The organism is Alkalicoccus urumqiensis (assembly GCF_002993335.1).
Taxonomy (GTDB): Bacteria; Bacillota; Bacilli; order Bacillales; family Salisediminibacteriaceae; genus Alkalicoccus; species Alkalicoccus urumqiensis.
Window position 1 is genome coordinate 288,357 of sequence record NZ_PVNS01000001.1, and the last position, 56,985, is coordinate 345,341.

General features: G+C 52.8%; 53 protein-coding genes, 1 pseudogene and 2 riboswitches (2 of these 56 running past the window's edge). Of the genes and pseudogenes, 20 read left to right on the top strand and 34 right to left on the bottom strand.

What is annotated here, in order from left to right; genetic code table 11:
• From C6I21_RS01240 to C6I21_RS16130, 3 genes are all read right to left on the bottom strand, one after another.
• On the bottom strand, positions 1-791 hold the 5' portion of the coding sequence (locus C6I21_RS01240) for a copper amine oxidase N-terminal domain-containing protein (RefSeq protein ID WP_105957600.1). 211 nt of this gene lie to the left of the window's left edge; the window shows 791 of its 1,002 coding nt (coding positions 1-791); its start codon is at positions 789-791; the stop codon falls past the left edge of the window.
• 24 nt (positions 792-815) lie between these two features.
• A riboswitch (cyclic di-GMP riboswitch) is annotated at positions 816-898 on the bottom strand.
• A 22-nt stretch (positions 899-920) separates the two neighbouring features.
• Positions 921-1,211 (bottom strand): hypothetical protein, encoded by a 291-nt coding sequence (locus tag C6I21_RS01245; RefSeq protein ID WP_181186024.1) that lies wholly within the window; start codon positions 1,209-1,211, stop codon positions 921-923.
• Between the two features lie 80 nt (positions 1,212-1,291).
• A complete protein-coding gene (locus tag C6I21_RS16130) occupies positions 1,292-1,492 on the bottom strand; it encodes a zinc ribbon domain-containing protein (RefSeq protein ID WP_142393194.1) in 201 nt (66 codons plus the stop codon).
• A gap of 135 nt (positions 1,493-1,627) precedes the next feature.
• Between C6I21_RS16130 and C6I21_RS01255 the strand changes: the two genes are divergently transcribed.
• Positions 1,628-1,957, top strand: a complete 330-nt coding sequence (locus tag C6I21_RS01255; protein ID WP_105957602.1) for a YolD-like family protein — start codon at positions 1,628-1,630, stop codon at positions 1,955-1,957.
• A 59-nt stretch (positions 1,958-2,016) separates the two neighbouring features.
• On the opposite strand, the gene C6I21_RS01260 is transcribed toward C6I21_RS01255, so the two are convergent.
• Complete coding sequence (locus tag C6I21_RS01260; RefSeq protein WP_105957603.1) at positions 2,017-2,850, bottom strand: NlpC/P60 family protein; 834 nt, start codon at positions 2,848-2,850, stop codon at positions 2,017-2,019.
• Positions 2,851-3,025: 175 nt separating this feature from the next.
• Positions 3,026-3,475, bottom strand: coding sequence for a MarR family winged helix-turn-helix transcriptional regulator (locus C6I21_RS01265; protein ID WP_105957604.1), 450 nt, complete (start codon positions 3,473-3,475; stop codon positions 3,026-3,028).
• Between the two features lie 92 nt (positions 3,476-3,567).
• Between C6I21_RS01265 and C6I21_RS01270 the strand changes: the two genes are divergently transcribed.
• From C6I21_RS01270 to C6I21_RS01280, 3 genes are all read left to right on the top strand, one after another.
• A complete protein-coding gene (locus C6I21_RS01270) occupies positions 3,568-4,503 on the top strand; it encodes an ATP-binding cassette domain-containing protein (protein ID WP_105957605.1) in 936 nt (311 codons plus the stop codon).
• A gap of 16 nt (positions 4,504-4,519) precedes the next feature.
• A complete protein-coding gene (locus C6I21_RS01275) occupies positions 4,520-5,344 on the top strand; it encodes an ABC transporter permease (RefSeq protein WP_105957606.1) in 825 nt (274 codons plus the stop codon).
• A 180-nt stretch (positions 5,345-5,524) separates the two neighbouring features.
• On the top strand, positions 5,525-5,740 hold the full coding sequence (locus tag C6I21_RS01280) for a hypothetical protein (protein WP_142393195.1): 216 nt from the start codon (positions 5,525-5,527) through the stop codon (positions 5,738-5,740).
• A gap of 119 nt (positions 5,741-5,859) precedes the next feature.
• Here the strand turns inward: C6I21_RS01280 and C6I21_RS16135 are convergent, their stop codons facing one another.
• Both C6I21_RS16135 and C6I21_RS01285 read right to left on the bottom strand, forming a co-directional pair.
• Positions 5,860-6,738: an amidase gene (locus tag C6I21_RS16135; protein WP_142393196.1), complete on the bottom strand. Its 879-nt coding sequence runs from the start codon at positions 6,736-6,738 to the stop codon at positions 5,860-5,862.
• Between the two features lie 48 nt (positions 6,739-6,786).
• A riboswitch (cyclic di-GMP riboswitch) is annotated at positions 6,787-6,879 on the bottom strand.
• A gap of 70 nt (positions 6,880-6,949) precedes the next feature.
• Complete coding sequence (locus tag C6I21_RS01285; protein ID WP_181186025.1) at positions 6,950-7,393, bottom strand: hypothetical protein; 444 nt, start codon at positions 7,391-7,393, stop codon at positions 6,950-6,952.
• A gap of 276 nt (positions 7,394-7,669) precedes the next feature.
• On the opposite strand from C6I21_RS01285, the gene C6I21_RS01290 reads away from it, so the two are divergent.
• On the top strand, positions 7,670-9,037 hold the full coding sequence (locus C6I21_RS01290) for a DUF2254 domain-containing protein (protein ID WP_245411500.1): 1,368 nt from the start codon (positions 7,670-7,672) through the stop codon (positions 9,035-9,037).
• Positions 9,038-9,084: 47 nt separating this feature from the next.
• Here C6I21_RS01290 and C6I21_RS01295 read toward each other — a convergent pair whose 3' ends face one another.
• The 7 genes from C6I21_RS01295 to C6I21_RS01330 form a co-directional block, all read right to left on the bottom strand.
• Positions 9,085-11,037 (bottom strand): TRAP transporter permease, encoded by a 1,953-nt coding sequence (locus C6I21_RS01295; protein WP_105957610.1) that lies wholly within the window; start codon positions 11,035-11,037, stop codon positions 9,085-9,087.
• A gap of 74 nt (positions 11,038-11,111) precedes the next feature.
• Positions 11,112-12,164, bottom strand: coding sequence for a TAXI family TRAP transporter solute-binding subunit (locus C6I21_RS01300; protein WP_105957611.1), 1,053 nt, complete (start codon positions 12,162-12,164; stop codon positions 11,112-11,114).
• A gap of 672 nt (positions 12,165-12,836) precedes the next feature.
• Entirely contained in the window at positions 12,837-13,916 is a 1,080-nt protein-coding gene (locus C6I21_RS01310; protein WP_105957613.1) for a DctP family TRAP transporter solute-binding subunit, read from the bottom strand.
• Between the two features lies 1 nt (position 13,917).
• Complete coding sequence (locus tag C6I21_RS01315) at positions 13,918-14,619, bottom strand: response regulator (RefSeq protein WP_105957614.1); 702 nt, start codon at positions 14,617-14,619, stop codon at positions 13,918-13,920.
• Complete coding sequence (locus C6I21_RS01320; protein WP_105957615.1) at positions 14,597-16,207, bottom strand: ATP-binding protein; 1,611 nt, start codon at positions 16,205-16,207, stop codon at positions 14,597-14,599. Before C6I21_RS01320 ends, C6I21_RS01315 begins: the two co-directional genes overlap by 23 nt.
• A gap of 166 nt (positions 16,208-16,373) precedes the next feature.
• The gene (locus tag C6I21_RS16840) at positions 16,374-16,898 is read right to left on the bottom strand and encodes a CueP family metal-binding protein (protein ID WP_181186026.1); all 525 of its coding nucleotides are present in this window, start codon (positions 16,896-16,898) and stop codon (positions 16,374-16,376) included.
• Positions 16,899-16,985: 87 nt separating this feature from the next.
• The gene (locus C6I21_RS01330) at positions 16,986-17,432 is read right to left on the bottom strand and encodes a YhjD family protein (protein WP_105957616.1); all 447 of its coding nucleotides are present in this window, start codon (positions 17,430-17,432) and stop codon (positions 16,986-16,988) included.
• Between the two features lie 165 nt (positions 17,433-17,597).
• Here C6I21_RS01330 and C6I21_RS16140 point away from each other — a divergent pair, with 165 nt between their 5' ends.
• Complete coding sequence (locus tag C6I21_RS16140) at positions 17,598-17,837, top strand: hypothetical protein (RefSeq protein ID WP_142393197.1); 240 nt, start codon at positions 17,598-17,600, stop codon at positions 17,835-17,837.
• Positions 17,838-18,018: 181 nt separating this feature from the next.
• Here C6I21_RS16140 and C6I21_RS01340 read toward each other — a convergent pair whose 3' ends face one another.
• The gene (locus tag C6I21_RS01340) at positions 18,019-19,635 is read right to left on the bottom strand and encodes a pyridoxal-dependent decarboxylase (RefSeq protein ID WP_105957618.1); all 1,617 of its coding nucleotides are present in this window, start codon (positions 19,633-19,635) and stop codon (positions 18,019-18,021) included.
• Positions 19,632-20,972, bottom strand: coding sequence for a methyl-accepting chemotaxis protein (locus C6I21_RS01345; RefSeq protein WP_105957619.1), 1,341 nt, complete (start codon positions 20,970-20,972; stop codon positions 19,632-19,634). Before C6I21_RS01345 ends, C6I21_RS01340 begins: the two co-directional genes overlap by 4 nt.
• A 180-nt stretch (positions 20,973-21,152) precedes the next feature.
• Between C6I21_RS01345 and C6I21_RS16265 the strand changes: the two genes are divergently transcribed.
• Positions 21,153-21,302 (top strand): hypothetical protein, encoded by a 150-nt coding sequence (locus C6I21_RS16265; protein WP_181186027.1) that lies wholly within the window; start codon positions 21,153-21,155, stop codon positions 21,300-21,302.
• A 90-nt stretch (positions 21,303-21,392) separates the two neighbouring features.
• Here the strand turns inward: C6I21_RS16265 and C6I21_RS01350 are convergent, their stop codons facing one another.
• The 11 genes and pseudogenes from C6I21_RS01350 to fdhD all read right to left on the bottom strand — a co-directional run.
• Positions 21,393-22,754, bottom strand: a complete 1,362-nt coding sequence (locus C6I21_RS01350) for an amidohydrolase family protein (protein ID WP_105957620.1) — start codon at positions 22,752-22,754, stop codon at positions 21,393-21,395.
• A gap of 31 nt (positions 22,755-22,785) precedes the next feature.
• A complete protein-coding gene (locus C6I21_RS01355) occupies positions 22,786-23,577 on the bottom strand; it encodes a hypothetical protein (protein ID WP_105957621.1) in 792 nt (263 codons plus the stop codon).
• A complete protein-coding gene (locus C6I21_RS01360; RefSeq protein ID WP_245411507.1) occupies positions 23,574-24,350 on the bottom strand; it encodes an enoyl-CoA hydratase/isomerase family protein in 777 nt (258 codons plus the stop codon). Before C6I21_RS01360 ends, C6I21_RS01355 begins: the two co-directional genes overlap by 4 nt.
• Before the next feature lie 38 nt (positions 24,351-24,388).
• Positions 24,389-25,042 carry a 3-oxoacid CoA-transferase subunit B gene (locus tag C6I21_RS01365; RefSeq protein WP_105957623.1) on the bottom strand — a complete coding sequence of 218 codons (654 nt, stop codon included), beginning with the start codon at positions 25,040-25,042 and terminating at the stop codon, positions 24,389-24,391.
• A 13-nt stretch (positions 25,043-25,055) separates the two neighbouring features.
• Positions 25,056-25,751 carry a CoA transferase subunit A gene (locus C6I21_RS01370; protein WP_105957624.1) on the bottom strand — a complete coding sequence of 232 codons (696 nt, stop codon included), beginning with the start codon at positions 25,749-25,751 and terminating at the stop codon, positions 25,056-25,058.
• 27 nt (positions 25,752-25,778) lie between these two features.
• A complete protein-coding gene (locus tag C6I21_RS01375; protein ID WP_105957625.1) occupies positions 25,779-26,735 on the bottom strand; it encodes a fumarylacetoacetate hydrolase family protein in 957 nt (318 codons plus the stop codon).
• A gap of 13 nt (positions 26,736-26,748) precedes the next feature.
• Positions 26,749-27,324, bottom strand: coding sequence for an NADPH-dependent FMN reductase (locus tag C6I21_RS01380; RefSeq protein WP_105957626.1), 576 nt, complete (start codon positions 27,322-27,324; stop codon positions 26,749-26,751).
• The gene (locus C6I21_RS01385; RefSeq protein WP_105957627.1) at positions 27,321-28,010 is read right to left on the bottom strand and encodes an alpha/beta fold hydrolase; all 690 of its coding nucleotides are present in this window, start codon (positions 28,008-28,010) and stop codon (positions 27,321-27,323) included. The genes C6I21_RS01380 and C6I21_RS01385 overlap by 4 nt, the downstream gene beginning before the upstream one ends.
• A 4-nt stretch (positions 28,011-28,014) precedes the next feature.
• A complete protein-coding gene (locus C6I21_RS01390; RefSeq protein ID WP_181186028.1) occupies positions 28,015-28,737 on the bottom strand; it encodes a FadR/GntR family transcriptional regulator in 723 nt (240 codons plus the stop codon).
• Positions 28,738-28,814: 77 nt separating this feature from the next.
• Positions 28,815-29,696 carry a VOC family protein gene (locus tag C6I21_RS01395; protein ID WP_105957629.1) on the bottom strand — a complete coding sequence of 294 codons (882 nt, stop codon included), beginning with the start codon at positions 29,694-29,696 and terminating at the stop codon, positions 28,815-28,817.
• A 1,753-nt stretch (positions 29,697-31,449) separates the two neighbouring features.
• Positions 31,450-32,220, bottom strand: a pseudogene (gene fdhD / locus C6I21_RS01400) (formate dehydrogenase accessory sulfurtransferase FdhD); the annotation flags it as partial.
• A 392-nt stretch (positions 32,221-32,612) separates the two neighbouring features.
• Here fdhD and C6I21_RS01410 point away from each other — a divergent pair.
• From C6I21_RS01410 to C6I21_RS01420, 3 genes are all read left to right on the top strand, one after another.
• On the top strand, positions 32,613-33,863 hold the full coding sequence (locus C6I21_RS01410; RefSeq protein WP_105957632.1) for an L-lactate MFS transporter: 1,251 nt from the start codon (positions 32,613-32,615) through the stop codon (positions 33,861-33,863).
• Positions 33,864-33,934: 71 nt separating this feature from the next.
• Positions 33,935-34,294, top strand: coding sequence for a Na-translocating system protein MpsC family protein (locus C6I21_RS01415; RefSeq protein ID WP_105957633.1), 360 nt, complete (start codon positions 33,935-33,937; stop codon positions 34,292-34,294).
• A gap of 125 nt (positions 34,295-34,419) precedes the next feature.
• Positions 34,420-36,780, top strand: a complete 2,361-nt coding sequence (locus C6I21_RS01420; RefSeq protein WP_105957634.1) for an FdhF/YdeP family oxidoreductase — start codon at positions 34,420-34,422, stop codon at positions 36,778-36,780.
• 1,110 nt (positions 36,781-37,890) lie between these two features.
• On the opposite strand, the gene C6I21_RS01425 is transcribed toward C6I21_RS01420, so the two are convergent.
• Entirely contained in the window at positions 37,891-39,252 is a 1,362-nt protein-coding gene (locus C6I21_RS01425) for an FAD-dependent oxidoreductase (RefSeq protein WP_105957635.1), read from the bottom strand.
• Positions 39,253-39,583: 331 nt separating this feature from the next.
• On the opposite strand from C6I21_RS01425, the gene C6I21_RS01435 reads away from it, so the two are divergent.
• Together C6I21_RS01435 and C6I21_RS01440 are read left to right on the top strand one after the other, a co-directional pair.
• Positions 39,584-40,099: a DUF1648 domain-containing protein gene (locus tag C6I21_RS01435; RefSeq protein WP_105957637.1), complete on the top strand. Its 516-nt coding sequence runs from the start codon at positions 39,584-39,586 to the stop codon at positions 40,097-40,099.
• Positions 40,100-40,121: 22 nt separating this feature from the next.
• Positions 40,122-40,538, top strand: coding sequence for a VOC family protein (locus C6I21_RS01440; RefSeq protein ID WP_105957638.1), 417 nt, complete (start codon positions 40,122-40,124; stop codon positions 40,536-40,538).
• Positions 40,539-41,169: 631 nt separating this feature from the next.
• On the opposite strand, the gene C6I21_RS01445 is transcribed toward C6I21_RS01440, so the two are convergent.
• The gene (locus C6I21_RS01445; RefSeq protein ID WP_105957639.1) at positions 41,170-42,018 is read right to left on the bottom strand and encodes an NAD-dependent epimerase/dehydratase family protein; all 849 of its coding nucleotides are present in this window, start codon (positions 42,016-42,018) and stop codon (positions 41,170-41,172) included.
• A 474-nt stretch (positions 42,019-42,492) separates the two neighbouring features.
• Here C6I21_RS01445 and C6I21_RS16270 point away from each other — a divergent pair, with 474 nt between their 5' ends.
• The gene (locus tag C6I21_RS16270) at positions 42,493-42,672 is read left to right on the top strand and encodes a hypothetical protein (RefSeq protein ID WP_181186029.1); all 180 of its coding nucleotides are present in this window, start codon (positions 42,493-42,495) and stop codon (positions 42,670-42,672) included.
• A gap of 166 nt (positions 42,673-42,838) precedes the next feature.
• Entirely contained in the window at positions 42,839-43,117 is a 279-nt protein-coding gene (locus C6I21_RS16275) for a hypothetical protein (protein WP_181186030.1), read from the top strand.
• 167 nt (positions 43,118-43,284) lie between these two features.
• Here the strand turns inward: C6I21_RS16275 and C6I21_RS01450 are convergent, their stop codons facing one another.
• From C6I21_RS01450 to C6I21_RS01470, 5 genes are read right to left on the bottom strand one after another with little or no spacing between them, the layout of a single operon-like run.
• Entirely contained in the window at positions 43,285-44,865 is a 1,581-nt protein-coding gene (locus C6I21_RS01450; RefSeq protein WP_105957699.1) for a glycoside hydrolase family 43 protein, read from the bottom strand.
• Between the two features lie 46 nt (positions 44,866-44,911).
• Positions 44,912-46,423, bottom strand: coding sequence for an arabinosylfuranosidase ArfA (arfA, locus tag C6I21_RS01455; protein WP_105957640.1), 1,512 nt, complete (start codon positions 46,421-46,423; stop codon positions 44,912-44,914).
• A 16-nt stretch (positions 46,424-46,439) separates the two neighbouring features.
• A complete protein-coding gene (locus tag C6I21_RS01460; protein ID WP_105957641.1) occupies positions 46,440-47,060 on the bottom strand; it encodes a YesL family protein in 621 nt (206 codons plus the stop codon).
• A gap of 30 nt (positions 47,061-47,090) precedes the next feature.
• A complete protein-coding gene (locus tag C6I21_RS01465) occupies positions 47,091-47,945 on the bottom strand; it encodes a carbohydrate ABC transporter permease (RefSeq protein ID WP_105957642.1) in 855 nt (284 codons plus the stop codon).
• Complete coding sequence (locus tag C6I21_RS01470) at positions 47,945-48,817, bottom strand: carbohydrate ABC transporter permease (protein ID WP_105957700.1); 873 nt, start codon at positions 48,815-48,817, stop codon at positions 47,945-47,947. The genes C6I21_RS01465 and C6I21_RS01470 overlap by 1 nt, the downstream gene beginning before the upstream one ends.
• Before the next feature lie 621 nt (positions 48,818-49,438).
• Here C6I21_RS01470 and C6I21_RS01475 point away from each other — a divergent pair.
• The 6 genes from C6I21_RS01475 to C6I21_RS01500 all read left to right on the top strand — a co-directional run.
• Positions 49,439-50,824 (top strand): ABC transporter substrate-binding protein, encoded by a 1,386-nt coding sequence (locus tag C6I21_RS01475; RefSeq protein WP_105957643.1) that lies wholly within the window; start codon positions 49,439-49,441, stop codon positions 50,822-50,824.
• A 470-nt stretch (positions 50,825-51,294) separates the two neighbouring features.
• Positions 51,295-52,404 carry a multiple monosaccharide ABC transporter substrate-binding protein gene (chvE, locus tag C6I21_RS01480; RefSeq protein ID WP_105957644.1) on the top strand — a complete coding sequence of 370 codons (1,110 nt, stop codon included), beginning with the start codon at positions 51,295-51,297 and terminating at the stop codon, positions 52,402-52,404.
• Between the two features lie 69 nt (positions 52,405-52,473).
• Entirely contained in the window at positions 52,474-54,012 is a 1,539-nt protein-coding gene (mmsA, locus tag C6I21_RS01485) for a multiple monosaccharide ABC transporter ATP-binding protein (RefSeq protein WP_105957645.1), read from the top strand.
• Positions 54,012-55,178 carry a multiple monosaccharide ABC transporter permease gene (gene mmsB, locus C6I21_RS01490; protein ID WP_105957646.1) on the top strand — a complete coding sequence of 389 codons (1,167 nt, stop codon included), beginning with the start codon at positions 54,012-54,014 and terminating at the stop codon, positions 55,176-55,178. The genes mmsA and mmsB overlap by 1 nt, the downstream gene beginning before the upstream one ends.
• Before the next feature lie 15 nt (positions 55,179-55,193).
• Complete coding sequence (locus C6I21_RS01495; protein WP_105957647.1) at positions 55,194-55,907, top strand: L-ribulose-5-phosphate 4-epimerase; 714 nt, start codon at positions 55,194-55,196, stop codon at positions 55,905-55,907.
• Positions 55,904-56,985, top strand: partial view of a ribulokinase gene (locus C6I21_RS01500; protein ID WP_105957648.1) — the 5' portion only. Its footprint extends 619 nt past the window's final position; only the first 1,082 of its 1,701 coding nucleotides appear in the window; its start codon is at positions 55,904-55,906; its stop codon lies off the right edge, out of view. Before C6I21_RS01495 ends, C6I21_RS01500 begins: the two co-directional genes overlap by 4 nt.

The following is a 56,985-nucleotide window of genomic DNA, read 5'->3' on the forward strand; positions in this document are numbered from 1 at the left end:
TCCACCGTCACGGCTTTTGTCTGTTGATCCCAGTCCACGTCTGCGCGCAGCGCCTCTGAAACAGCCCGGAGCGGCAGCAGTGTGCGGCCCTCTCTCACAACAGGAGGCACGTCGAACACTGGATGGCTTCCGTTGACGAATACTTTGGTCTGAGCGCTCCCCTGCTTCTTATCATACAGTTCCGCCAGCTTTTTGTAGCTTTCTTTATCACGGAGATCTGTCTGTACGAGCTCTTCCTGAACCTCATACGCACCGTCCACATCTCCCATCGTTTCCCGCTCTTCTCTTTCGCTGTTCAGGCGGTCTTTCCATTCCAGGCGCACGCGGTGGAATTCTGCCATGGAAACTTCTTTTGCTGCCTGCATTTCTTCACGGCGCTCCTGCTGAAGCTTAGCCCGCTCGCTTCGGTTTTCGCCTCTTTCACCGTCGTCATTATCGTTGTTGTCATCGTCGTTGTTGTTATCATCGTCATTGTTGTCATCATCATCATCATTGTTGTTATCGTTGTTGTTGTCATCATCATCATTATCATCGTTGTTGTTATCATCATCATTATCATTGTTGTTATCATCGTCGTTGTTGTCATCATCATTGTCATTGTTGTCATTGTTGTTATCGTCATCGTTGTCGTCATTATCATTGTCATCGTTGTTATCGTCATCCTGAGCCTGTGCCTGTTCCGGAAGGCCCGGACGCAGATCATCTGCAAGTGCCGCCCCACCAATTCCGACGACGAGAGCCGTTGCCATGGCGGATGCTAAAACACGCTGACTGAGTGAGAATTTTTTCATTACCTGATTCCTCCTTTGAGTGGTAATGGCAGCTGGCTGGCATAGGTGTCCCCACAGCCCCTGTAGCTTTGTGCCGCAGCGTTTCCACTGCTTTACCATTACCCTCACTTTATCACACCAAAGAAGGAATCAGGAGAGACGATCTTCGCTGAATCGTAAGTCTTTGTGCTCATTATAGACGAACAACAGAAAAAATAACGACCAATACAATATTCCGCCTGAAATATACGCTGCAAGATCCCAGGGGTCACGGACGCTGTGGGTGAGGTACAGCGGGGTAATCCCCTCCCAGAACACTCCTGCAGAAAACGTCAAAAGAACAATGCTTCTAAGCCGCGTGAACCACTTCCTGCCGAGAAACACCCAGCCCATCAGGCCCGTTCCTCCCGAAAGCAGAAATCCTGCCAGAACATCATTCATCCAGCTGCTGAAAAACACGTGGATGTCCGCCGGCTGAAGGATCAGCAGATTGACTGCCCAGAGAAAGAGACCGCCGGGGATTAGAGAAAGGACATAATAAGGATACCGAGAATCACCGCTCCAACGACGCCCCAGAAAGTAACCGTATGATCCGGCTCTTCTTTTCTTGGACGTTCCTCGATAATCGGGCGGTCCGGCTGTAAAGGGTAGCCGCAGTGCGGACACGTTTTTGCCCGCGTAGACACGCTCTCACGGCATTCCGGACATGGTGTAAGTGCCATATTCCCCCTCCTCTTTCTTTTCTATATGCTGTTTTGTTTACGCGCATCAAAAGGAAAAGTTTCACAACCTTCCCTCTTGCAAATACGAACAAATGTTTGTATAGTAAAAGAAAAGCACTTCAGGAGGTGTTCCCAATGGAAAAATATCTTCAGCGCGGCAACCTTTTATGGGAAGGGTCGCGGATGATGCTGCACGAGCATGTGGATGCGCTGGAGGCGCACTGGGCTTCGGAGGAGAAGGTGCCACCGCCGCGTCCGGATCAGGATGCGCTCGGCATGATGGGACAGGAGGCACTCCATGCGCTGCATTATGAAAAAGACGTGTATGTCACTTTCTGGGAAGATGGGTTTCATTACAAAGAGAAGGGCACAGTGGAAGGGATTAACGAACTGACAAAAGAACTCCGCTTTGCCGGCAGACGTATTCCGTTTGATCACCTGATCTGGGTGGAACCGGCAGAATAAACAAAAAAACACCCTGCAGACGAGGGCAGTCTGCAGGGTAATCCGAGTCATATCTTATTTTACTGGGAAATCTGTACGGTCTGTGTGCTGTTATCCCAATGAACGACCGCACCGAGAGATTCACCGACAAAGCGGAGCGGTACCATTGTACGTCCGTCCACAATATCCGCCGGCTGATCAAGCGTCACTGCAGATCCGTCTGCGTACGCGGTCTCTTCGCCGATAGAAAGTGCTACTTCGCTCCCGTCAAGGTTTCCGGTTGCTGTCTTCGTGCTGTTGTCCCACTGTACTGTCGCACCGAGCTCTTCAAAGATCGCGCGCATTGGTACAAGTGTGCGTCCGTCCGTTTTTACCGCTTCTTCATCCAGGTCCGAACCATTAATGTACACATCTACTGCTTCATAGGCCGGGGTGGATGCTGCTGCCACTTCCGGATTCTGCTCCTGTACAACGCGCTTGGCGCCGACATAGCGTGGAGACCAGTAAGAGTTGCTCAGACTCGCAATCGATACACCCTGGGAAGAGGATGAATGAATCATCTGATTGTTCCCGATGTAAATACCGTTATGCGTAATGCTGGATGTTGAACGGGATTCGCTGAAGAATACAAGGTCTCCCGGCTGCAGGTTGGAGCGGGAAACGTAATCGCCTACACCGTACTGCTGCTGTGCAGTACGCGGAAGGTCAACACCCGCTTTTGAGAATGCGTATCCTGTAAATCCGGAGCAGTCAAATCCGCTCGTGGAGGTCCCTCCCCACTGATACGGTGTCCCAAGCTGACTTTCTCCAGAAGAAATAATTTCATCCACGGTTCCTGCTGCTTCCACGTCTTCGGCTGCGATCGGTGCAAATGCAAATACACAAGCTGCTGTTAATACTCCCCACCACTTCATAAACTGTACATACCCCCATCTAAAAATTACGGCGACCTTTGTCTATCCGTGTCGTTTTTTCCACAATTGCTACTGTACCAGACACAATAACGCTTTGTGTTACAGGAACATAACAATCGGATTATTTCACCGTAATATTTGTTTAAATGAGGAGAAATCGGGAAACCCCCATCGTTCAGGCTTCATCGAGACGGCTCAGTACGTGATGCAGATCGTGAACGGCCCGGTGCAGCTTTTCTTTCTCTTCTTCCGGAAGACGGTCCAGCCGCTCTTCCACTACGCCCTCCATTCTTTTTTTCTGTGCTTCCAGCAGCTTTTCCCCTTCCGGAAGCAGTGCTGCCAGCATTATCCGCTGATCTTTCTCATCCCGGCGGCGGACGATCATTCCCTCCTGCTCCAGCTTCTGAATAAGCGGGGTGAAATTTGATTTTCGAAGTCCCAGCTTCGCCGCTGCCTCTGTCGTCGGAAGTTCTCCAGCATCTGCAATGACGTGAAGTATGTGAAGATGCATCGCATGAAGAGAATCGTGTTCGATGACACGCATACTTCCGAAGATCTTTTTGGAAAACAGCGGCAGGACGGACAAGAGCTCTTCTACAAGACGCTCGTTCTTGGTACCGCTCATTCTCTTCCTCCTTTCAGTTGACTTTCTTTCCTATTTCCACACATAATACATATAGTTATTATATCAGAACTATCTACGAAGGGGAGAGCGACATGGAGCCGATTATTTCCGTCCGGGGACTGACAAAAACGTACAAGCAGACGACCGCCGTGAACAACATTGATTTCGATGTGGACCAGGGGGAAATTTTCGGGTTTCTCGGGCCAAACGGTGCCGGAAAAAGTACGACGATCAATATGATCTGTACGATGCTCGCCCCGACCTCCGGCTCGATTACCATTAATGGATGGAATGCTGCAAAGCAGCGCGGAAAAGTCCGGGAAAGCATTGGGCTTATCTTTCAGGAAAATACGCTCGATGAAAAACTGACTGCACGAGAGAACCTTATGCTTCACTGCCGCTTTTACCGCGTACCAAAATCCCGGCGGGCAGCGCGGATTCGGGAAGTCCTGGAGATCGTTGATTTAACAGATAAAGAAAATCAGCGTGTCGATACCTTTTCCGGCGGCATGAAGCGCAGACTCGAAATCGCACGCGGCCTGCTCCACTATCCGAAGGTCCTTTTCCTCGATGAGCCGACTGTCGGACTTGACCCGCAGACGCGGGCCCACCTGTGGGAATACATTCTCCGTTTAAAAAAGAAAGAAAACATTACGATGTTTTTAACGACACACTACCTGGACGAAGCGGAGATAAGCGACCGTGTCGCGATCATGGATCAGGGGGAAATCATTGCCATCGATACGCCGGATGCGCTGAAAAGACAGCTCGGCGGAGACATCATTGAACTTTCCTCCACCGATAACGAGGCTGCCCGCCGGGAAGTCGAAGCAGCTGTGCCGGAAGCGGAAATCACCGTGGATGACGGCATACTCCGCATTAAAGTTGCCGACAGCGACAAGTTCGTCTCCACCATTCTAAAGTCATTGGACACTCCCGTCACCTCCCTGAATATCCGGCGTCCGACACTGAATGACGTGTTCCTTGCCTTTACCGGCAGAAAAATCAGCGAAGCTGCAGAGGACTAAGAAAGGAGAAGCCACAATGGAAGGTATTTATGCAATCTGGCAGCGCGATCTGCTCAAGTTTTTTCGGGATAAAGCCCGGCTTTTTGGTTCCTTTACGATGCCGATCTTGTTTCTCCTCATTTTCGGCGGCGGATTAAGCGGGACGATGGAAAGCATGATGGGCAGCATGGCCGGTGCCGGAGAAGGCTTTAACTACGTCGAATTTGTGTTTCCCGGAATTGTCGCGATGACGCTTCTCATGACATCGATCTTCTCCTCCCTGTCGATAATTGAGGATAAAGATTTCGGTTATATGAAAGAAATTCTCGTCTCCCCGATCTCCAGGGTGAGTATCGCCGTCGGCAAAATGCTCGGTGCGGCAACGGTTGCGACGATTCAGGGGATTATCCTCTTTCTGCTCATCCCGCTTCTCGGGCTTTCCTACAGCATCGTTTCGCTGCTGCAGGTGCTTCCGTTTATGTTTTTATTCGCCGCCGCTCTATCAGGTCTCGGCCTGCTCATCGCCAGTCTGATCCGCTCCACGCAGGGCTTTCAGATGATTGTCCAGGTACTTGTCATGCCGATGATTTTTCTTTCCGGCGCGCTGTTTCCGATCAACAATATGCCTGCCTGGATGGATATCATCGTCAAGCTAAATCCGGTGACGTACGGCGTGGATGTCATGAAAAAAATCATGATTGATGTCGACAGTCTTTCGCCGCAGGTACAGAATGCTATGGGACTGAACCTTGATGTGTTCGGCCGGCCGGTGACGATGATCGAAGAAATTTTGTTCATCGCCGGGTTTGCCGCCCTTCTCGTGCTTCTTGCCACATTCAGCTTCCGCCGGGCAAATGCATAGTATTTCCCGGGAAATAACCATCAGAAAGCCTTGGTAACGAAGTGAATGCTGCTGCAGCGATGTGTAAAGTACGCTTGATCTCTCCTCCCGGCAGCGAAAGCAGAGCTTTTCTGCTTTTGATGACCGAATGGAAACATGGTATAATTATCCAATAAAAGGAAGCGCCATTGTAGGGATATATTGAAACAGAGGTTGTGGATTCTCATTCCATTTTTAGTGGGCGTCATCATCGTTTTCGTATTTCACTTTCCGTTTTACTATCATTATTTGTTAATCGGCAGCGCCTTTCTAGCTTTATCCTTTATTGACGAAACCGAACGGAAGGCGGTAAAAATAGGGTATAAATTTTTCGGTTCTTTGTTTCTCGTGCTGGGTATCTTATATATCATTGCATGAGACCGCCGGAACAAAAATCTGCCCTCGTCATGTACAAACAAAACGCGTTCGACGATCCCAACCGGGTCATCGAACGCGTTTTTATGTGTTGAGGGCGGATCTGTCCAAGCCTTGTCTGCTTATGGTTTCATCGTGCGCCAGCTGCCGACATGGTGCACAGCATGGCCTGCAAACGCAGCGCTTGATCCGTTCTGTCCATGGAGCTTTTCAAGCTCCTGATTCATGTACGCCTCACCTTCTTCATAAAACGTGAGGTACGCTCCTTCTGCAGAGGCCATTGTTTCCACACCTGCAGTAATCGGCGTGCCGTGCTTTTCTCCGTATATAAGCTCCTGCCGGATCAGCTCGGTGATGACGTCTGCGCTGTCACGGTAGGACATGAGCGTTACGCCATCAGCCTTTGAAATGACCCACTCTGCCAGCACGCCGCGCCCCAGTTTGTTTTTATACGTAATTTCGTCAAACCAGAAAGGAAGGTCCATTTCCAGCGGGAGTGAAAGAGCCTCTGCGCCGGTCAGGGCGGCAAGCGTCATCTGCTGATAGGCAAGAACCGTTTTCGCCTGATTGGTTCTCCAGCCTTCGTATAAATAGGGCTCTACATCCAGGTGGATACCGGCAAAACGGGCTGCTCCCTCATGATTCTGCTGATACTGCGTCAGCCACGTGAGCATCACCTGAAGGTGCCTCTCTCCTTTTGGCGCTGCCCATTCGGGTGCTCCGTCCAGTGCGTACACGTCCATTCCGCGCTCTCCTGCTTCTTGAATAAACGAAGCGTAGGAAGAAGCCGGCACATCCCGGTTTACCTGAAGATGGATCTTCGTGACATCCCGGGATTCCAGAAAGTCAAGAACTGCCTCCTTTTCCGTATGGATCTGCCATGTATCCCAGAACCATGTTGCCCGGTCGTGTGTCATCGGTTCCTCCACCGCCCCTGCTGCACCGGTCCCGGCAAATAAAACAACGAGAGCCATCAGCATAATACCTGCTTTTTTATACATAAAAACACCCCTCTCTGCCAGTCGAAGCCGGTAGAAAGCGGCTGTCGTTCCGGCGGCTTGACGACCATACACTGCGTCATGCAGTGAACAGGCTCAGAGCTTTGCGTCCTTCCCTTTCGGTGAAGTTTGCCTTTTTCAGAAGTCCTACGTTTCTCTTACTACTTTTAGTATACCCTGGAAATATTGCTTTGGTATATGTCTTACTATCTATTTAATTTCTATTTTTTTGAATCGCCAGCTGTTGGTCCGGACGGTCTCCACCGAAAGCGACAAATTCAACGGCGACAAGGTTCAGTTTTCCGTTCTTCATTTCTTCATAGAAGAGCACTTCCGGCTTCGTATGATCGTGTCCCGGCGTCATGGCATACTCCATGTTGATATAGTGGTACCCCATGTTCTCTACACACGGGGAGCCCAGCTCATAGCCATCATCCAGCGCCCGTTCAATCTGATGGTATTTGGCAGTGGCTGCTTTTGTTTCCGCAAGCATTTTGTTCACGTCACTTCCAAACGATCCGGCAGCGGCAGTTCCCATCGAAGCAGCAAGCAGCAGAATGGCAAGCATTACGGTAATCCACGATTTGGACGATCCCATCGCTCTGCTCCTTCCGGCCTGAAAGCCGATTGTCCCCCGGCGGTGAAAAAAACGCGGCATTCTCTTTCTTCAGTATAATTGAATCGGCCACTCCCCGGCATAAAAAGCGAGATTTCCCCATACGAAAACCACTATTTTGCATAGTAGATATCCGTTTCAGCCAGCATTTGTCGAGATACTGCGTTTAAATGTGAACTCCACCGGGAAGAAACAAGTATTCCCTATACTGTATAAGTTTCCGGAAGGAGAGCGGCTGCTCTTCTTCCGCTTCTGCTTCCCAAATCTTTTTCACCTTGAGGAGGTGCGCTTATTTTATTGAACCTACTCCCGCCGTCCGTGAAGAAATATTTTCTCATGACGCGGCGGGAGCGTAAGTATGAAATGCAGTCAACGCTCTGGTATATGCCGCTGTTCTACATTCTATTGTCGTCGTTTATGGCAGGGACAACCCTTTTTCTCGATTTGTATTACGATCCGTCGCTGTATGTACCAGATGTCATCAGCATCAGCGCCAATGCGACACAGATGCTCGTCAGCACGCTCATCGGCGGTATTCTCACACTGAGCGCTTTCACGCTGAACTCGCTTCTCGTCGTTCTGACGACATTCAGTGCGCAGTTTTCGCCGCGGATGCTGTTGAATTTCGTCTCCGACCGGCGGACACAGCACGCACTCGGTGTCTTTAACGGCAACTTTGTATACGTCCTTTTCGTCTTTCTCTTTATCGGCAGTACACAGCACGAACAGTTCGTATTTGTCCCTCTGTTTACAATCGGACTCGCCTTTTCTTCGGCGATGACGTTTGTGTACTTTATCAACCACGCTACAACCTGGATGCAGGTGCACAACATTACGGATACGATGAAAGAGAATTCCCGGCATTTAGTTAAAAACACGCTGGGAAAAGAGCTGGAAATTTACCGAACAGAAGAGCCGGGCGATTTAATGAAAGAGCATCAGCGGGATCGCCGTTTTCTCACGACCAGTTCCAATGGATACCTGCAGCTGGTCGACTACCGCGCGATGATTGAGGAAGCGCGCCGGGATGATGTGATCGTCCGCTTCCACGCACAGATGGGAAACTTCGTTCTGAAGGGCAACCGCCTCCTGAGTGTATGGGGGCCTGGTTCTGCTGATGTGGACCTGGAAAAGTACCGGAAGATGATTAAAATCGGTCATAAAGAGATGGAGCTGCAGGATATTCAGCTCGGGATGCATAAACTGGCAGAACTTGCGGTGAAAGCGATCGGCAATAACGATCCGAAAACGGCGATCAACACCGTCCACCAGATGGGGGAGCTGATGATCAGCGTCACCGACTACATCACGTTTACTCCTTATTTAAATGATAAAAGCAAGCAGGTGCGGATCATCCTCTTCTCAGAAACGTTCGAGTCGTATCTCTACAAAGGCTTCGGTTTTATCCGCTATTATGCAAGGAAGGACCACCTTCTTATGACGGAGCTGATTAAGACGATCAGTAAAATCGCCGAATCCCTTCATGAGAGCAAGCATTCCATGCTCTGGGATTTCTGTGCAGATATCTTCGTCCACTTAGAGGCGGAAGATATTTATAAACTGGACCGCACGTTTCTGCTGAAAGCAATGCAGCATCTGGCCGAAGTGACCGGCGAAATCGACGACTACGACCGGATCGAAGCAGCTTTTCTGCAGAAAGCACGCGGTGCAGAGCTTCGTGCCTGACAAAAAGGACTGCCCCCGGCATGGGGCAGTCCTTTTCTTTATGATTTTTACAGACTCCCCGGTTCGGAAGCAGCAGCCCGGTCTTCCATCGTCTGGGCCGGCTGCTGACGCTGCAGCAGGACGGCTGCACCGATAAACACGAGCGCCCCCGCATCGATGAGTATGTTTGCGTTAATGAGCATGACCGCAGCACTAAGCAGTAGAATGCGGATCACCGGACCGGCAGGACGCTTAAAGAACCATCCCTGCACCGCAGCTGCAAGCAGGTAGATACCGACAGATGCGGTAGCAGCAGCGGCAGCAATGCCGAGGCCGTCCCCCATCATGAGAAGCTGGGGACTGTACATGAACATGAACGGAACAATATAGGCGGCGATCCCGAGCCGGAAGGCGGTAAATCCGGTTTTAAACGGATCGGTGCCCGCCACCCCGGCCGCTGCATACGCAGCCAGCGCGACCGGCGGCGTAATGGCTGACATGACCGCAAAGTAGAACACGAACATGTGGGCAAGCAGCGGCTCAATGCCGATGTTAATCAGCCCGGGCGCCACGACACTTGCCGCAACCGCGTAGGCTGCCGTGGTCGGCATACCCATTCCGAGAAGAATGGCGATAAACATTGCGAACAACAGCGCAAGAAACTGGTTCGCATCCGCAATGCCAAGAAGCATGGAGCTGAACCGCATGCCGACACCGGTCAGGGCAATTACCCCGACGATGATTCCGGCTGTCGCACAGACCGCGAGCAGCTGAATGGTATTCCGCATTCCGAGTACAATGGCATCAACGGTCCGCTTCAGCCCCATCTGGTGTCCCGGGTGCATCCAGCTGACGACGAGACATGCGAGAATCGCCACCGTTCCGGAGCGGATAACGGAGAAGCCCATCAGAAGAGACGTAATCAGCAGCACGATCGGAATGAACAAGTAAGCCTTCTTAAATACATTGTTCAGCGGCGGCAGCTCTTTACGCGGCAGGCCGCGCATACCTTTTTTGAGCGCCTGGAAATCGACCATGAAATAGACGGACAAGAAGTAGAGAAGCGCCGGAATCGTCGCTGCAATGATGATATCTGCATAAGCAATGCCGGTAATTTCCGCCATAATGAACGCGCCGGCACCCATTATTGGAATCATAATCTGTCCGCCGGCAGACGCCGTCGCTTCGGTAGCCGCAGCAAACCGGGCCGGATAACCGACGCGTCGCATCAGTGGAATCGTCAGAGACCCGGTTGCCACCGCATTTCCGGCAGATGTACCGTTCATCATCCCCATCAGACCGCTGGAAATGACCGACACTTTGGCCGGTCCGCCGCGCATTCCGCCGGCAAGCGAGAAGGAGAAGTCAATAAAATATTTGCCGACACCCGACATCTGTAGAAAGGCGCCGAACAGAATGAACAGCAGGATGTATTTGGAAGAGACGTCGAGCGTCACGCCAAACACGCCGTCCACACCAAAAATATACGTAATGAAACGCTCAAAACCGTAACCGTTATGATACAGAAGCCCGGGAAGGTACGGGCCCGCAAAGGCGTAAAGAACAAAGATACCGGCAAGAATCGGAAGCGTCCATCCGCTTGTCCGCCGGGTGATTTCCAGGACGACGATCATGCCGGCCGTCGCCATAATGACATCCCAGCGCTCCGGCATGACACCGGCGCGGAAGAGAAGCGATGACAGATTGACCGCAATGTAAATCGTCACGCCGATGATGGCTGCAATCAGCACCCAGTCCACAATACTGACGCGGTCTCCGCTCTTTTTGCTCCCTTTAAACAGCATCAGTCCCAGTGTGGCACCAATCGCCAGGTGAATACTGCGGAAAATCCATGGTTCCAGCGGATAAAAATTCAGGACGAATAAATGAAAAAGCGCACCAGCCACCGCAATAATGATGAAAGCATAGTAAGTAACGCCGCGCAGTTCACGGGCATTTCCCACCGCTTCTTCGGCTGCCTCCTGCTCTTTTTCATTCTGCTTTTCTGTATACTCCGCCATGCGGTTCCCTCCTTCGCTCAATGAATATGACGGGCGTGGACCGGCTGTGCCGGTCCATCCCCGCTGATGATGTTTTATCCCTGCAGATCCTCTGGAATGTCGATGCCTTCTTCTTCATAATAGCGGACCGCGCCCGGGTGAACCGGCACATCCGTATTATTCAAAATCGCATCCGGTACAGCTTCTTCTGCTGCGGAGTGGGTGTTCTGCAGCATCTCGTTGTTTTCGTGGTACGCTTTTACGAATTCATACACGAAGTCTTCATCCATGTCCTCGTGGACGATTCCAAAGTTGAACTGGGCAATCGTTTCGAGGTCCTCGTCCATCGTTGTGTACGTATCTGCCGGAATGGTGTACTCGTCAAAGAATGGATACTCCTCGAGCACCTGGTCACGCATGTCACCGTCAATACCGAAGAACGTGATATCTTCCTGTGTTTCTACTTCAGAAACCGCAGAAATCGGGATACCGGCCGCAAAGCCGATCGTATCCAGCTGGCCGTCCATCTGCTGGCTCGTCATGTCACTCGCGCCGGCCTGTACGTTTTCTGTATCCAGTTCAAGCAGATCGTGAATCATCGGCAGATACGTGCCGGACGTACCACCTGCTGGACCGACACCAACGCGTTCGCCGGCCATATCCTCGATGGATTCAACGCCGCTGCCTTCCAGCGACCACCAGTGAAACGGTGTATCATACATTGGGAAAACGACGCGCACATCATCGATTTCATTGCCTTCGGTCCACTCACCGCTTCCCGTATAGCCTTCGTATGCCGGGCCGGTTGTCACCATCCCGATATCCAGCTCGCCGCCGCTGACCAGCTGCATGTTATGCACCGGACCGCCGGTCACTTCCACGTTGGATGTAATATCCATTTCCTGCTCCAGAAGGGATGCCAGGCCGCCGCCGTAGATATAGTAGGTACCACCCTGGGACGCCGTTCCGATCGTGACACTGTCCGGCGCACCTGAGCCTCCGCCGTTGTTTCCGGCGTTGTCTCCCGCATTGTTCCCTTCTCCGCCGCCGTTTTCCCCGCCGGCAGCTTCATTTCCCCCGTCGCCGCAGGCGGCAAGCACCATCGGCACCGTAAGTGCAGCTGTGAAAAGACCCATTTTCTTCTTCATGTCATCTTCCTCCCTCGATAAAATCTGTAAGAACATGTGTCTTATCGTAGTGTAAAAGCGCTTTCAAAAGAAGCATTTGTTTTTATTGGTCTTTTTGTTCTTTTTGGTCACAGAGGGTTTCTTTCCGGCACGGCCTCGCGCGCGCTTTCAGCCGCCAGCCGCGGCGTGAAGCAGAGGTGGGCGCCGGAAATTCGGCGGCCGGTGGTCCGATGGGCTGGGAAGTTGGTCCGGTTCGGTACGGCACGTGTTCCGATTTGGTCAGAAGATGGTCCAATAGAATGCGCTTGGTCCGGGAGAAGACCACTCCTGGTCCGGTACAGAGCTGCGGTGGTCCGATAACGAGCCATGCTGGTCCGCGGGCGGCTGTTTCTGGTCCAGTGTTTTTCGAATGCCATCAAACCGACGCTTCCAGGCACCGTCATCTACGAAAACCTCCAGGAAAAGGAATACGAGAATCTGTATAGTGTACTCCCGGCCGAAAGAAACCCCCACGCCAGGCTTCTAACGGCAGCGAAGAAGCGCTATTAACAGAAAAGACGGTGAATGTAACAGCAGGTTGGAATCCTGCAGCCCTGGCCGTACGCAGTCTGGAAGAGTATTCGACTTTTATACGTTCTAATCCGGCCAAAAAAAAGACCGCAGCGCCTTTTTCCGGCTTCTGCGGTCTACCTGTCAGCTTCCTTCGTGCGGTCCTTGCTCTGCATAGGGACTTTCCGCAGCGGGAAGCGCTTCCATCACATCTTCATGGATAATGCCGCTGTATTTTTCGTAAAGCGGCTGCAGGGCGCGGCGCCACTGCGCTTTTTCCAGCTCGTTCTGGTCGTAAATATGCATGTGCTCCTGGTAGCGGAGCTGGTATAACGCCTGCTCGTTCAATGCGGCCGATTCCTCACGGAGCCAGGCTGTTGCCTCTTCGAGCGCTTCGTTTACCGCCTCCTGGTGTGCCGGCGGGAGGTCCTTCCAGAAGCTCGGATTCATAAGCACCGCATACCCGAGGTAGTTGTGGTCCGTCAGCGTAAGGAAATCCTGATGCCGGTAAAATCCTTTGGAATAAATGTTGGAGAGCGTATTCTCCGTTCCATCGATCTCTCCGCTCCCGAGCCGCTGATATACTTCGTTGAACGGATACGTTTCCGTTGTGCCGCCGATCCGCTCAAACGTTTCGTGAAGCACATCGCTCGGCATGACGCGGAAGCGGGAATCTACTGCGTCCTCCGGATAAATCACGAAGCTTCGATCCAGCGTAATCTGCTTAAACCCGTTATCCCAGAACACCATCCCTTTGAATCCGCGCTGCTCGATGCTGTGAAACAGCTCCCCGCCGAGTTCTCCCTCAAATGCCTCCTGAACTTCCGCCTCGTCTGAAAATAGATATGGCAGATCCCAGATGTACCAGTTCGGATCATGACGGGTGATTTCTGAAAACGCCGGTGCAATCATCTGCACCTCGTTTTCCTTCAGCGCATCAAATTCCTCCTGAGCATTGTAACGGACACCGTTCGGGTAAATCCGCACGTCGACCCAGCCATCCGTTTTTTCCTGCACGGCTTCGGCAAACCGCTCCGCTGCAAGGCCTTTCGGTGTATTTTCCGCAACGACGTGGGAAAAGTGAAGCACGTACGGCCGCTCCTCCTCCACCAGTTCCTCATCCTGGGCGGCGGGCTGCCCGGAAAACAAAAAACCGAAGCCGACATAAAACGCAGCCGCAAGACCGAGACAGACCATCCCGAAAAACGACACGAATAACTTCATGCTATGCGCCTCCCTGCCAGCGGTACTGCTGCACCGGCCGGCCGATCGTCCCGTAGTTCATCGTCATCGCAGCGGAGCCGGTTTCCTCAAGAAATTGGAGATAGCGGCGCACCGTCACCCGCGCCATGCCCACGTCCTCTGCAATCTCCTCTGTCGTCCGCGGTTCCTCATGCTGCTTGAGCACCGCCACGACATGATCCAGTGTCTTCCGGTGGAGCCCTTTCGGAAGCTGCTTTTCCACCGGCGGTGACTCTGCAAAGGCCGCCTGATCAATGTCCTCCTGCGAAAACGACGCCGCTCCCCGGAGCGTATCCGCCAGCTGCCGGTATTTTGTCAGCGCCTGCTGCAGCCGCTCAAACGTGAACGGCTTTAATATATAATCAACCGCACCGAGCCGGAGCAGCTTTTTAATCGTCTCCCCGTCATTCGCTGCCGTAATCGCAATAATATCCACATCCTCCTCTTCTTCACGAAGCCGCGTCAGCGTCTCCAGCCCGTTTTCCTGCGGCATGAAAATGTCGAGAAGAACGAGATCCGGATCCATGTCCCGGATCATCCGCCGGCCTTCGGTTCCATTGGCGGCAACGCCTGTTACCGTAAAGCCCGGCACTTTTTCAATAAACAGTTTGTTTACCTCCTGCACCATCGGATCATCTTCGATCAGAAGCACCCGTACCGTATCAGGATGAGACTGCGCTGTCATAGGATCCCTCCCTCGTCATTGGTATGGTCAGCACCATTTCGGTCCCTTCGTCCGGTGCAGAGTAGACGTCGATTTCCCCATTGATCCGGTGCAGAATCGTATGGATTAAATACATGCCGAGCCCGCGTCCTTCGGTTGATTTCGTCGACCATCCTTTGTCGAACAGATGCTGTTTGTCCGCCTCGCTCATGCCTGCGCCGTTATCGCTGATCTGAATCAGCAGGCTGTCGTTTTCCTCGTACATCGTGAAATGAATGCTGCAGTCGGTCTGCTCTGAGGGAAAGGCCTCCATGCTGTTCGTGAGCAGATTGCCGATGATGACGACGAGGTCATGCTCATCAACCCCTTCCGGATACGTGCGGAACGCCATGTCGTCATCCATATGCAGCTTCATATCCAGTTCACGGGCGCGCTGCATTTTCCCGATCAAAAGACCGGCGATGCTCTCATCCTGAATCCGTGACGTGATTCTGGAGAAGCGGTGGTCGTTTTCCCGCGTGACCTGAAAGATATAATCAAGCGCTGACTCCCCCCGCCCAAGCTGGATAAGCCCGGCGATTGTGTGGAGCTTATTGGAGGATTCGTGGTTCTGAACGCGGAGGGCGTCGACGTAATTCTGCACCCCCGTCAGCTGCCGGGCGAGCCGTGTCATATCCGTGCGGTCCTGGAAAATGGCCACCGCCCCGATCGTCCGCCCGTCCTGGGAGATCGGAATCCGGTTGCTGAAGATGGCGCGGCCCTGGACGTAAAATTCCTGTTCCATAATCGGAGCGTCCACGTCGAGCACTTCCGGAAGTCTTGTATCCGGGATCACGTCCTGAATCCGCTCTCCCACTGCCGCTCCCTGGATGTTCAGCATGCGGCGTGCGGCATCGTTCATAATCGTAATCGTCTGGTTCTGGTCGATCGCAATAACTCCTTCATGAATCGCATGGAAGGTGGCCGTGCGCTCCTTCAATGTTCGTGCCAGTTCATCCGGTTCCATCTGAAACGTCTGGCTTTTAATATGGTTGGCGAGCTGCCACGAGCCCCAGATGCCAAAGGCCAGCGCAAAACCGAGAAAAATGAGCAGCGGGTGGACCATCTCTCCGAGCATGCTGTACCACGGCGGATACTGGTTGCCGACGACCACGACCCCGATCTGACTGCGGTTTTCATCCACGACCGGCACGAACGCACGCACCGTCGTGCCGCTGTCTGCACGCGCTTCGGATAAGTAGACGTGCTCGTAGAAGGCCGGCTCCTCATCCCCGCCGGAAAACGCTGTTCCGATGCGCTCCGGCACCGGATGAGTGAGACGCGTGCCTTCCATATCGAGAAGAACGATATAGTCGTCTTCCTGCGTCGCCCGGATCCGCTCGGTCAGCTGCTGCAGCTCCTCCTGCGCCGACGGCTCATCCAGCTCCTGAACAAGTTCCATCTGGGCCGTCATCTGGGCGGTAAGCATCGTCCGCTGTCCGATATCATCCCGCTGATTGGAAAGAAGCAGACCGAGGAAGACCGTCATGCCGATCACAATGGACACGAGCACGACGCCGAGCGTCATCGATGTAATTTTCCACTTGATCGGCACGTTCCGCCGCTTCATCCTGCTTCCTCCCTCCGTGTTTACGCTTTCATCTGGTATACTATATCACACCTTTTCCGTCAAGGCGGGGTCTTCTGAAAACAGCATAAAAAAACCGGACGATCGCTGGAACCGCACTTAAGCGTTTCAACGAACGTCCGGTTTTTATTTGAGGCTTCGCCCAGCCTTACTGGAGCTGCATATCGGTAATACAGGTGCTGTCCCCTTCATTCGTCGGCAGGGCAGCTTCTGCTTGTTTTCCATCGTGTTCAATCGTGACGTCAAACGTTTCTCCGCGCGGGAGCCACAGATCGATAAACCCGTTGGCATAGGACGTCATCGTTTCTTCAATAACAACGTCTCCGTCAGCGTCTTTTACGAGTACATCAAATTCCTCTTCCACCAGCTCACCCTGACAACCTGTCAGGTTATGATCTTGTCATGGATGGGTTTCGTTGACAAATGGGGCAATGGATACGAAAAATTCATCCTCCGGCAGTTCGTGCTCCGTGGTGCCGCTGCTGTCCTGAACGGTCAGTGTTTCCGAAGAAATGCTCGCGGTCTCCGCTTCCGCTGTCTGCAGGCTGAACGCTTCCACGAGCTGCTTTATGTCGTCTGCTGAGCCGGCACTGTTTTCCTCCGTGGTGTTTCCGGAACATCCGGTAAGCACGAGCGCCGCAGCTGCAGAGATCAGTAAAAGAAACTGCTTCATGTATAATCCCTCCTGTCTGCTATTATACGATGTTTTTCACATTTGACTAGAAGGAAATAAATGAATTTTGTGACCAAATTTGAACGTTTACTGGATCCGGCCGTGCTCTTCTGAAGAAAATTCATTTTCTTCCGGCTCCGAGCGCAGCGGGCGGTGATCTTTTTTCTGTTCCAGCAGGAGGCGGCGCAGGTGGCGTTCGACTTTCCGTTTCAGCACTTCCGGTGCCAGCCGGTACTCCGTGCGGTAGCCGCGGGACTGGCAGCCGTAGCCGATGATGTGCGGCGTCGATTTCAGCTCGTAGGCATCCAGCGGCCACACTTCCATGCCCTGTTCCTTCATTTCAAACCGGACGCGCTGCAGCACTCCGCCGTTCTGCAGCTCCAGAAAGTCGAACCACTCCTCATAGACGTGACTGTATTTAAAACCCGCACGCGAAATCCGCTGCTTATCGCGCTCCAGTACTTTTTTCGTCCACAAAGCCGTGACGAACGTGGATACGAGCGTCAGCTCTTCCTCGGTTAAAATGGGATGCATCCGCACCGCCCCCTCCAGCTGATAAGAACATTTGTTCGATTTCAGCTTATCAGAAAAAAAGAGCGGCGGCAAGCACCGAATGCATGCGCCCGGATCGGGAGAAGCAGGAGAAACGGCAGAAAGTGCCGATAACCGATTGAATTTCGTCCAGAAGAAGACTGCTGGATGAAAGTATTAAAGGTCCGTCTGATCTTAAAAGAAAAGGAGCTGCTGTACATGGACCCGCTTCCTGCCTGTTCCTGCAGCCGCACGTGTTCCGGCGGAAGCCGAAGTGTGAAAGCACAGCCAGCGGCGGAGTCTTACTTCAGAGCCGGTTTGTCTCACAACGGACGCTGCCAGTCCAGCAACTGCCCCTTCCAGTCTAACAACGAGGCGTTCCATTCCCACTTCCCTGTTATTGTCTAACTTCCCCCGTCCATATTCCAACTTCGCCGCCCAATATTCCCGCAGTGCACCGGCAGAGTCCAACTTCTCCATGCCGCGGCAGGCGGTTGAAAGCACGAGCGGAGGAGAAGCACTGCCAACAGAAACAAAAAGACTGCGGCAGTATGTTCTTCCATACCACGCAGTCTTTTTTATCGTCTTTTTACTCTCCCGGCTTATTTCCGGTCTCTGCGGCTTCGGCATACGCGCCTTCTGCCAGCAGATCGGCAGCCAGTGCGTAAAGCGTTTCTTCCGTCACGTGCTCCATGGCAAAAAGGTGGACGTAGTCCCGGCGCTCCCCGTTTACGTAGAGCGATTCACAGGAGAGCGAGTATTTTTCTACTACTTCTGCACTCGGCCGGCGGAAGCGGATCGTTAAGGAAAGCGGCGTCCGCTCCACCCAGAGGTCCAGCTCCAGTTCGGCTGCTACTTCCCGGAGCGCGTTTTCGGCAAACGAGGCGACGGCTTCGGCGCGGACGGCTTTCTTCCGCTGCTCGTGGTGCGGTGTCTGGGCGAGGTGATCCCACAGATACATGGCGCTGAAGCTGTTGCGGGAGCCGGCGAACGTCGTATCCGGCGACCCGATATACATCGGGTCATCCGGCGGCAGAAGCTGGAATTTCGTCTTCGTCATAAATACGCCGCCTGGAAAAGGCGATCCGAGCCATTTATGGCCGCTCATGACGATCGAATGCACGTCCGGAATGCGGAAATCGAAGCGGGGAAACGGCTGTCCTTCCATCTCTCCCCGTTCCATCGCCTGTTCGACAAACGGCATGTACGCCGCGCCGAGCGCGCCGTCGACGTGAAACCAGAATCCGTTCCGGCGGGTGGAGTACAGCCGGCCGTCCCGTTCGTACTCTACATCCCGCTCATACATGCCGTTTTCCTTCAGTACCGGTACCAGCTCCTCGACAGCTTCCTCGACGCGGTCATACGCACCTTTAAACGTGGTGCCGTAATTGAAGCAGACAAAAATCGGATAACCCTTTTCCACGAAAAAGCGGACGAGCTTGACGAGCGACGGCAGGTGGACACTTCCATCCTCCTCGGACGGCACCTCTTTCGGCCAGCCGCTTTCATCGATGTACTGGCTGGAGTAGCCTGCCGGATAATCCTCCGGAAAGCGGAGCGGACACGGATAGTTCCTGCTTCCGACTTCGGAAAACGTGTCGAAGGCAAGCACCCGCATCGCTTTGACGATCGAATAGTGCGTATCCTGGGAGAAAAATGCGACCGGCTGATACGCATGCGGCGACTGCGGCGCTGCCTCCGCCTGCTCGTAGTTCATGCCGTCCTCCACGCGCGCCGGACGCCCTTCCCGGCTGGCTGCTTCCGCACGGCTTTCTGCGTGGGTATCGGAAAGGAGCGTTTTCCCTGCGAGGTAGTCGCGTGCGTTCCAGATACCGTACACATTTCCCTCTGTACTCCCCATAGAGAGCGTGTATCCCCAGTAGGACTCGCCGTCCGTTGGATCGTGCGGCGTTTTCGCATGCCACAGTTCTGCGAAGTAGTCGAGGACTGCTTCCTCCATTTTCTTCGTGTTCATCGTCATGCTGCCGCGCGTAAACGGGTCCCCCGCATTGTTTAAGTGCATCTGCAGAAACGAGAACAGCTCCGGCGAGGCTTCCAGCTTCTGATTCACCTGATAGCCGAGAAAGTGGCTGCTCCGTTCCTGCATCTCCGAAAGCATCTGTTCATATACCGCTTCCCGTTCACTCCGGCTGATGCCTTCTGCCGGCAGACCGAATGCCGGGGCGGCGCGTAAAGAATAGCTCATCGGGCAGGCTCCTCTCCAATTTTTTTCATCAATCCTTCAACGGCCTCTACATTCCCGCTCCGGCCCCGTGCCGGGAGTTCGGTCACGAGCAGGCGGATTCTGCGGCCGTCTTTATGATAAAACTCCGCTTCATAGGCAGGCTGCTGCACGCCGGAAAGCGACGCTTCGGTATAAGCTTCCGCCTCGGCATTTTTCTTCCAGTCGGTTAAAAACGCCTCGTAGCTCTTCATGAATTCGTCCGGCTCATAGCCGAGAACGTCGCGGATGGAATCAGTGACGTATTCAAAAACGCCCTGATCATCGTGACGGTACGAAAAATACTCCGTCACTTCCGGGTTTTCCCCGGTTTCCAGCACCATTTTCCGGCCGGACTGATTTACCTGCGCCGTCAGTTCACTCATCTGGGCAAGTACTTCCTGGTTGGACGCTTCGTTCTGCGCGGTCATCGTATGAATCGTTTCCGCCGCCGCAGCCATTTCCTCTGCTGCAGCCAGCTGATTCTGCGTCGTATCTGTGATCTCCGATGCGTAGCTGCTTGCTTTCTGGACATTGTCTGTCACCGCATCGATGCCGTCCTCCACGTCATGGACGAGATCAATCATCCCGGAAAACGTCGTTTCCGTTTTCCCGACAGAGGCTGCCACCTGCTGCATGTCGCTCCGGCTCATTTTCGTTTCGTCAACGGCCTGACCGACAACGCTGTCCACGTTTCCGATCAGTGTCGTAATCTGCCGGGTCGCACCGGTCACATTTTCAGAGAGCTTGCGGATCTCGTCGGCGACGACCGCAAATCCGCGTCCATGTTCACCGGCGCGCGCCGCTTCGATCGATGCATTCAGCGCCAGAAGGTTCGTCTGCTCAGCGATATCATTAATCGACTGGATCATCGTTTGAATCTCTGCTGTCGATTCTCCCGCACGGCCGACGGTGTCCGAAAGCCTGTCAACGGCCGTCATCACCTGCTGCACCTGGGCAGCGGTCGTTTCCATCGATGTTTTTCCTTCTCCGGCCATCTCCGTCAGCTGCTTCACCTCTGCCTGCACCCTGCCGCTCCGGTCGGCTGCCGACTTCATTTCCTCTGCAACGCCAGCTGTGCGGTCGGCGGCGGATTCTGCATCCTGTGTAAACGACTGCATGCTCTCGTTCAGTTCACCGACCGAGGCTGCCTGTTCCGCTGTTCTCAAGGAAGCTTCCTCCATAATTTTATGCACGTCCTGCGCGGAGCGGTTCGTTTCAATAACAAGACTCCCGGTGCTGTCGATCAGCGTATGTATGTAACCGGTTCCTGTCTCCTCGTTTCCTGGTGCTGGTTTCGTCTTGAGCCATCCCATCAACATGCGAACACTACCTTTCTGTATAAATCCTTTGGACTAAAGGAAAGTATAATAATTCCATTCTATTTTCCTTCAGTGTAGCGCATTTTGTTATGAAAATGTCGAATTAATGCGTTTTCGGAATAGTAAATTATTATCATGTCTGCTCATCGCAGTATGTAAGTCGAAAGGTTCAGGTATATTATGATGAAAACGGTTTTTAGAAGAAGAAGAGCGCTGCCGGTAGAGGGAGAGGGAAAAGTGGGCGGAGACGTACGGACAGAGCGGAAAAAACCGGTAGTAGATGGAACCATGGGTGAACTGCCGCATCCCCTGACACACCTGCTTGGATGAAGCCTCGAATTTTTAAATTTCTTCAACTATAAAAAAATCCAGCTGCTATCCTATACCGATAGCAGCCGGGCTTTCCTTCTTTATATACTGTTACACGAGCCAGAGCTCATCGGGGTTGCCGTACTTCTCAAAGATGGCATTACGTGCTTCGTCTGCCTGGCGGCGGATGCGTGCGGTATCGACATCGACGAGGCGTCCGTCTTTCTTCCGGGCCACGCCGTTGACGTAGACGCTGTCGACGTTGCCGGTATGCGCGCACTGAACGATCGTGCCGATCGGATCGTTCAGCGGGAACATGTTAAAGTCGCTCGTCCGCAGCAGCAGAAGATCCGCCTGCTTGCCCGGCGTCAGGCTGCCGACTTTATCTTCGAGCTTCAGCGCCCGCGCGCTCTCGATCGTTGCCATCTCCAGAATTTCCCTTGCGGAAATGTGCAGCGGTGGCCCCGGCATTTCGCCTTTCGCGAGGAGCTGTTCATTCACGCGGGAACGCTCTGCCTGCAGCGCGAACTTCATCTGCGCGAACATGTCGCCGCCGGTGGAGGTGACGACGTCTACGCCGAGTGCCGGAGTAACGCCGTTTTCCAGAGCCAGACCGGTCGCCGGGTAGCCGTGTCCCATCATCATTTCCACTTCCGGTGTCACAGAAATCGACCCGCCGAATTCTGCCAGGAGTTTCACTTCCTCCGGGCTGACAGCATTTGCGTGGACGAAGTTCAGGTCCCGGCCGAGCATGCCGGCGTTATGCAGCTTTTCAATAGAACGGTCGACGCTTCCCCACGTGCCGAAGCCGAGGTGCATGCTGCAGACCGCATCCAGTTCGCGTGCGAGACGAATTTCGTCCATCGACGTGTCCCAGGAGCAGAACTCCGGTCCTCGGATCGAGAGACCGAGCGTCAGAAGCTGATCTTTGGAGGAAAAATACTTCTGTGCAATGTAGCGTGCATCCTCTGTCGTATTCAGCTCGCTTTCCCGGTTCCAGAAATCGCCGTCGCCGGGACATCCGTGGCCGAAAACGGCGCGGATCCCGGATTCCTGCAGACCGCGGATCATTTCTTCGGAGTGTTCGCGGGACATCGTCATCGACCAGTCATACAGCGTCGTCACGCCGGCGTCGAGCGCTTCGAGTGCGCCGAGCAGGTTGCCGATATAGTCGTCCTGCGGCCGGCGCATGGAGCCGATGTTGCCGTAGTAAATGCTGCCGAGATACTTCTGCAGCGACCAGTCGGCGCCGGTGTTACGGATGACCGATTCCCACGTATGCCGGTGGCTGTCGACAAATCCAGGCATCAGAATGCGCTCGGAGGCGTCGATCACTTCCGCGTCGCCCGCCTCAATCGACGGGGCCACTTCCACAATTTTATCTCCTTCAATCAGCACATCCCCGCGCTTCATGTCTCCAATTTCTGCATCCATCGTAATGACGACGGCTCCTTTGAACAGCATCTTTGTCATGACAATCACTCCTTCTGTAATGTAGTGGAACTCAGTTCTCTTCCGCTCCCGGGAGCGCCTCCCGGGAAATACTTTTCCAGTACAGGTCGATCGTGTAGGACAGGCCGAGCTGCTCTTGGATCTCGCCGAGCACCCGCTGACGCCAATCCGCGAGTTCCTCTATCCCGACTCCGGCACCGGTGGTGACAGAGAGCTGAACTCTCTCGTAATCCAGCTTCATTTTGTCGAGACGAATGTGCGGGACAGCGAGAATCTGAATCATGTCGCGCACGCAGCTGCTGGAGACGGTGATGCGGTCGCCGGCGGTGTAGACGGGTTTGACCATGAGAACTTCGGCGCGTCCGACACCGAGACGGATGACGAGCCTCCGGAACCAGCTTCCGGCGAAGGCGCCTCCGGCAGTGTCGGGGAAAACGGGAATGACGTGCAGGTTTCGGGCGCGCTGTATTTTTGCTTTATCGATTTCTTTTGGTGTCTGAAATGATTCGATGGCGAGCCACTCGATGTCCTCCGGGAGGCCGAGGCGCTCCTGGATGAGCCGGATCATTCTGCGGGATGTTCCGAGAATGAGCAGCGATCCGGGCTGGTGTTCTGTCAGCCACGCCTGAACTTCCCGGCGGTGGCTGTCGGAAAAGAACGTGGCGCGCTTCGTCGCTGAAATGACAGCGGTTTCATTTTTTGCCGTGCGGCCGGCGGCCCGCTTTTTCTCATGGATAAGGAGGCCGTCGTCGATCAGCGCTTCAATATTATAGCGGCGCATCACTTCCGAGGCGGTGTGACTCTTTCCGGTTCCGCTTTTTCCATACAGCCCGTAAAGTTTCACGAAAGCCCCCTCTCCTGGAAAGCAGGCGCCCGCTTGTCGCGGAATGCCGTACACCCTTCGTGAAAGTCCTGCGGATCGGCATAGGCCCACGCTCCGGCTTCTTCCGGCTGGCGGAACGACGGCACGGCCTGCTTGACTGCCTGAACCGAGCCGGCCGATAAATGAACGATCCGGTCGGCTGCGGCAAGCACGGTGCTGTCGAGCTCTGCCCGGCTCGTCACCTGGTGAAGAAGTCCGAGCTGGTGGGCGGTTTCGTGGCCGTAGATCGTACTCATCAGCACGAGCTCTTTCAGCCGGGCGGGGCCGAGATGGTACAGGATCCGATCGGTAAATGCGGGGCCGAGACGGATACCGAGCCGTGCGACCGGAATACCCATTTTCGTATGCTCCGTGCCGATGCGGAGATCGAAGGCCAGAGAGAAGATAAAGCCGGCGCCGTATACCGGCCCGTCGATCGCGCCGATGACCGGAATCGGCATTTCCTCATACAGAGCGATCGTCTCTTCCATCACTTGAAACGCGTCGTTTGCTTCGTCATTTGTCATCGAGCAGAATTCCTTGATGTCAGACCCTGCGGTAAAGTTTCCGGGGACGCCGCGGACGATGAGGACACGGCTTTTGCCGCGCTTTTTCACTGCCCGGGCGACATTGCCGAGCTCCTGCCACATCTCCCGCGTCAGCGCATTTCTCGCTTCGGGGCGGTTGATCGTGACGACGGCAATTTTCGCCCCTTCCTGCAGGGTGATTTTTCCGTCCGGCACACGCCGGATCATAATACGCACAGCAGCTCCTCCTTTCTATGTCTCCACACTCAGTAGCCGCCGGTTTTCAAATCCGGGGCGATGGCAAGCGGGGCTTCCGTTGCTTCCTGCACTGCTTCCGGCGTCACGCCTTCGGCGGTTTCCACGAGGACAAGACCGTCCGTGGTGACATCGATGACACCCATGTCGGTAAGAATCCGGTTCACGACGCCGCGTCCGGTGAGCGGCAGCGTGCAGCTTTTCCGGATTTTCGGAGTGCCGTTCCGGCTTACGTGCTCCATGATAATGAGTACTTTCTGCGCGCCGTTGACTAAATCCATGGCGCCGCCCATTCCTTTCACCGCTTTTCCGGGAATCATCCAGTTGGCCAGATCGCCGGTTTCCGATACTTCCATCGCTCCGAGAATCGCGAGGTCAATATGGCCGCCGCGGATCATTGCAAACGACTCGGCGCTGTCGAACAGAGCCGCGCCCCGGGACATCGTAATCGTTTCTTTGCCGGCGTTGATAAGATCCGGATCCAGCTCGTCTTCCTCCGGGTACGGGCCGATGCCGAGCAGTCCATTTTCCGACTGCAGCACGACCGGTGTATCTGCTTCAAGGTAATTCGCGACAAGCGTCGGCATGCCGATGCCCAGGTTGACATAAAAGCCGTCTTCAATCTCCTGTCTGGCCCGGGCGGCAATCCGGTTTCGTACGTCCATCTGCTCCGCCTCCTCAGCGTCCAGCCGCGGTCGTCCGCCGCTCGATTCGTTTTTCAAATGTGCCCGGAAGAAGCGCCTGGACATAGATGCCGGGCGTATGGATCTCGTCCGGATCCAGCTGTCCGGCGTCGACGATCTCCTCCACTTCAGCGATCGTATAAGTGCCGGCCGCTGCCATGCCCGGGTTGAAGTTGCGTGCCGTGCGGCGGTAGACGAGGTTGCCCATCGTATCCGCCTTCCACGCTTTAATGATGCTGACGTCGGCGGTAAACGCTTCTTCCAGAACGTATTCCGTGTCCCCGAACCAGCGCGTCTCTTTCCCTTCCGCAATCGGCGTGCCTGTTCCGGCCTGAGTATAAAACGCCGGAATACCGGCGCCTCCTGCGCGGATTTTTTCAGCAAGCGATCCCTGCGGCACCAGCTCCACATCCAGCTCCCCCGAAATCATCTGCCGTTCGAATTCTTTGTTTCCGCCGACATACGAGCCGATCATTTTTTTAATCTGTCTGCGGTGCAGGAGCCGTCCCAGCCCCCAGTCATCGACCCCGCAGTTATTGGAAATGACCGTTAAATCCGTGACGCCGGATTCTGCCAGTGCGTGAATAATGTTCTCCGGAATACCGACGAGACCGAACCCGCCGGCCATGAGGACAGAGCCTGATTGAATACGGGACACCGCCTCCTCCGGCGACTGCAGTATTGGCTTCATAGGAACCTCCTTTGCGGATACCTGCGCTTAAACGAACCGGACGGTGTTTTCCTGACGGCCGAGATCGATCTTCCCGTCCGCGGTCCGGATCTCACAGGTGATCACGTCGCCTTCCTTCAAGTAGTTCGGATTGTCCTTCTGGCTTTCATTTAACATTTTCACCTTTTTATCGAGCTTTTCAAACGGATTCAGCAGGGCGTTCATTTCATCGGCCTGAAGCTTCAGCGCGACCCCGCCCGGCGTGCCGGTTAATAGAAGGTCCCCCGGCTGAAAGTCCATCATGCCGGACAGTTCCACGAGCGTCTCCTCCGGCTTGTACAAAAGCTGCGACGTATTTGCCTGCTGGCGCACTTCCCCGTTCACCTTCAGCGTCAGCTCCAGATCATGCACGAGCGGCGCCTCCTCCGGATCAATCAGGTACAATACCGGTCCGACCGGACAGAACGTGCGGAGGCTCTTTCCTTTGAACCACTGGTTTTCCGTAAACTGCAGGTCCCGCGACGACACGTCATTGCCGATAACAAAGCCGGCCACATAATGCTTCAGCGCTGCCTCTCCGTCCGCCACCGGCCCGGTCAGTGCCTTGTGAAACACCAGCCCGAGCTCGATTTCATAATCGAGAAGCTCGATCGACTTCGGACTCTCAATGTCATGCTCCGGCCCGGTGACCGAGCTCGGCGCCTTCGTGAAAATCATATTGAACGGCGGCCGCTTCGCATCCAGACCGCCTTCTTCCCGGTGCGCCGAATAGTTCGCCCCCTGACAGACAATCTGTCCCGGCAGCGTCACCGGACTGAGAAGCGTTACCTCCAGCTGTGAAAACGGCTGTGCATGTTCCCGCGCTTCTTCAGCACGCTGTTTTCCGTCTGCCGCTAAAAAGGCGGCGAGCGTTTCTTCCGAAGCCTGTACGGGGTAAATCTGCCCTCCGTCCAGTACTCCCCAGTGGATTCCTTCTTTTTCATAGCGAACAATGCCAATACCCATGCTCCTGCCTCCTTTATCGATTGCCGTTGCCGGCCAGTTCCTCTTTTTTACGTTCCAGTTCCGCAAAGTTTACGTAATTGCCGACGACCATATCGAGAAATTCCACGGTGCCGGTGTCGGTGATCGATCCTTCATCGTCCATTTTCTGATGCACGGCGCCGATGAAGACTTCATTTCCCGGGAGCACTTTCGCTGCCATACCGGGTGCTGCGAGAATCTGGCGCAGATGCACCTGACAGCGCACCGTGCCGAGAAATCCCGGGCTTGCCCCTGCAATGAGCACCGGCTTGCCGGTCATGACTTTGTCGACGCGCGAACACCAGTCGAGTGCGTTTTTCAGCATGCCCGGCACGGAATGGTTGTACTCCGGCGTGACGATGAGAATACCGTCCGCTTCACGGATCTCTTTTTTAAACTGCTGCACCACTTCCGGCGGGTTCTCTTCGTCGTCCTGATCAAAATGAGGCAGCGACGCAATGTCTTTGATGTCAATATCCAGCTGATCCCGGTAGCGCTCCTGCATGAACAGGGCGATCCGGTGGTTGTAGGAATCCTCACGTTTACTGCCGACGAGCGCTGCGATTTTCATGATGTTTTTCCTCCTGTGATTTTGGTATAAAACTGATTTATTTCTTCTGCAAGAGCTTCCGGCTTCTCCACCATAATGAAGTGGCCGCAGCCCGGGATGGTCGTCGATGGTACGCCGAGTGCCTCCTGTGCTCCCGGCGGAAGGAGCCGGTCTTCCTCTCCGTAAACCGCGCGGACCGGGACCCGGAGCTTCTCCAGTGCTTCCCTGCCTCCCCGGTATTCACTGCAGGCGGCGAAATCGGCGTACTGCTGCGGAGTGTCGACGAGCGTCAGCGCCTCTTTTTCCTCTGCCAGCACGTCCGGATCGAGCTTATCGCTGTACGAAGCGTAGAACAATCCGTCCGGATATGTGCCGCCCCGGAGTTTGTCGAGCACTTTTTCGTGCACCGGAAGTTCCGTGTGGCTTGCAGCGAGCAGAACCCCGAGTACGCGGTCTGAACGGGCCGCTGTTTCCAGCGCAATCAGTCCGCCCATCGAATGCCCGGCGAGTACCGCCCCCTGCTCCGGAAGCCTTCCGGCAAGCCACGCTGCGTGTGACTCAATATCGGGCTCCGGCGGAATACCGGAACGGCCGGGCAGATCGACAAGCGCGTGCGGTGCACCGATATACGGCGTCGTTTTCCTCCACACATTGGAGGTTCCGCCTGCGCCGTGCAGGCATAAAAGGGGGATGGATGCATCAGTCATAGAATCACCTGCTTTCCTCTTCTTCGAGCAGCTGGACGACGGTTTCGAGCAGGTGTGTCATGGCGTGGTGGGCGGTATCTTCCTGTCCGCTGCACACCGCTTCCATGACGGCGCGGTGCATTTCGAGCGCCTGGGCGGTGCGGCCGGGGCTGTCGCGTTCCTGCTGCCGCCGGAGGGCTTTCATCGTTTTATAGCGGCTCTGGACGAGTCCGTACTGGAGCGTGCGCACGAGGCTTGCCATCAGCATGTTGTGCGAGGCGTCCAGAATGGCTTCGTGAAAATGGCCGTCCGCTTCGGCCCAGACCGTTTCGTCGTCTAAAGCATAGGTCAGTTTGTCGAATGCGTGCCGGATCGCCTCCACGTCTTCCGGCGTTGCGTTCCGTGCGGCGAGCTTCACGGCCGCAGGCTCCATTGCCATCCGTACTTCCGACAGCTGCAGAAGCACAGTCCGGTTGTCGTCGGCGCCGGCCGCCCAGCCGATGACGTCGGGGTCCCACCAGAGCCAGCTTTCCGGCTCACGCACGGCGGTGCCGGTCCGGGTGGAGGATTCGACGAGGCGCCTTGCGTGAAGGCCTTTGATCGCCTCCCGGACGACGGTCCGGCTCACGCCGCGCATTTCACTTAATGTTTCCACTTTCGGCAGTGTGCTCCCAGGCTCCCTCTCTCCGCACACGATTTCTCTTCCCAGCTCATGAAGCAGCTGGTCGCTTAAATTCCGCATAGCCATGTCAGCACTCCTCCATTCTCCACGTTTTTCCTGTTTCAGCATATCACGCGGAGCGTCTCCAGGCAGCCCGGCCCTTGTCAGACAAGCGCTTTTTCAAAGTCCACGCCCCAGAGAGAGAGGCATTCATCGGTGCTCCACACTTTCGGCTTCTGCGGGAATTCTTTGTGCCACGGGCGCGGGTCGAAAATGCCGAGCTCTTTAATGTACTTGTCCGCATCGGTGAACAGCTCAATCAGATTGCCTTCCGGATCATAGTGGTAGCAGGCGATGTTGTGGCCTGCCCCGTGGCGCGACGGCCCCCACTCCAGGTTCACCCCGTTCAACCGGAGGAAATCGAGCGTGGAGATAAGGTGCTGATAGTTGCGCATCTCCATCGCCAGGTGATGCATGCCTTTCGTTTCCGATGTGAAAAAGTTCAGTACGTGATGGTCGGTATTGCACGTCATGAAACCGAAGTAGTCTTCAATCCAGTCCGTATTGTGGAAACCGAGTTTTTTATAAAATTCGACTTCCTTTTTCGCGTCGGATACGCGGATCGACAGATGGCCGACTTTGTTCGGGAGAATGCCTTCTTTGTTAAAGCCGCGGTTTTCCCGCATCTCCATCGATGGATATAAATCAACGGCGTAGCCTTCCGGATCGGTGAACGTGAGAATATCCGGCGCTGCCGGGTCGCCGCCTTCGCGGACCGAAGCATCGATATCCAGTGTTTTCAGATGATCGATAATCTCGCTTAACGAATGCTCCGACACGTACTGAAAGCCGAAACGGCGGATGCCGGACTGATCGGACGGCGTAAGAATAATGTTATGATGGTCGGTCGAACTCGAAAAGTAAACGCTTCCATTTTTGTCCGTCTCTGTTTCCGTAAAACCGACGATCTCTGCATAGTACTGCTTCATCTTTTCCATATCCTGCACGTGAAAATCGACATAACCGAGCTTGAACACGTCGAGCACGATAACCGCCTCCTAAGAGAGAATTTTCTGACTTTAATTAATAATATTATATTATTTATCAACCGTCAACGGATTTCACTTATTTTTTGTAAGTGAATTGGTGCACAAGCCTGCGACCGGATCCGGAGTGAGCCTCTGTGTTGAGCAGATGGCTGCAGCGGTTTTCAGCTGCAGCAGTTGTTCAGCGGGATTTTCGACTATACGTTCACTTCAGTGAGGGGAATGTATCGTAACACCCGGTCCGACGTCCACAACGCAGGGGCCGACGTTCGTAACTCGGGTCCGGACGTGCACTTCGTTAAAAACGTACCACTTCTCCATCCAAAACATCCGTAACCAGGAAAAAAGGTCCGCTGCTCCCGAAAAATGTCCACTTCCTCAAAACCCAACCCCTCATCCACCGGCAGCTCCCCGCGCTGCCCCGCTGCCGGAACCACTCCGCCGTTCCGCACGAGGCCGGGTACTTTCGCGGAATGCGCTGGAAGAAAAAACCGGCCGCCACACCCAGGCGGCCCCTCTACTTCCGGACCGTGCCCCGTTCGCAAGCGGATGGCTGCGGCGGGAGAGGCCGCTGCCGGAACCGCGCCGTCGTTCCGTACGGACCGGGTGCGGCCACTGAATGCAGCAGAAAAAAACCAGGCAAAACCCGCCTGGTCTTAAAAGAATAGTGAAGTTTATTGAATGGTGTACCGTTTCCTGCCTGCACCTGCAGCCATGCAAACAGCGCCCGGCTGGAAGACAAGCTTCTGCCAGGCAGCATAGAAGTGCCCTATGACAAGAATGTACTGACTATGCATAAGAAGCGAATTTGTCTACAGTCTGAGCGGCCTCACTTAATTGTAAGGCCGCTGTTTTTATACAATAATTTTTAAAACATCTAAAAGAAATCCTGCAATATAAAAACCTAACAGTACGAGAAATGCCACAAAAAAAGAAGATAAAGGTTTTGGAAAACGTCTTTTAAAAAGAAAAAAAAGCATCCCTAAACAAATCCAGATCAATGTTAGAAAAAACATTTCACCTCTCCATTCTGTTCAAAAACTAATTACCAAAATTATACCATTTAATTTCATTCACCGGTACACTTCACCTCCATTTATTCCCCCACCATCAAAATCAATAAATACGAGAAGAAAAGACATGCTGCTTAAGGTGCTGTTTTTATCAAGCACTGTATTTTCTCTTCTAAATTAGTTCCGGCACTTCGAAGCGTGCGGCAGGGACGCCAGTGGGATTCGTTTTTTGCTTGAAGAAGCATGGCTCCGCCCGCGCTCTCAGCCGCTGACCGCGGCATGGATTTTCGCCTCGTTCCGATCCTCCCGGAGTCGACGGCCTCCGGGTTCGGCAGATAGAAAGAAAACGTTACATGGAACAGAACACTGAAATGCTGCAGCCCTTGGCATAGCTGCTCGAAAGAGCCTTTAGATTTTATACATTCTTACCCTATTAGTAAAAAACCGGCCGCTTGAGGCAGCGGCCGGTCTGAACTTCATGATTATGCGTTTACTTTTCCAGCGAGTGCGGTGATTCCTTGTTCGCGCTGCTTCTGTTCGTCCGGTTCGGCGAGGTCGTATTTTTTCAAAAGGTGGAACAGCTCGTTTAACTGCTCCTGATCCGGGGTTCCCTGCAGAATCGATTCGGCCTCCGCATACACAATTGCGGGCAGGTGCTCCTTCTGGGAATCGAGCTTTGCTTTCGTATCTTCGGGTGTGTGGTCAATCGGACAGCTGCTCATGGGTCGTTCCTCCTTTATTTGAATGCGGTGGGCATGGGAATAGACGTTGAATGATCCGCCGCGGATGAAGCCGACGGCTGTAATCTGCAGCTCCTCTGCCATACGGATGGCGAGGTCGGTCGGTGCGGACTTGGATAGTACGATGCCGACGCCGATTTTGGCTGCTTTGGTAAGTACCTCCGACGAGAGCCGTCCGCTGAAAACGAGCACTTTGTCGCGGACGGAAATGCCGTTTTCCAGGCAGTAGCCGTACAGCTTGTCGAGCGCATTGTGCCTGCCGATATCGGTCCGGCTGACTATCAGTTCATCCGGAGTGGCAAGCGCGGCATTGTGGACGCCGCCGGTCCCTTTAAACACGTGGCTCCCTGCCTGCATCTCACGCATCCGTCCGATGCACTGCTCCGGCGAAAGCGTCTGCCGCGTCATCGACGTTTTCGCCGTACGGGCGTCGTTTTGAAAATAAAACTGCCTGCCCTTGCCGCAGCACGAGCCGATGACACGCTTCGTGTAGTCCTGCTGATTCAGCTCGATCTCCTTAAAAAGCTCCACGTAGGCGAAGCCCTTCGATTCATCGAGAGTCAGTTTCCGGATTTCCTTCGGGAGGCGGATCACCCCTTCCGACGCCAGAAATCCGAGGACAAGCTCCCGCTGGTCAGCCGGCGTACAGACGAGCGTCGCAAACTCCTCTCCGTTCAGCATGACCGTCAGCGGCTCTTCCAGAACAATCTCATCCTCCACTTCCTCAAAACGGCCTTCGGTAAATCGTACGATGGTGCGAGGCCGGCTCATCCGCAGTTCATCCATACATCGTTCCCCCACTTCCTTTGATGTGCCCAGTATAAGCTTCCCTTTTCCTGACAATCAAGTATTTCTTCCTCCTGCGGGCAGTTGTGTCTAAATCTTGAACTTTTTTTCGGAAAGCTATTGTAAATGCTTACATATGCAGGTAAGATAAAAAAGGAAAAGTTGAACGAGGTGCCGTCTAAACACGGAGCAGCGACCCTGCCGCCGGTTCAGCCGCCCCCCGCGTTCCATTGTCTGCATACGTTGGTCATTCAGCAGCGAACCTGTTGGAAGCTAACCGTTGCACGGCCTCTGACCTGCCCGATTTGGCAGAAGACGGAGACCGCTGCAGCGGTTTTTTTGTGTCAGGAAGCTGCCACTACGAGGAGGAAGTACATATGAATGGGAAAACGAAAAACCGCTGGCTTATTGCACTCGCCGCTGTCGGCATTCACATCTCCATCGGCTCCGTCTACGCCTGGAGCGTGTTCACCAATCCGCTCGCCGAGCAGTTCAGCTGGAGTCTGAGCGCGATCTCGGCCGTCTTCAGTATCGCGATTGTGTTTCTCGGCCTGGCTGCCGCCTTTATGGGGCATTTCGTGGAGAAATACGGTCCGCGCATCTCCGGACTTGTGGCCGCCGGCTTTTTCGGAGCCGGCATGATCGGCTCCGGCCTGGCTGTCGACCTCGGTTCCATCTGGGGACTGTACCTGACGTACGGCGCCCTGGGAGGCATCGGCCTCGGCATCGGGTACATTACACCGGTATCAACGCTCGTGAAATGGTTCCCGGACCGACGCGGGCTTGCTACCGGACTCGCGATTATGGGATTCGGTTTTGCGGCGATGATCGCAAGCCCAGTGATGGCGTCGCTCATTAACAGCGTCGGCATAGCCGGCACGTTCTACACGCTCGGTGTCGTCTACCTCGTCGTCATGAGCCTGTCCGCGCTGTATCTCGAGCGCCCGCCGGAAGGCTACATGCCCGAATACCAGGACGGGGGCTCGAAAAAAGCCCGCGCGGATCTGTCGCAGCTGACCGCGAACGAAGCGGTCCGCACGCGCCGTTTCTGGTTTCTCTGGATCATGCTGTTCATCAACGTCACGTGCGGAATTGCGATTCTTGCCGTCGCTTCTCCGATGGCGCAGGAAATCGCCGGACTTTCGGCAGCGGCTGCTGCAACGATGGTCGGGATCATGGGCTTTTTCAACGGCGTCGGCCGTCTTGCCTGGGCGACGATCTCGGATTACATCGGACGGCCGAACGTGTATACCGCGTTTTTCGCTATTCAGATCGTGTCTTTCTTCGCGCTGCCGACGATTACCCACGCGATTTTGTTCCAGATCGTCGTTTTCCTCATCATTACGTGCTACGGCGGCGGATTCGCGTCGATTCCCGCATACATTGGGGACCTGTTCGGCACGAAGCAGCTCGGGGCGATCCACGGCTACATTCTCACGGCCTGGGCGGCTGCCGGACTTGTCGGACCAATTCTTGCGTCCGCTGTCCGGGAGGCGACCGAAAGCTATACGGCAACATTGTATATTTTCGGCGGTATGTTTATTGCCGCGCTCGTCGTCTCGATCCTTATCCGTTCGGACATTAAACGTCTGAAAGCGGAGCAGCCATCCGAAGCGGCTGCCAGTTAAGTTGACAATCCGGCCGTTCCGGCATAGGATTTACGTACAATGATATTTCTGCAGGATAAAGGATGTTTTCCATGAATAAGTATGAAGCAGAGTTCAGCAATCTCGTCCGGGCATTTCGAAAAAAGCATATGGGGAAAGGCCCGAGCCGGATCCAGACGACGTTCTGTAAAAACTGGGCAATCTGTGAGATGGAAGGCAACCTTTCGCCGGTGGAAAAATTCATTGCCAACAATGAAGACGGCCGCCAGATGCTCCGCGCCGCCCGTACCGAAATGGTGAAGCAGATGTACCACCAGCACCGGCCGGAGGAGATGGAAGCCTTTCTCGGCGCCTCGTTTGTCGATCTGTTTGTGGATATCGATATTGAACAGGACAAGGGCATGTCGATTTTTATCTTTGATGAAAACCTGGAAGAAAAATTCCGCACATAACAAGCACCCGGCTAGGTGCTCAGCAGCGATCCTGCTGGAGGCTCAGCCACCGCTTTGACCCGGCTGCCACGCGGCAGTACGGATTCATGGCGGTGGCTTTTTCTATTTTTAAAGGAGGAATCATCATGGGAAAGACACAGCATCCGGGACCGATGAAAAAAGATAAGAAGCCTGCACCGGAACACTGGGTGAGCCCGGTGCCGTTCGGGCTCGGCAAAGTCAAACCGAAACATATCCGCGACTCGTTTAAGACGATGTGGGAGAACCGGGATAACTTAAACTACGCGAAAAACATTATTACAAAGGGCGTCTGTGACGGCTGCGCGCTCGGTGTATCCGGTCTGTATGACCAGACGCTCACCGGACCGCACGTGTGCACGACCAGGTTTAATGTCCTGCGTCTGAACACCATGCCCGCCATCGATGAAGACGTGCTGCATCAGGATATCGATGAACTGCGTAAGTACTCGAGTACCGAGCTGCGCGGGCTCGGCCGTATCCCCTACCCGCTCATCCGCCGCCCCGGCGAACGGAAATTTTCCCGTCTCTCCTGGGATGAAGCGATGGATCAGATTGCCGGGAAAATGAAGGAGCTCGATCCGCAGCAGTATGCATTTTATATGACGTCCCGGGGCATTACGAACGAATCGTATTACGTCGGAGGAAAAGTCGCCCGTTTTCTGGAGACAAACAACGTCGATAACGCTTCCCGTATCTGCCACTCGCCGAGTAAAACAGCGATGAAGCGCTCGATCGGCGTCGGCGCCTCGACGGCCAACTATCAGGACTGGATCGGCACCGATGTCCTGCTGTTCTGGGGAAGCGTGGCCTCGAATTCGTCGCCGGTTTCCACGAAGTACATGCTGGAAGCAAAAAAACGCGGCACGAAAATTATCGTCGTGAACCCGTACAAAGAGCCGTCGATGGATGAATACTGGGTGCCTTCGGTACCGGAATCAGCGCTTTTCGGCACGAAAGTAGCGGATGATTTTTATCAGGTGAACATCGGCGGCGACATCGCCTTTATGCACGGCATTATGAAACACTGGTTTGATATGGAAGAGAACGAACACGGCTCTGCTGTGAACCACGCTTTTGTCGAAGAGCACGTGAACGGCTACGAGGAGCTGAAAGCGACGGTTATTTCCCAGTCCTGGGAGGAGATCGTGGAATCCTCCGGCATTTCCAGAGAACGAATCATCGAGCTTGCGGAACTGCTGGCACAGAGTAAGAACGCCGTTTTCGCCTGGGCGCTCGGTCTGACGATGCATACGTTTGCGACCGATAACATTTCCCAGGTGGCGAATCTGGCGCTGCTCCGCGGTTTTCTCGGCAGAAAGCATGCCGGTCTCATGCCGTTTAGAGGCCATTCTTCAGTGCAGGGAAGCGGCGAGATGGGGGCCGATCCATTTGTGCTTCCGGGCGGCGACTACAATGCGGCGAACAAAGAGCGTATCGAAAAGCTGTGGGGCTTTACACTGCCGGACTGGCAGGGGGATATCGTCGGGGTGAGCCTCGAAAACTGCATGCTGCCGGAGGATCACGAGCGGAAGCTGCGGATGTACTATATGTCCGGCGGAAATTTCCTCGAGACGATGCCGGATCCGGACTTCGTCGAGCAGGCGCTCGCGTCCCTCGATATCCGGGTGCATCAGGATATTATTCTGAATACGTCGACGCTTGTAGATGCGAAAGAGGCCGTGATCGTACTGCCGGCGAAAACGCGCTATGAGCAGGAGGGCGGCGGCACGTCGACATCCACTGAGCGCATGGTTTACTATTCTCCGGAGATTCCGGGGAACAAAAATAAGATTGCCGAAGCACGGGCGGAGTGGAAAATTTACATTGATCTCGCCAAGCGTGTGAAGCCGGACACGGCCCACCTGGTGGACTTTAAAAACGGGCAGGCCATCCGGGAGGAGATCGCGCAGGCGAATCCGAACTACGAAGGCGTGCAGCACTTGAAAAATCAGGGCGATGTCTTCCAGTGGGGCGGCGCGTGGCTGTGTGAAGACGGCATCTGCCCGACACCGGACGGACGCGGCTCGCTGATCCCGGTCGATATTCCGGATTTAAACAAGAAACCGGGCGATTTCTATGTGACGACGCGCCGCGGCAAGCAGTTTAATTCCATGGTCTACAGCGAAACCGATCCGTTTAACCAGGCGGAGCGCTGGGACGTATTGATTCATCCGGACGACGCCCGGGAGCAGTCGATCCACGAAGGCGAAAAAGTCGTTGTCTACAACGATTTCGGCGTTTTCCAGGGGCAGGCCCGCTTTGCCTCGATCGCCCGCTCCAATCTCGGTGTTCACTTCCCGGAAGGCAACTTCCTGCTGCCGAAAGGCCGCTACGAGAAGTTTGCCGGCATCCCGGACTACAACATCGCCGTCCGGATCGAAAAAGCCGACCGCTACAATGCGAGAAAAGACCGGAACTACCTGGAGAAACCGGTGGAAGATCTGGAAATGGCACCACCGAGCTGATCGATGTCGGGTCACGTACCCTGGACCGCTGCACTGCAGCGGTTCTTTTTGTCCGGAACGTGCCATGCCGCGTGGATTTCGTGCCACGGACGAAGCGGTTTGTGCCAGGAACGGAGCGGATCGTGCCATGTAGATAGTTTCGTGCCAAAAGCAGCAGGCCGTGTGCCGGGACACCGGCCGTTCGTGCCAAAACAGAATCCTTTTGTGCCACGAGCGTCAGCCCCAACCCTATCCACGGCCGGCCCTTCGCCTGTTCCGGAGCAGGCAGATGGCTGCAGCGCAGCGGTCCATCGGAAGTTGGCACGTGCCAAAATCGAAAAAATCCTGAAGAAGACCCGTGCCAAATCAGGGCGCGGGTCTTCTCAGACTGTAGACAAATTCGCTCTTTATGCATAGTTAGTACATTTTTGTAATAGAGCACTTCTACGCTACCCGGCAGAAGCTTGCCGTGGGGCTTGTCTTCAGCTATTTCTCCGGGCGAAAGCCCGGAGAAAGGATCTTCAAACTGCGCTTAAATCCCACCGGCGTCCCTGCCGGACACTTCGAAGTGTTTTCATTTATGGGAAGGGAGGCACGGTGACCGAGAATAAAAGCAGCATAAGCCGGCTGATTTAGTCAGCAGTGGACGCCCACAAAAACGGCTTTCTGATAGAGACAGGTAGTTCCCAGCTATTTTACGATGCTCTCTCTAACCAAACCGGAGACCGTCGACTCCGGGAGGATCCGAATGAGGCGAAAATCGATGCCGCGGTCAGCGGCTGAGAGCGCGTGCGGAGCCAGTCTATGGTTTGAGCCGCAGGGCAGTGGTTTTCTGTCATGCGGCGCGGCCGCGCGAAGCCGTGCTTCTTATAATTGAAGTATTGTCCAGCTACAGCACCCGCTCTGGTTCCTTCACCCCTGCCGAAGAAAGCAAAGAGCAGCTTTCGTCGGCAGGGCCTCCAGGACGGCTCGCTCGTGACCAGGGCGCTTCCGCTTTTCAAACTCCCTCCGGACATCGGACATCGTACAGCTACAGGTACAGGCAGAAGTATATTTGTTCACTCTCTATCACTTTGTCTACAGCCTGAAGAAGACCCGCGCCGGATCAGGGCGCGGGTCTTCTTTTCGTATTTAGGAAACTGCCTGCTTTCCGCGGCGGACGAGTGTTTTCTGCGCAGCCAATCCTGCTTTGTTCAGGAAGTTCCATGGCTGGTTGAAGTGCGGCTGGAAGAAGAAGTCGGTATAAGCCAGTTCATCAATCGTCATGTTCCCCTGAATCGCTGCGCTGATCGTGTTAATCGCCTGGGTCATATCCGCTTTGGAAATTACCTGGGCGCCGACGATCCGGCGGCTTTCCGGTTCGAACGTCACTTTCAGCTGTACATCCTCCGATGTCGGCATAAATTCCGGACGGTGCTTTTCTGTAACGAGCACCGATTCCACCGTATGCTCCATCGCAGAAGCGGATGTTTCTGTCAGACCGGTTGAAGCCATGTTCAGGCCGAAAATGTGCAGGCCGGACGTTCCCTGCGTGCCGACGTGCGGCATGACTGGTTCTTCGAGGTTGCGGGCGGCGAGTGTCCCCATGCGGACCGCGTTTGTGGCCAGTGGAATATACGCGTGGCCTCCGGTCGGGTTATACGGTACCGCACAGCAGTCGCCCGCTGCGAGGATGTCCGGATTGCTCGTACGCATATAGCGGTCCACTTTAATGGCCCCGTTCTCAAGCATGTCCACTTTCCCTTTCAGAAGCCCGGTGTTCGGCCGGAAACCGACGCAGAGAATGACCATATCTGTGTCGATTTTTCCCTGATCCGTCACCACCGCTTCTATTCTCTCTGTTCCTTCAAAGGAAGTGACCGATTCTCCGAGACGCATCTCAATGTCCCGCTCGGTGAAGTCGTTTTCGACGACATCGGTGAACTCCTTATCCAGATATTTATTTAATATGCGGTCCACACCATCAATCAGTGTCACCCGCTTCCCCGCCTGCTTAAATGCTTCCACCAGCTCGACGCCGATATAGCCTGCGCCGACGACGGTGACGTGCTCTGCTTTTTCCGCCCGCTCAATAATTGTATTCGCCTGGCGGAAATTTTTCGCAAGCAGAATGTTATCGAGATCAATGCCCTTAATCGGTGGTACGATCGGTGCCGATCCGGTCGTCATGACCAGCTTGTCATACGTGTCGGTGTGCTCCTCTCCGGTTACAAGGTCTTTTGCGCGGAGACGGCGGCGGTTCGTGTCAATGTCGATGACGTCGTGCTGCATCCGCATCCGGACGCCCATCGCGGTGAGCTCTTCCGGCGACGAATAAAACAGTCCCTGTGGATCTTCGACGACACCACCCACATACAGCGCCAGACCGCAGGAAAGGAACGATACGTTGTCGTTACGCTCATACACGGTAATGTCTGCTTCCGGATAAAGCTCCGCCATGTTTTTCACAGCGGCCGTACCTGCGTGGGTTGCACCAATAACAGCAATTTTCATAAATAATATCCTCCTTGGATAAATGGTTTTATCGAATACTTGCTCAAACATTCACATAAAAAAGGAAAAAGAAGTCTTCTTTTGTGAAATACATCACATATAAGAAGAAAAAAGAAGGCATCCTGCTTGTTCAGTCTTTCACAACAATCTGCAGAAAAGGACGCTTTGTTTCTGCTGATAATGGAAGTATACAACGGCTGTGCTTCCGGCGCAATATCTTTGCTCAACATTTCACAATTGTTCACATTTTTAAATCTTCCCTCCTCCCGCATGCTGTTCCGTAGTACAATGAGACAGGGGCATCTCCCCGGAACCAAAGGAGGAATCGTTCATGAAACTCGACATCGCCGCCTGGATCATCTTTCTGGCTGCGGCTGTTTATACGGCTTTTACATACAGCTCCCTTCCAGATACTATTCCGCGTCACTTTAATGCAGCGGGTGAACCGACGGCGTTTTCTGGAAAAGAAATGCTCGTTTCTCTCGTCCTGCTCTACGCCGGGACGGTACTGCTGTTAACCTTGTTAAATCACTTTCTCATCCGGCGGCAGAAGGATCCGCACCAGGCGGTCCAGTTCATCCAGCTTCCCGGCTTAAAACGGGACTCGCTTTCCGAGGAGCAGGCTGCCCACGTGCAGCAGCAGAGCACCGGGCTTCTTTCTGTGCTCAATCTGCTGCTCAGCCTGATGTTTGCCTACCTGCTTCTCATGATGATCCAGACCGCACTCGGCCACCAGAACGGACTGAGCTGGGATTTCTGGCTTCTGATTGCGCTGACTGCAGCTGCACCGGTCGTCATGAGCTGGCGCATCGTCCGATCTGTCCGCCGTATGGATGAGAATGAGTAAGAACAAAAAGGAGTGAAGTACGATGCCAGTGCAGCCCTATTTGAATTTTCCAGGTACGTGTGAAGAGGCCGTCCGGTTTTATCAGAGCGTCTTTTCCACCGAAGCACCGGAAACCATGCGCTTTTCGGATATGCCGGCCGACCCGGAATATCCGCTGCCGGAAGAGGCGGCAGACCGTATTCTCCATACGCGCCTGACGATTGCCGGCACGACGGTTATGTTTTCCGACACCTTTCCCGGGATGGAACATACCGTCGGCACTAACGTCACGCTAGCCGTTTTAACGGACAGCCGGGAGAACGTAAAGCAGTGGTTCCACGCGCTTGCCGAAAACGGCACGGTCGGCATGGAGCTTCAGGAAACGTTCTGGAGCCCCCTGTACGGCACTGTGACAGACCGCTTCGGCATCAGCTGGCAGTTTAACCTCGAATCGGATTAAGCGGAATAAAGCCCCTGCCAAAAGCAATTGGCAGGGGCTCAGACTGTACACAAATTCGATTTTGATGCATAGTTAGTACGTTTTTGTAATAGGACACTTCTACGCTATCCGGCAGAAGCTTGCCGCGGGGCTTGCCTTCTAGCCGGGCGCTATTTGCACGGCTGCAGAGCATGAGTGAAGCCGGCCTTTGGTTTGAGCCGCAGGGCAGCGATCTTCTGCCATGCGGCGTGGCCGCGCGGAGCCATGCTTCTTAAAGCGAAAAACGAACCCCCACTGGCGTCTCTGCCGGACACTTCGAAGTGTTTTCGTTTATGAAAAAGAAGGCACGGTAACCGATAATAACGTTAGCATAAGCCGGCTGATCTAGTCAGCAGAGAACGCCCGCAAAAACGACTTTCTGCCAGGGACAATTAGTCCTCCAGTTATTTACGATAATCTCTCTGCCCAAACCGGAGGCCGCGCGAAGCCGTGCTTCTTATAAATAAAAGGAAGCAAGCTATAGCAGTTTGACTTCACTCCGGAACGCGTTCGGCTGCAGGTTCAGGCAGAAGTATACGTATTCTCCAGCTATTACCTTTTCTACAGTCTGAGCCTCTGCCATTGCTTCCGGCAGGGGCTTTCGTGTACAGGCTCAGTCTATCGATACGTACTGACGCCACTGGTGCACCGGCTTCCAGCCGAGCACTTCTTTCGCTTTTTTATTGGAAAGCATCGTTTCATAATCATCCACATGAATGTCGTTATCCGCTACTTCCGGGAACCGTTCTTTCATTAATTCCCGGCTCGGAATATCCATGCTGCTGTCATCGGCTGCCAGATTGAGCACGGTGTGGCCGAGACCGTCTTTCTCCACCGCCTTCAGACAGGCATCCGCAATATCTCTCACATCAATATAGCTCCAGAGAATACGCTCCCGCTCTTTCGCATCATGAATAAAGGACGGGAAGTTTTTGTACTGATCCGGCGCAATAACATTGCCGAGACGCAGCGATACGGTCTGGACGCCGGCTCTCCGGTAAAACATGTCCGCTGTTTCCTCATTCACGACTTTCGACAGGCCGTAGGCATCCTCCGGCCGCTGCGGATGCGCTTCATCCACCGGCACGTAGTCCGGCAGCAGCCGCTTTTTCGCGAATACGATGCCGTAGGAGGACTCACTCGACGCAATAACCGTCTTTTTAATGCCGAGCCCCGCGCACGCCTGAAGTACATTGTACGTCGACATGACGTTGTTCTGAAACGTTACGTCATCCGGATGGGAATACGCGACCGGAATCGCACCTAAATGAATGACAGCGTCCACCCCTTCGAGCGCGCCGTACACCTGCCCGAGATCGGTCAGATCGGTGATCACCGTCCGGCACTCCGGGTTTTTCTTCTGATCCAGGTTTACGACCCCGATCCCTTTATCCTTCAGCTCACTCACGACCCACTTCCCTAAATGGCCGCTGCCTCCGGTTACTGCAATTGTTTTTACCATCTGTTATGTCCCTCCACCTTCGTATCAATTTGAAACCGCATACTTTCTTCTATTACCCTGTATGCGTACATGGTAATACAAAACCTGTACAGAAAACCGGCGTTTCTACGAAATAAACCAGGCAGAAACCGCCTGGTTTAAAAAAGAGAGGTCTATTGAAGAGGTTCCCGCTTTCTGCCTGCACCTGCAGCCGTACAACGCTTTTATTACAAGTAGCACGGCTCCGCGCGGCCGCACCGCATGGCAGAAGTTCGCTGCCCTGCGCCTTAAACCATAGGCCTGCTCCGCTCGCGCCTTCAGCCGCTTGACGCGGCGTGGATTTTCGCCTCGTTCGGATCCTCCCGGAGTCGACGGCCTCCGGTTTCGGCAGGTAGAAAAAAACACTTGTTAGAAGCGATCCCTTTTGCGCAGAAAATGCTGTCATTCAATCGAATTGGAAGAGACCATCATTACCTTATAAAGAATGTCTCTGCTATGAATCCTTCGTATTTCACCTCTATTTTACTGCGCTTCGGAGCGTTCGGCAGAGACGCCGGTGGGATTCGTTCTTTGCTTGAAGAAGCATGGCTCCGCGCGGCCGCGCCGCATGGCAGAAGTTCGCTGCCCTGCGCCTTAAACCATAGGCCTGCTCCGCTCGCGCCTTCAGCCGCTTGACGCGGCGTGGATTTTCGCCTCGTTCGGATCCTCCCGGAGTCGACGGCCTCCGGTTTCGGCAGGTAGAAAAAAACACTTGTTAGAAGCGATCCCTTTTGCGCAGAAAATGCTGTCATTCAATCGAATTGGAAGAGACCATCATTACCTTATAAAGAATGTCTCTGCTATGAATCCTTCGTATTTCACCTCTATTTTACTGCGCTTCGGAGCGTTCGGCAGAGACGCCGGTGGGATTCGTTCTTTGCTTGAAGAAGCATGGCTCCGCGCGGCCGCGCCGCATGGCAGAAGTTCGCTGCCCTGCGCCTTAAACCATAGGCCTGCTCCGCTCGCGCTCTGCAGCCGTGCAGATAACGCCCGGCTGGAAGACAAGCCCACGGCAAGCTTCTGCCGAAAAGCAGAGAAGCTCCGTCAACAGAAACAAACGGTACCTGGAACAGAACGTTGAAATGCGATAACCCTTGGCATCCCTGTTCGGAAGAGGCTTCGAATTTTATACTTCCTTGTACTCCGAGAAAAGCCGCTTCAGCCGGCCCCGTCATTTTTATTTTCCACTTCCATCACATACTGAAAGGCTGCTGCCGGTCCTGTAACAGACCGCAGCAGCCTTTCTCCTTATTCCACCGGTTCGTAATCAAAGTAATCAAAGTCGGCAGCCATGCGGCGTCCGCTGTAATCCTGGCACGCCATGCCGACGAACGTGCCGGTAAAGCGCACGTGGGCGGCAGAGTCATCAGACATGTGCGTTGTATCGAGCCGTTTTCCGAGCGGCTGCCAGTCGGTTGTCTCCGCGTCGCGGTAGAAAAACTGCATCGTGTCGTAGTGGATGTCGCAGGCGAGTTCGACCGGACCTTCCTGCGCGACGCGCTGCGGCGGCAGAAGCACCTCTTCGTAGTCGCCGCCGACGGTGCGCAGAATCTGCAGCACGCGGCCCTTCTCTTCGTGGTGCGTCACGTGCAGGTAGGCGTGGTCCTCGGTGTCGTAGTAGACGACGAGACCGGCCTTCTGCTGGAAGTCCTCCGGCACAGCATCGACGCTCGTCTGCACGCGGCAGGCAAAGTGCGTCTGGCGCCGCGCAATCAGCGATTGGTGGTGCACCGACGAGAGCGATTCCCGGCCGTACAGGCGCAGATGGCCTGGACGGTCGTCGAGGCTGCACCACGACGGATCCGCCGGAATGCGGAGCGAATTCCACGCGCCTCCCAGCACATCCGTGTTGAAGTCGTCGCGGACCGGCTCTTTGTCCACCTTCACTTCCGGCAGGTCCGGCGCTTCGGTTTCCGCCTGCGGGAAGTGCCCGCCGTGGGCGAGGCGGAGCCAGCCGTCGTCGGTCCAGACGACTTTCTGAATCGACGTCTCGCGCCCGAGCGTGCAGTATTTGCCGTTCAACGGACGGCCGCCGAGGTGCGCGAGGTACCATTCGCCGTTCGGCGTGTCGACGAGGCTTGCGTGCCCCGCCTTTTGAATCGTGAGATCCGGGTTGCCGCGCGACGTAAGGAGCGGGTAGTGCGGATCGGTTTCATACGGGCCGTCGATCGTTTTCGCGCGGGCGACGGTTTCCGCGTGCTCGTACTCGGTGCCGCCTTCGGCGACGAGCAGGTAGTACCAGCCGTCTTTTTTGTACAGGTGCGGCCCTTCGGTGAGCTTAATGTCGGTGCCTTCGTAGATCGTCTGGATCGGACCGGTGAGCGCACCCGCCTCCTCGTCGAACTCCTGGAGGACGATGCCGGCAAACGGATGATTGCCGCTGCGGTAGTCCCAGATCATGTTGACGAGGTACTTGCGGCCGTCGTCATCGTGGAAGAGCGACGGGTCAAAGCCGCTGCTGTTTAAGTAGACCGGCTCGGACCACGGGCCGGTGACGGCCGGCGCGGTGACGAGGTAGTTGTGGGCGTCCTTGTAGGCGCCGTGCCACTGCTTGACGTCGGTGTAGATGAGGTAGAACGTGCCGTCGTGCCAGCTCAGGTCCGGCGCCCAGACGCCGCCGGAGTTCATGTTGCCTTTCATGTCGAGCTGGGACGTGCGGGTGAGCGGACTGCCCGCAAACGACCAGTTTTTCAGGTCGCGGGAGTGGTGGATCCGCACGCCCGGGAACCATTCAAACGTGGACGTCGCGATGTAGAAATCCTCGCCCACGCGGAGAATGGACGGATCGGCGTGGAAGCCGGGCAGGATCGGGTTCGTAATCATGGACATAGCTGCATACGCTCCTTTAATGCTTTTTACGATCAGATGGTCAATTTTACTTCTCTCCATCCACCTTTACACGGATCATGTTCCAGGAGGCCGCTTTCAGCTTCAGCTGCAGGTGGTCCTGTTCCCAGCTGTTTTCCCCGTTGGCATGCGGCTTTACGCTTTCCTGGAAGGCGGTGTTCACCGCTTTGAGATCGTCGTTTTCCAGCACCGAATGTTCTATTACCCGCGGATTGGCAAAATGATGCAGATAGGCTTCCGCCACAACATCATTCTTCAAATCCCGGTTCAAGGCGAAAATGACGACTTCTCCTGCATCTTCATTGTAGACGACCGCGCTGTCGACGGCTGCGACATCGGTGAAGTCCTTCGTATCAAACTTCGGGGAGGAGATGACGGCCTGCAGGGATACGCCTCTTCCGTAGACGGACGCCTGCATGTAAGGGTAGAAAATCGTCTGCTTCCATGCTGCGCCACCGGTTTCCGTCATGATCGGCGCAATGACATTGACGAGCTGTGCCATGCAGGCCATTTTAATCCGGTCGGCGTGGCGGAGGAACGTAATTAGAATACCACCGACGAGAAGCGCATCTTCAAAATTGTACACATCCTCCAGAATCGGCGGCGCCGTCTGCCACGGCTCCATCTCTTTATCCTGATCGGCGGAATGGTACCAGACGTTCCACTCATCGAAGCTGAGCATCATCGTTTTCTTGCTCCGCTTCTTCGCTTTCAGGTAGTCACAGACAGACGTTACCGTGTGGATAAAATGCTCCAGCTCCATCGTGCCGGCCAGGTAGTTCTGCGAATCGTTGTCCTGGTTGCCGAAATATTGATGAAGCGACACGTAGTCCACTTCCTCATATGTATGATCCAGCGTGACCGCTTCCCATTCCGGGAACGTCGGCATACCGGACCCTGAGCTGCCGCAGGAGACGAGTTCAATGGTTGGATCAACCAGCTTTAACGCTTTCGCCGTTTCCTTTGCGAGTCTTCCATATTCCTCAGGCGTTTTCTGCCCTACCTGCCACGGACCGTCCATTTCATTGCCGAGGCACCACGTTTTAATGTCGTGCGGCTTTTCATACCCGTGCTGCCGGCGGAGGTCACTCCAGTAGGAGCCGCCCGGGTGGTTGCAGTATTCAATAAAGTTGCGCGCTTCTTCGATTCCTCTCGTACCGAGGTTTACCGCCATCATGACGTCGGAACCGGCTTTTCTCGTCCAGTCGATGAATTCATTCGTGCCGAACTGATTCGTTTCGATCGTCCGCCAGGCGAGATCCAGCTTCCGGTGCCGGTTTTCCTTCGGCCCGACGCCGTCCTCCCAGTTGTAGGCGGACACCATGTTGCCGCCCGGGTACCGGATAATCGGCACGTTCAGCTGTCTGACCAGGTTCAGCACATCGCTGCGGAATCCCTGCTCATCCGCCTCTGGATGTCCTTCTTCAAAAATACCGCCGTACACGGCGCGTCCCATATGTTCGATAAACGAGCCGTAGAGCCGTTCATCAATCGGGGAAATGACTATATCTTTATCGATCATCATCGTTGCTTTGTGCATCTTTATCTACCCCTCGTCAATTTTTTGTCTGCAGGTGATTCATTTCGATTTTTTCTATCGTCTGATTGAAAAACCACATCAGCATATAGGCGAGCACACTTCCGGAAAAGAACACGAGAAGTGCCGGAAAGGCAAGCGACAGATACGCGCCGCCCCAGATAATCACGCCGAGCAGGACAGCGACGTGGAGTTTTCCGAAAATGAATTGAATGGTCAGTTTCATCGATGCCATCAGGCCGCGGTTATAGTAGACCGACACTGGAATAAACACGATCAGCATCAGGAAGTACACGAGGACGAGCGACAGAAAAGCAAGCGTCACCGGCAGCGGAATCGACAGTCCGTTATTCTGCATAATGAAATAGTTGAAATACAGAAGCACCCCTGCCCCGGCAAACAGGTAGCCGTAGGCATTCGCCTTGAAAAAATACTCCTTGAACGAAGCAGTAAAGACGCGGTGCACAGGCTTTGGCTCCTCCACTCTCATCCAGTGCTGCACCGAAGCAAACAGAGCAAAGGTCGCCGGGAACACACCAAGCACCCCGAGGCCTGCCACAGAAAAGGCGATCCATAAAATATTCAGCGCCGCGAACCGGCTGACAAAACGGAACACTTCTTCCAGTCGTGAAACAATCATCGTATTTCCTCCATTCTATATACCGCTCGTTTATCCCTTTACCCCGCCGGAAGTCAGACCAGCAATAAAGAACCGCTGGAAAAACAGGAACAGCACGATAATCGGGATAATCGCCATCACCGAACCGGAAAACAGAATCTCGTAGTTATTTCCGTACGGCGTTAAAAGCGTCGCCAGACCGACAGGCAGCGTAAACATATCGTTGGACCGGAGCACGAGAAGCGGCCACAGGAAGTTGTTCCAGCTCTGCAGCCCCTGCAGAATCGCCATCGCCGCAAACGACGGCAGCATGAGCGGCGCCATGATCCGCGTGAAGATACCAAACTCCGTACATCCGTCTACGCGCCCGGATTCCATAAGTTCTTTCGGAAGACCAAGGCAGTACTGCCGGAAAAAGAAAACGGCGATCGGAGCAACGATCAGCGGCAGCATCACCCCGAAATAGGAATCCACCAGCCGCAGGTTAATCATCAGCGTATAAAGCGGCAGCATCAGAATTTCAAATGGAATCATCAGAATGAGAAGCACGAGAAGAAAGATGAAGCGCTTCCCTTTAAATTCATATAATGCCAGCGCATAGCCGACCATGGAGGAGAAAAACAAGGACAGTACAATCAATATTCCCGAGATGATCAAACTGTTCATATACCATCTCCAGTACGCTCCTGATTCTGCACTAAAGAGTGCCTGGAAGTTTTCCATAACGAAGCCGGAGAAAAACAGCTCCGCGGTCAGGCCGAATCTCATTAAGTCGGTGGAAGGACTGAATGAGGCAACGACAAGAGAAATAACCGGAAACAACGCCGTCAGGGAGACGAGACTGAATAAGACAATCAATCCGACACTGATAAGTTTTTCTTTGGTGTTTCTAGCTGGTTCGCCCACTATTCTTCCCCCTTCTTAAATGCGCCTGTTAAGTAAAGCTGGATAACACTGACGACAAGAATAATCAGAAGCAGTACGATACCAATCGCGGCACCGAAGCCCATGTCGTTCCGCTGGATCCCTTCTGTATAAATGTAGCCGACGATTGTCAGACCGATATTACCAGGCGATGTCGTTTCGAAGAACACGAAGCTTTCCTCAAACATCCGGAATCCGTTGATCGTCGTAATCGTGGACAGGAAAATGAAAATCGGCTTAATCGCCGGAAACGTCACATGGCGGAATTTCTGCCAGGCATTCGCCCCATCAATATCCGCTGCTTCATATAAGTCGTGGCTTACGTTCTGAAGTGCTGCAAGATAGTACAGGACGTTGACACCCATCCAGCGCCAGCAGGCGAGTGCAACCATAAGAAACATCGCTGTTCCAGCGCTGTAACGCCATTCGATCGGTTCCATACCGAACACCTGCAGAACCTGGTTGGCAAAAGCCGCATCGGATTCCCCAAAGATCATCCGGAAGATCGTACCGGCTACAATGACGGACGTCAGCGCCGGAATAAAGATCGATGCGCGGAAGAAATTCGTAAACCGGATCAGCCGGTGATTCAGGAAAACGGCAAAAACCATCGGAACGAGTGTCAGGATGACGACCGTCCAGATCACGTAAACCGTGGTGTTCTGCAGAGCGGTGAAAAAGACCGGATTGAACACGCGGTCATAGTTGGCAAGACCAATATACTCTGTCTGCCCCGGCAGCACCCGCTGGAAACTCATGTTAATCGCGCTGATAAATGGATAAAGGGTAAGTACTAAAAAAGACAAAATAAACGGCGAAACAAATACATACGGTGCGAGCTTTTTCGAATACATCAGCTTCGATAAAAAAGACCTCTTCTGAACAGATCGCGTTTCTTCCCACGTTTTCTCCAAAGCTTCAACCCCCTAATAGATAGTAGTTGATTTCATTTTACTTTGTTTATTCATATTGCATTTCTAGGTCATTTCCACGATTTAACCCCCAAACTTGTATGTACAAAATAAAATTAAATCGCTTACATTTATCGTTATTCGTACGTATGAATTAATTCGAATTATAGTTTAATTACGAATTACACGCAAGGTAATTCTCTGTATTATCGGTATTTCCCTTTGAATTTATATATTGTCACCTCTTCGCAATTTTTGCGAACCACCCTTATTAAACACTGATATGAAAGCTTTTTATTAATAATTAAACCTATCTATTTTTTAATACTAAGGGTCAATTTATTTTTTTCAGATTATTTCGCTTATTTTTTTATTGACTTATACGTATGAATAAAATAATATGTGATTATGTTCTTTATTCACTCAATAAACTTATTTAGAATTTTATTGAGACACAAGCAGGACAGGAATTTGCAGCCTACTTTTTAGATTGGAGGCAGCTCCATTCCACTAAGTTGTTTCGAAATTTGAAACCGCTAACAAAAATGGGGAGGGGATTTTTTTATGAAGAAAAGTTATTTTTTAAGCACACTGCTCGCATCAAGTGTCGCACTCGCAGCATGCGGTGGCGGTGGCGGCAATGAAGAAGGCGGCGGAAACGCAGAAGCTGAAGGAAACAGCGGCGGAGAGGCTGGCGGAGAAGGCGCTACAGAAAGTGTCGTTGTGGGTGATGACATTGAAGGGGCAACTGAACTCGATTTCTGGACATTCGCGGAAACACATGCTGAATTCTTTGAAGATGCAGCGGAGCGCTGGAATGAAGAGAACCCGGATGATCCTATTCAATTAACTGCCGAAGTATATCCTTTTGACCAAATGCACAACAACGTTCTCCTGGCTCTACAGTCCGGATCGGACGCACCTGATCTTGTCGATCTTGAAATCGCCCGCTTTCCGAACTTTTTAGAAGGTGATATTCAGCTCGAACCACTGAATGATCTTGTGGAAGATGAAATTGACAACTTCATTACAGAACGCTTCGATATTTACTCGAAAGACGGAGACTATTACGGCGCTCCTACGCACCTCGGTGCTACGGTTGTTTACTATAATACAGAGATCACCGATGAAGCAGGCATCGATATCGACTCCATCGAAACATGGGATGATTATGTAGAGGCGGGCCAGACAGTTGTGGAAGAGACCGGCGTTCCAATGACGACGATTTCGACCAACTGGTACGGTCTATGGCCGTTTGTCGCTCAGCAGGGATCTGATTTCTTTGATGACGATGGTGAGTTAACACTCGCCAACGAAACAAATGTTGAAACACTTCAATTTGTTTCCGATATGGTTAATGAACATGAGATTGCCGAGATTACGCCGGGTGAGCAGAATCACTCCGAAGAATACTACGGCTTTATGAACGGCGGTGGCGCTGCTTCAACAGTTATGCCATTATTCTTCATGTCCAACTTCCTGGCAGAAATGCCGGACCTTGCAGGCAAAATGGAAATTCGTCCTATGCCGGTGTTTAACGAATCGGATGGCCGCACAGTAGGCATGGGTGGTACCGGTACAGCCGTTACAAGCCAATCCGAAAATGTAGACCTGGCGAAAGAATTCCTCTACTTTGCCAAGCTTTCAGAGGAAGGAAACATCAACCTCTGGACGCAGCTCGGCTTTGACCCGCCGCGCTGGGATGTATGGGAAACAGAAGAAATTCAGGCAGACAGTGAATTTTATGAGTACTTCAATGACGATATCTTCGATCTTCTTCTCGATATCCGTGACGAAGTAGAAGGCGTAAACATTACACCACACACACCAGATGTGCTCGATGAAATTGACACGAACGTAATGTTCAATGTCATCCGCGAGGAGACACAGACACCTCAGGAAGCCTTGGATCAGGCGGAAGAAGCTGTACGTCCACGCATGCAGGAATAAATAGTAAATCAATCGCTCAACAAACATTCGAATCATCACTACTAAAGAAGCCCCCTTTCCAGGGGCTTCTTTTTTTCCTGAAATCTCCCTCCAAAAAATCCATTCCACACAAAAATACCAGCAGGCCCCCCTCAATTTTGTATACCAGGAAACACTGCGGAACTAAGAATCTATATAACCTGAAACTCATACGAACCAGTTGTCCAGTTGTTTAATTAAATTCAATTAGCAAATATCAAAAAGAACCTTAGAAAAACCAGGCATTTGTAGTTTATTTGTATACACATTAGAGAAAATTCTAATTTTTTTCACTTTTAGGGTTGCATTATACGTTCAAATGTTAAATAATAATAACTACATCTTATACGTACAAGTTAGAAATTGCTTTGCAATAACTAACTGGCGAAAAGATTTATTTTTATCAGTTTTGTGTAAGCGGTTACTCATTATTTTAAAGGGGGTTAATTTTTATGAAAAAAGCGTTAGGTGTTTTATCGATTGCCGGACTTGGTTTACTGGCTGCCTGTGGAGGAGGAAACGCGGAAAATGCAGAAGGAGCTGATAATTCTTCAGGAAATGGTGATGGAAATGACCAGACTGTCGGTTTAGCGATGCCGACTCAATCTTCCGAGCGCTGGGTGCGTGATGGAGAGAACATGCAGCAGCTTTTCGAAGACCGCGGATATGATGTGGAAATGCAGTATGGTGAAGATGATGTGGAAACACAAGTATCTCAAATAGAAAATATGATCACTCAGGAAGTTGACCTCTTAGTCATCGCCTCTATCGATGGTGAAGCTCTAACTTCTGCCCTCGAAATGGCAGAAGCTTCGGATATTCCTGTTGTTTCATATGACCGTCTCATTATGAACAGTGATCATGTAAGTTACTATGCCACTTTTGATAATTTTCAAGTAGGTGTACAGCAGGGTGAATATATTGAAGAGGCTTTAAGCCTTGGAGACGGAGAAGGTCCGTACAACATTGAGCTTTTCGCCGGATCTCCAGATGATAATAATGCATATTTCTTCTGGGATGGTGCCATGTCCGTATTAGAACCATATATCGAAGAAGGACAGCTTGTTGTCCAAAGTGAGCAAACTGACTTTGAACAAGCCTCTACTTTAAGATGGGATGGTGCTTTGGCCCAAGAGCGCATGGATAACATTTTAAGCTCGGAATATTCTGATGGTGAAACTGTTGATGTTATTTATTCGCCGTTTGACGGAATCAGTCGAGGTGTTATTTCTTCTCTTGAGAATATTGGCTATGGTTCTGATGATTTACCTATGCCTGTTATTACAGGACAAGATGCTGAAGAAGCCTCTGTTCGTTCGATTATCAACGACAATCAGACAATGACTATTTTTAAAGATACCCGCGCTTTAGCTGAACAAGCAGTAAATATGGGTGAAGCACTTCTAGAAGGAGAAGAGCCGGAAGTTAATGATACTGAAACATACGATAATGGCGTAAAAGTTGTTCCTTCTTACCTGCTTGAACCTGAAGTAGTAGATAAAGAAAATTATGAAGAAGTGCTGATCGACAGTGGTTACTATTCTGAAGAAGATCTTCAGTAGATGATCGAAGAAGCGCTTCCCTCTAACAAATAAAGGGGAGCGCTTCATTTAAAATTGGGGGTGACATTAATGGATCAATACTTATTGGAAATGAGACATATTACAAAAACCTTCCCAGGTGTTAAAGCATTAGACGACGTCAACATAAAGGTAAAAACTGGTGCTATTCACGCTTTAATAGGAGAAAACGGTGCTGGAAAATCAACGCTTATGAAAGTATTGAGTGGAGTTCATCCTTATGGCACCTATGAAGGAGACATTTTATTCAAAGGAAAAGAATGTCATTTTAAATCCATTAATGAAAGCGAAAGCCAGGGAATAGTTATTATTCATCAAGAGCTGGCATTAATTCCCGAGCTCTCCATTGCAGAAAATATATTTTTGGGAAACGAGCAAGCTTCCAGAGGAATATTAAATTGGAATGAAACAATCAGGCATACCATAGACCTGTTGAAAAAAGTCCGCCTGGATGTAGACCCTCTTGAAAAAGTTAAAAATATCGGAGTCGGTAAGCAACAGCTTGTGGAAATTGCCAAAGCGCTTTCTAAGAACGTTGATCTTCTCATATTAGATGAGCCAACCGCCTCTTTGAATGAAGAAGACAGCGCTAATCTATTAGAACTGCTTCGGGAGTTTCAAACTCAGGGTATGACTTCCATTTTAATTTCCCACAAATTAAAAGAGTTACTTAGTATTTCCACAGACTTCACTATTTTACGTGATGGTCAAACCGTCGCTGATTTGCACCCAGAAGAAGAGGAAGTGACACAAGATAAAATTATTAAACATATGGTAGGCAGAGACTTATCCAACTTATATCCGGAACGCCATGCTTCTATTGGAGATATTAAATTTGAAATCCGAGATTGGCAGGTTGATCATCCGCTTCAACCAGATAAAAAAATGCTAAAAGATATCAATTTCAATGTGCGCAGCGGAGAAGTTGTCGGCTTTGCCGGTTTAATGGGCGCCGGACGTACAGAACTTGCAATGAGTATATTTGGAAAATCTTTCGGTAAAAACATTCAAGGCGAGGCATGGAAGGATGGGCAGAAAATTGATGTAGGTACAGTAAACAAAGCGATAGAAAACCGATTGGCTTATGTATCCGAAGACCGTAAAGAATACGGACTGATCTTAATGGACTCTGTCAGAAAGAACTTAAGTATCGCCAATTTAAAAGGCTTGTCCCACCGTAATATTTTAAATTTAAACGAAGAAGTCACTCTGGCAGAGTCTCTTCAGAAACGTATGAATATAAAGACGCCCACCATTGAACAGACTACAGGTAACCTCAGCGGAGGAAATCAGCAAAAAGTAGTGCTTGGTAAATGGATTAACACGGACCCTGACGTATTAATTTTAGATGAACCTACTCGTGGTATAGACGTCGGAGCTAAGTATGAAATTTATAAAATTATTAATGAACTTGCTGAAAGTGGAAAAAGTATCATTGTCATTTCTTCTGAACTGCCCGAACTCCTCGGAATAAGTGATCGAATTTATACAATTAACGACGGTGAAATTACCGGAGAAGCAAATGCAGACGAAACAGACCAGGAAAAACTTATGACAATGATGACGCACAGCAGGGAGGCTTCTGTCTAATGGAAAACATAAAATCGCTGATAACTTCCAATATGCAAAAATTCGGTATGATCATTGCGCTGGTTGGAATTATTATCTTATTTCAAATTTTAACTGGCGGTACATTATTAACCCCGCTGAATGTTACGAACATCATTATGCAGAATGGTTACATTATTATATTGGCGATCGGCATGATGATTATTATTATAACTGGAGAAATTGATTTATCTGTAGGTTCTGTATGTGCTTTTATAGGTGCAATTGCAGGTATCTTAATGGCTTCAGCCGACGTTCCTGTATTTATTGGTGTCATTGCCTGCCTTCTGGTTGGTGTACTTATTGGTGTATGGCAGGGTTTTTGGGTAGCCTTCGTTGGTATTCCTTCGTTTGTCGTTACCTTAGCAGGAATGCTTTTATTCCGAGGGTTAACTCTTGTAGTACTCGGTGGTCAGACACTTGCTCCATTTCCAGATAGTTACCGTGGTATCAGTTCCGCATTTTTACCGGATGTTTTTGCTGGAGGAGAACTCAGATTACTTACTATAATCATCGGAATTGCTGCATCACTGCTTTATGTAACTTATGAAATTCGCCAGAGAAAAGTTGCTAGTTTTTACAGCTTTAAAGTTCCTTCCTTTGGATTTTTTGCATTAAAAATTGCCGTGATTATTTTGGTGATTAACTCCTTTATGTTTGTATTAGCTCAATATCAGGGTGTTCCAGTCATCCTATTGATCTTAATTGCATTGATCATCGGATATACCTTTGTAATGAACAAAACGATTCTTGGCCGCCATATTTATGCGGTAGGAGGAAACATGAAAGCTGCTCAGCTGTCGGGTGTAAAAACCAAGAAGATGAAATTCCTTGCATTCGTGAACATGGGTATTCTTTCAGCAATTGCAGGTATCGTATTCTCCGCTCGGCTAAATGCCGCCACCCCACAGGCAGGTCAACTGTTTGAGCTCGATGCTATCGCCGCTGCTGTTATCGGCGGTGCTTCTTTCACCGGTGGTGTAGGTACGATTTTCGGAGCCGTTATAGGAGCTTTAGTAATGGGCGTATTAAACAATGGAATGTCTTTGATGGGAATCGGCACCGATTGGCAGCAAGCTATCAAAGGCCTTGTATTACTTGGAGCAGTAGCATTTGATGTCGTGAATAAAAATAAAGGAAACTCTTAAGAAGGAGGCCCGCACATGCTCGAGTCACTGAAACTAGAAGTCTTAAAAGCAAACCAGGCCCTTCCGGAATACGGACTTGTTACATTCACCTGGGGCAATGTAAGCGGCTATGACCGGGAGCAGGAGCTTATGGTGATCAAGCCGAGCGGCGTAGATTATCCGGATCTGACGGCCGACGATATGGTGGTTGTCAACGGAAGCGGCGACGTGGTGGAGGGGAAGCTGAAGCCCTCTTCCGACACGCCGACCCATCTGTACTTATATCAGACGTTTCCGGACATCGGCGGTGTCGTACACACTCATTCCTCCTGGGCGACCAGCTGGTCTCAGGCCGGGATGGACCTGCCGGCACTCGGGACAACCCATGCCGACTATTTCTACGGAGACGTGCCGTGCACGAGAGAGATGACGCAGACAGAAATCGAACAGGAGTATGAATGGGAAACCGGCAGAGTCATCGGGGAAACGTTCCATCAGCGGAAGCTCTCCCCTGCCGCCGTACCCGGCGTGCTCGTGCACAGCCACGCCCCATTTACGTGGGGAAGTTCACCGGAAAAAGCACTGTATCACGCTGTCGTACTGGAAGAAACAGCGAAAATGGCAGCCCAGACACACATGCTCCGCCCTTCCCCGCCTTCCATCAGCTCTCACCTGCTGGATAAACACTACCTCCGTAAGCACGGAAAGAACGCCTATTACGGACAGACTGCCAAGGAGGACTCACAATGACCAAATATGCGATTGGAATTGATTATGGAACCGAATCCGGCCGCGCCGTCCTCGTCTCTCTTGCGGACGGATCGGAAATTGCCGACCACGTCACCCCCTACCCGCACAGCGTCATGGATCAGACGCTTCCAGACGGTACACCGCTCGGCCACGAATGGGCACTGCAGCATCCGCAGGACTACCTCGACGTCATCCACCGGTCGGTCCCGGAAGTCATGAAAACGTCGGGTGTAAACCCGGAAGACGTTGCCGGACTCGGCATCGACTTTACCGCCTGTACGATGCTTCCCGTCGATGAAACCGACACGCCGCTCTGCTTTTACGATGAATGGAAAGAAAACCCGCACAGCTGGATCAAGCTCTGGAAGCACCACGCAGCACAGAAGCATGCCAATGAAATCAACGCGCTTGCAGAAAAGCAGGGTGAAGCCTTTCTTGCCCGCTACGGCGGAAAGCTGTCCTCGGAATGGATGCTTGCGAAAGCGTATCAGATTGCCGAAGAAGCTCCGGAAGTCTACGATGCGTCCGACCGGTTCGTGGAAGCGACTGACTGGGTGATCAGCCAGCTCAGCGGCACTTTCAAACGGAACAGCTGTACTGCCGGCTACAAAGCCGCCTGGCATAAAGAAACCGGCTTTCCGGACGAATCCTTCTTCAAAGAACTGCACCCGCGCCTGGAAAACCTCGTTTCCGACAAGCTGAAAGGAGAAATTGCTCCACTCGGCACGAAAGCAGGCGGACTCACATCGTCGATGGCCGACAAAACCGGCCTGCCGGAAGGACTTCCTGTGGCTGTTGGAAATGTCGACGCCCACGCCTCCGTTCCCGCAGCCGGCGTCGTCGACGAAGGAAAAATGGTCATGGCGATGGGTACGTCCATCTGCCATATGCTTCTCGGCACCGAAGAAGTGACAGTCGAAGGCATGTGCGGCGTGGTCGAAGACGGTATTATCCCGGGCTACTACGGCTACGAAGCCGGCCAGTCCGCTGTCGGGGATATTTTCGCCTGGTACGTCAACGAAGCCGTCCCCCACTACATTTACAAAGAAGCGGAATCTAAAGGAACTAATGTTCATCA

What these genes read in the sequence shown, in the direction of transcription:
- C6I21_RS01245 (WP_181186024.1), bottom strand. Translation starts at nt 1,211, where the DNA reads ATGAATGATGTTCTGGCAGGATTTCTGCTTTCGGGAGGAACGGGCCTG.
- C6I21_RS16130 (WP_142393194.1), bottom strand. Translation starts at nt 1,492, where the DNA reads ATGGCACTTACACCATGTCCGGAATGCCGTGAGAGCGTGTCTACGCGG.
- C6I21_RS01255 (WP_105957602.1), top strand. Translation starts at nt 1,628, where the DNA reads ATGGAAAAATATCTTCAGCGCGGCAACCTTTTATGGGAAGGGTCGCGG.
- C6I21_RS01260 (WP_105957603.1), bottom strand. Translation starts at nt 2,850, where the DNA reads ATGAAGTGGTGGGGAGTATTAACAGCAGCTTGTGTATTTGCATTTGCA.
- C6I21_RS01265 (WP_105957604.1), bottom strand. Translation starts at nt 3,475, where the DNA reads ATGAGCGGTACCAAGAACGAGCGTCTTGTAGAAGAGCTCTTGTCCGTC.
- C6I21_RS01270 (WP_105957605.1), top strand. Translation starts at nt 3,568, where the DNA reads ATGGAGCCGATTATTTCCGTCCGGGGACTGACAAAAACGTACAAGCAG.
- C6I21_RS01275 (WP_105957606.1), top strand. Translation starts at nt 4,520, where the DNA reads ATGGAAGGTATTTATGCAATCTGGCAGCGCGATCTGCTCAAGTTTTTT.
- C6I21_RS16135 (WP_142393196.1), bottom strand. Translation starts at nt 6,738, where the DNA reads ATGTATAAAAAAGCAGGTATTATGCTGATGGCTCTCGTTGTTTTATTT.
- C6I21_RS01285 (WP_181186025.1), bottom strand. Translation starts at nt 7,393, where the DNA reads ATGCCGCGTTTTTTTCACCGCCGGGGGACAATCGGCTTTCAGGCCGGA.
- C6I21_RS01295 (WP_105957610.1), bottom strand. Translation starts at nt 11,037, where the DNA reads ATGGCGGAGTATACAGAAAAGCAGAATGAAAAAGAGCAGGAGGCAGCC.
- C6I21_RS01300 (WP_105957611.1), bottom strand. Translation starts at nt 12,164, where the DNA reads ATGAAGAAGAAAATGGGTCTTTTCACAGCTGCACTTACGGTGCCGATG.
- C6I21_RS01310 (WP_105957613.1), bottom strand. Translation starts at nt 13,916, where the DNA reads ATGAAGTTATTCGTGTCGTTTTTCGGGATGGTCTGTCTCGGTCTTGCG.
- C6I21_RS01315 (WP_105957614.1), bottom strand. Translation starts at nt 14,619, where the DNA reads ATGACAGCGCAGTCTCATCCTGATACGGTACGGGTGCTTCTGATCGAA.
- C6I21_RS01320 (WP_105957615.1), bottom strand. Translation starts at nt 16,207, where the DNA reads ATGAAGCGGCGGAACGTGCCGATCAAGTGGAAAATTACATCGATGACG.
- C6I21_RS01330 (WP_105957616.1), bottom strand. Translation starts at nt 17,432, where the DNA reads ATGCATCCCATTTTAACCGAGGAAGAGCTGACGCTCGTATCCACGTTC.
- C6I21_RS16140 (WP_142393197.1), top strand. Translation starts at nt 17,598, where the DNA reads ATGAAAGTATTAAAGGTCCGTCTGATCTTAAAAGAAAAGGAGCTGCTG.
- C6I21_RS01340 (WP_105957618.1), bottom strand. Translation starts at nt 19,635, where the DNA reads ATGAGCTATTCTTTACGCGCCGCCCCGGCATTCGGTCTGCCGGCAGAA.
- C6I21_RS01345 (WP_105957619.1), bottom strand. Translation starts at nt 20,972, where the DNA reads ATGTTGATGGGATGGCTCAAGACGAAACCAGCACCAGGAAACGAGGAG.
- C6I21_RS16265 (WP_181186027.1), top strand. Translation starts at nt 21,153, where the DNA reads ATGATGAAAACGGTTTTTAGAAGAAGAAGAGCGCTGCCGGTAGAGGGA.
- C6I21_RS01350 (WP_105957620.1), bottom strand. Translation starts at nt 22,754, where the DNA reads ATGACAAAGATGCTGTTCAAAGGAGCCGTCGTCATTACGATGGATGCA.
- C6I21_RS01360 (WP_245411507.1), bottom strand. Translation starts at nt 24,350, where the DNA reads ATGATCCGGCGTGTGCCGGACGGAAAAATCACCCTGCAGGAAGGGGCG.
- C6I21_RS01365 (WP_105957623.1), bottom strand. Translation starts at nt 25,042, where the DNA reads ATGGACGTACGAAACCGGATTGCCGCCCGGGCCAGACAGGAGATTGAA.
- C6I21_RS01370 (WP_105957624.1), bottom strand. Translation starts at nt 25,751, where the DNA reads ATGAAGCCAATACTGCAGTCGCCGGAGGAGGCGGTGTCCCGTATTCAA.
- C6I21_RS01375 (WP_105957625.1), bottom strand. Translation starts at nt 26,735, where the DNA reads ATGGGTATTGGCATTGTTCGCTATGAAAAAGAAGGAATCCACTGGGGA.
- C6I21_RS01380 (WP_105957626.1), bottom strand. Translation starts at nt 27,324, where the DNA reads ATGAAAATCGCAGCGCTCGTCGGCAGTAAACGTGAGGATTCCTACAAC.
- C6I21_RS01385 (WP_105957627.1), bottom strand. Translation starts at nt 28,010, where the DNA reads ATGACTGATGCATCCATCCCCCTTTTATGCCTGCACGGCGCAGGCGGA.
- C6I21_RS01390 (WP_181186028.1), bottom strand. Translation starts at nt 28,737, where the DNA reads ATGGCTATGCGGAATTTAAGCGACCAGCTGCTTCATGAGCTGGGAAGA.
- C6I21_RS01410 (WP_105957632.1), top strand. Translation starts at nt 32,613, where the DNA reads ATGAATGGGAAAACGAAAAACCGCTGGCTTATTGCACTCGCCGCTGTC.
- C6I21_RS01415 (WP_105957633.1), top strand. Translation starts at nt 33,935, where the DNA reads ATGAATAAGTATGAAGCAGAGTTCAGCAATCTCGTCCGGGCATTTCGA.
- C6I21_RS01420 (WP_105957634.1), top strand. Translation starts at nt 34,420, where the DNA reads ATGGGAAAGACACAGCATCCGGGACCGATGAAAAAAGATAAGAAGCCT.
- C6I21_RS01425 (WP_105957635.1), bottom strand. Translation starts at nt 39,252, where the DNA reads ATGAAAATTGCTGTTATTGGTGCAACCCACGCAGGTACGGCCGCTGTG.
- C6I21_RS01435 (WP_105957637.1), top strand. Translation starts at nt 39,584, where the DNA reads ATGAAACTCGACATCGCCGCCTGGATCATCTTTCTGGCTGCGGCTGTT.
- C6I21_RS01440 (WP_105957638.1), top strand. Translation starts at nt 40,122, where the DNA reads ATGCCAGTGCAGCCCTATTTGAATTTTCCAGGTACGTGTGAAGAGGCC.
- C6I21_RS01445 (WP_105957639.1), bottom strand. Translation starts at nt 42,018, where the DNA reads ATGGTAAAAACAATTGCAGTAACCGGAGGCAGCGGCCATTTAGGGAAG.
- C6I21_RS16270 (WP_181186029.1), top strand. Translation starts at nt 42,493, where the DNA reads ATGAATCCTTCGTATTTCACCTCTATTTTACTGCGCTTCGGAGCGTTC.
- C6I21_RS16275 (WP_181186030.1), top strand. Translation starts at nt 42,839, where the DNA reads ATGAATCCTTCGTATTTCACCTCTATTTTACTGCGCTTCGGAGCGTTC.
- C6I21_RS01450 (WP_105957699.1), bottom strand. Translation starts at nt 44,865, where the DNA reads ATGTCCATGATTACGAACCCGATCCTGCCCGGCTTCCACGCCGATCCG.
- arfA (WP_105957640.1), bottom strand. Translation starts at nt 46,423, where the DNA reads ATGCACAAAGCAACGATGATGATCGATAAAGATATAGTCATTTCCCCG.
- C6I21_RS01460 (WP_105957641.1), bottom strand. Translation starts at nt 47,060, where the DNA reads ATGATTGTTTCACGACTGGAAGAAGTGTTCCGTTTTGTCAGCCGGTTC.
- C6I21_RS01470 (WP_105957700.1), bottom strand. Translation starts at nt 48,817, where the DNA reads ATGTATTCGAAAAAGCTCGCACCGTATGTATTTGTTTCGCCGTTTATT.
- C6I21_RS01475 (WP_105957643.1), top strand. Translation starts at nt 49,439, where the DNA reads ATGAAGAAAAGTTATTTTTTAAGCACACTGCTCGCATCAAGTGTCGCA.
- chvE (WP_105957644.1), top strand. Translation starts at nt 51,295, where the DNA reads ATGAAAAAAGCGTTAGGTGTTTTATCGATTGCCGGACTTGGTTTACTG.
- mmsA (WP_105957645.1), top strand. Translation starts at nt 52,474, where the DNA reads ATGGATCAATACTTATTGGAAATGAGACATATTACAAAAACCTTCCCA.
- mmsB (WP_105957646.1), top strand. Translation starts at nt 54,012, where the DNA reads ATGGAAAACATAAAATCGCTGATAACTTCCAATATGCAAAAATTCGGT.
- C6I21_RS01495 (WP_105957647.1), top strand. Translation starts at nt 55,194, where the DNA reads ATGCTCGAGTCACTGAAACTAGAAGTCTTAAAAGCAAACCAGGCCCTT.